Here is a 57,671-nt window from a genome sequence, read left to right on the forward strand (position 1 = left end):
CCCAAGGCCAATGATTTTCGCGTGCAGGACGACCACGGTGGCAGTGTGCATCCGCATCAGGCCAGCGCCGAGGAAATGGCCTTTGCCGAAGCAGCGGTGGCTGCCGTGCCGTTTGATGTGATGTATGCCAGGGTGGATGTGATCCGCGATAACCAGCAGCAGCTGGCAATCATGGAGCTGGAAATGGTCGAGCCGGAGCTGTTTTTCCGCTTTCACCCGGCAGCAGCCGACCAGTTGGCCAGCGGCATTGCCCGCCGGCTGACCGACGCCGCCCGCTAAGCAGCGCGCACAAAACGTGCCGGGCGGTGTTGTGCCGCCTTGCCAAGACCGCTTGGGTTTTATGCCCAGCCCTGTCGGCGCAGCCAGACAGGGATGAAAACCGATGTTTGATTCACCCCGGCGAGCCGCCTTGTGGCCCTCGCCCACTTATTTAGGATATTGCCCATGACTTTGCATGTGCTCACTGCCCTGTCGCCGCTGGATGGCCGTTACGCCGCCCAGGCCGAAGCCCTGCGCCCGGTGTTTTCCGAATATGGCCTGATGAAGGCCCGCATCCAGGTGGAGCTGGAATGGCTGAAAATGCTGGCCGCCGAGCCAGGCATTGCCGAAGTGGCACCGTTCTCACCGGCCACGATTGCAGAAATCGACGCGGTGATTGCCGGCTTCAGCGTCGAGCACGCCGAGGCGATCAAGGCCATTGAAGCCCGCACCAACCACGATGTGAAGGCCATTGAGTACTGGCTGAAGGAAACCCTGTCCGGCAACCCGGAAGTGATGGCTGCCAGCGAGTTCATCCACTTTGCCTGCACCTCGGAAGACATCAACAACCTGTCGCACGCACTGATGCTCAAGGCCGCCCGCGAAGACGTGCTGCTGCCCAAGCTGGATGAGCTGATTGCCAAACTGACCGAGCTGGCCCATCTGCACGCCGACCTGCCGATGATGAGCCGCACCCACGGCCAGCCGGCCACCCCGACCACGCTGGGCAAGGAAATGGCCAATGTGGTGTACCGGCTGAAGCGCCAGCGCGAACAAATTGCCGCGCAAGCGCTGCTGGGCAAGATTAACGGCGCGGTGGGCAACTTCAACGCCCACCTGAGCGCCTACCCGAACGTGGGCTGGGAAGGCCTGGCCACCCGCTTTGTTGAAGGCCTGGGCCTGAGCTGGAACCCGTACACCATCCAGATCGAGCCGCACGACTATATGGCCGAGCTGTTCCAGGCGATGAGCCGGGTCAACACCATCCTGATCGACCTCGACCGCGATGTATGGGGCTATATCTCGCTGGGGTACTTCAAGCAACGGGTCAAGGAAGGCGAAGTCGGCAGCTCGACCATGCCGCACAAGGTCAACCCGATCGACTTTGAAAACTCGGAAGGCAATCTGGGCATCGCCAACGCGCTGCTGGGCCATCTGGCGGAAAAGCTGCCGCTCAGCCGCTGGCAGCGCGACCTGACCGACTCCACCGTGCTGCGCAATATGGGCGTGGCGTTTGGCTACACCCAGCTGGGCTTTACCGCACTGCTGCGCGGCCTGAACAAGCTGGAAGCCAACCCGGCGGCGCTGGCGGCAGATCTGGACACCACCTGGGAACTGCTGGCCGAACCGATCCAGACGGTGATGCGCCGCTACGGCATTGAGAAGCCGTACGAGCAGCTGAAAGACCTGACCCGTGGCAAGGGCGGCATCACCCAGGCCACCCTGGCGGCCTTTATCCAGAACCTGGCGATTCCGGAAGACGAAAAAACCCGTCTGCTGGCACTGTCGCCGGCCACGTATCTGGGCAAGGCTGCCGAGCTGGCCAAGCGGATCTAAGCGCTTAACAACCCCAAACAAAACGCCTTCGATGAAACATCATCGAAGGCGTTTTGTTGTATGCGCATTTTCTGGTGTGACATCGGCATGGTTATCAGCTACGTCGCCGATACACAATCAGCCATTTTGGCGTGCGCCAGCGCACCAGACGCCGATACAGCCAGACATATACCACAGCAAAACCGACACAACTGAGCAAAAGCATCACCGGGTAGCGCCAGAACAGCAGCGCAGGCACGGCTGACAAGGCCCACAGCACCCAGAGATAGGGAGAGGTCAGCGCATTGCGCATGGTGCGGTGAAAGGGATCTTTGCTGCCAACATGCCACCGGACGACTCTTTTGTACAGCATTTGATGCATATGGCATGCATCGGGGTGCCCAGGAGAGCCGGCATGCGAACTGACCCGACGCACAATCGTGAACAAGGTTTCAAATACTGGATAAAACAATAACAACATGGGGAACCATGCAGATACATGAGGATGACGCGCCACCAGCAGCACAGATAATTCAGCCAGCAAGAACCCCACCAGATACGCGCCACCATCCCCCAGAAAAATCCGTCCAAACGGAAAATTCCACAGCAAAAACCCACACAGCGCCCCGGCCAGCGACAAACCGGACACCACAATAAAATTATCGCCCAGCAAAAAACCGACAAAGGCCAGGCACAACGCCACGCCAGCCGACACCATGGCTGCCAGGCCGTTGTAACCGTCGATCAAGTTGATGGCATTGGCCACCCCGCCCACCGCTACGGCAGTCAGCATCAGTGACACAGGCCACAATTCCGATAACATGCTGTCAATCAACGGAATATCCAGACGGGTAAGCGCGGCACCAAGAAACCAGTAGCCAGTGACCGCCGACAGCATGGTTAGCAGCAGGCGTGGCAGGACACCGACTTTCTTGGTCATGTCTTCGGTGATACCACCAAAAAACGCCGGGCTGGCCACCATCAGCAAAAGCCAGGTTTGATAGGGAGGTTCCGCCAGTAGCAAGGACAGCCAGCAGGCTGAGGCCAGCATGCCAATCAGAATACCTAGCCCACCCACGCGAGGCACAGCCACGACGTGAAATTTTTGCACGCCCCCCAGATCAGAGTCTGCAGTCAGATGCCGATGCAAATGCTCGGAACGAATGATCAGCCAGACAGCAAGGGCCGAGGCGAAAAAGGCAGTCAGAAAAACAATCATGCTTGAGAGATCACACGCCGGCCAGACAATCTTGAAAATGGAAAAATGTGCCATCACAACAGCACACCTAGCCTGATTGAGCTTTCTAATCAGGTAAAGCTGGCTACTATTTTAACATACCCGATATTGCTTTGAGATAACAATTAATAACATAACGCTCAGCAAAAAGGCGCTCGACTCGCTCCCGACCAGCCAGCCCTAACGCCAAGCGCTGTGCAGGGCTAAGCTGAGCGATGCGCAACATGGCCTGGGCCAGCGAGGGACCGTCCTTAACTCGGCACAAAGCACCATTGACACCGTCCTGCACCACCTCACGACACCCCGGCACATCGGTAGCCACCAGTGGACGTCCCATGGCCGAAGCTTCCAGCAAGGTGCGCGGCATGCCTTCTCTATAGGAGGGCAGCACCACACAATCGGCCCGTGCAATCATGGGACGCACGTCGCTGGTTTCGCCCCAGTATTCAACTATGCCAGTGGCCACCCAAGCCTCCATCTGTTCACGCGTCACCGCAGATAGGTTTTCTACCCCCAAAAAACCTAGCAAAACAAATCTGGCTTGCAAACCCTGTGTCTTGAGCCACTGAGCGGCTTCAACAAACTCGGCGATACCTTTATCACGTAGCATTCGTCCCAACAGCAAAAACACAGGACGATCCCCTTGCTGATCAGGCAGTGGGACAGGGGAAAAGCGTTCAATATCAATCCCAGAACCCGGCACCAAAAGAGCTTGAGTTTCACTCACTAGATTATTATCTAAAAACAGTTGTTTATCATCTGGATTCTGGAAAATTACCGAGGAAGTTGGTTTCAATGCAAGCCGATAAAGTTTTTTTACCACCGACTGTAACCAGCCAGAAGACAAAAATGCAGTTCCCAGACCCGTAACTGTATTCAGAACAGGGATCCCCAGGTGATGCGCTGCCAGCGACCCATAAATCACAGGCTTGATGGTGTAGTGCAAAACCACATCAGGGCACACTCGAGTGTAATAGGCATGCAACTGCAACATTAGCCTGATGTCATTAATTGGATTTGAGCCTTTACAATCAATATTCAGAGGATACACCATACAACCGAGCTGTTCAAGAATACTAAACTCAGGGCCAGCAGGTGCCAGCACATGTACCTGATGCCCCTGAGCCAGCAATGCTTGGATCAGCCCTAAGCGAAAATTAACTACATTCCACGCAGCATTCACTGCAATACACACGATCATAATGGGATAGCCCACCCCGTCAGGCAACGTGCGTCATACACGGCTATATCACGCACCACCCCAACAAAAAATTATTTAATCTGGGCGTCTGAGCAAAGACGACCACTCCTGAAAATAGTGATCAGCTACAGCAGCCAAGGAAAAATGCTCAACAATACGATTGCATGCTTGATGCCCCAGTTGCTTCCGTTCATGCTGCGGCAAGGCCAGTAAGGCAGCCATCGCATCACTCAGCGCAAAATCGTCCCTCGGCATAACCACACGCCCGCAACCATCCAGAATCCAGGCAGAATCTCCAACGTCGGTCACCACCATCGGAATACCACACGCCATCGCCTCTCCAACTACATTTGGAAATGCCTCGGCATGCGAAGCATTGACAGCAATATCCAGGGCAGCAGTCAGCCGTGGAATATCGCCCCGTTCAGCCAACAAGTGAACCTGATGCCGAATTTCTTCTGGCACACACGCCAGTACCTCTGGATTATCTGCCGAACATCCACGGCCAATACAAAGAAAGTTTGCATCTGGATATTGACGAACCAACATGGCTGCCGCAGCAAAAAACCCCCGGTGGTTTTTCAGTGGCTGCCAGCGTGCAATCAAGCCAATCAATGGACAGTTGGGGGAAAGGCCAAGCTCCTCACATACACTCAGTCTTGCCTCGGGCATCGGGTGAAAAACCGAACAATCAAAACCATTTGGAATCACCATGGCTTGCTGACTGGAATAGCCAAAATTCGTATGCTGTTGAGCCCCTAGGCGAGACACATAAAAAATTCGATCGGCCCAGCGTGACAGCCAGGCATCTAGGTGCACCACCAGCCGGGTTAAACGCTTTTCCTGGGCAAAAATAGTCATCGAACTACGAATGGCAATTGCCAAAGGAATATGCCGTTGCGAAGCAGCAAAGTAACGAGCTAAGTGCGCTAAAACATTGCTATGATACATCCAGCCTTGCACTATATCTGGCTGAAACTCTTTCACAATGGCACGAAGCCGAGATACTGCTTGCCAATTGAGCCGCGCCCGAGGCATATCCAGTGAGCGAATTTCGATCCCCATCTCAGGAAAATGCTCACCCTGTAGCGCCATGATAGACACGACCAGTGGCTGAACTCCCTTGGGGCGAAGCGCATTGAGTACACGAAACAGCGCCATTTCAGCACCGCCAGTGCCCAACGCAGTAGTCAAGACAAGAATCCTCACACATACCCTTAACAAAACACACTCAATCAGCTATGGCTAAAATCACGCCAGAACTGAGTGAGTATTAAGTTAAATAAAATCCATGTCGCCAAAGGTAAACCCAAACCGACGATTGGACAAATCGGTAGCCCATGCTGCATCCTGCCCCTTGACAATAAAATTAAATTTGTTTTTAACCGTATACGTCATCCAAGTATCTCGAAAACAGACTAACGCTGGATGCTCCAGAACGAGTAATGCGTACGCCCCAATAGAGGCTGCAGCCTGCTTTACCTGATGAACAAATCCCTGGGCTTCTACACCAGGCCGATAAAACATGTCCATTAAACACGCCAAAGGAATTCCCTTTTTAAACTTGACCGCCAAGATGGCATAACCAACCAACTCTCGATCAGCGTATAAAGGAACCTTATATACTGGCTTTTCCGGTGGATTTTTTTCATACCGCCAATGCAAGTACTCGGCATCTTTAATAAATACATTTTCAATCTTCTGGCCAGCGTAAGCTTGCAAGACATTAGAGTCAAAACGCTCATGCAACTTGGCTGATGGGCGAAAAACTGCCCCAGGCAAAGGGATTAGCCAGATATCCGGACTTTTCCCGACAATGTAGTCAAATTTGGTCAAGTAGATTGGGCGAGCCACCAAATTGGGAAACGCCAGAAAATTAATCACTGACTGGCGAGCATTCACCGCCTCTGCCTCTCGGTAAAGACGACCGAACAAACCTTTACCACGTACACTTTCTGCCGTTAATACTTTCTGCGGCATCGCCATCTGCACAGCATCACCACGATAGCACAAAGGAAAATTCCGCATAGTGGTAACCCCAACCAGTTGTCCACTGGCATCCTCAGCCACCACTAAACTGGGAGGGCACCCTGGAGCCTGAAAATACCACCAATCGAGGTAGTGCTCAGAAACCGAAGGTTCATTATTCTCAACCCTGATTAACTCTTTGATGCGAGGAACATCAGATCGACTAGCCTCAAAAACACGAATACCATCAGATTTTTGCATATGTGGTTACCTCACCTTCGAATTTACTCAGTACGTTTTCGACAGCCAAAACATGATGTTCAGCATAACATTTTCCGATAAATTCGGCATGAGCCTCCCAAGAATCAGCATATAGCGCCTGAAGATCAGGACCGGAGCGATAGGGGTGAATAAATAGCTCAACACACTGCCCCCTACTCTGCTTCATCAATTGAAGATAATCTTCAACAGCAAATTGCATTTTACCCAAATCATGCACGGAAATTAATGCATCGTTTGTTGGTACACGCAACATCATTTTATAGACAGCCGTAACCATACGCAAAACACCTTGCTTAAAAAAACGCACAGGGCGTTGCCACAACAAGTGAAACGGTGCCGAAGAAAATGCCAAACGAATAGGAACCTGCAGCCGATTGACCTCAGATAAAATCGCAAAAAATACTAGCGGAGTCATATGTGCATGCTGATGTGAATCAATATGAGCCAGAGTCAATTGATGACGAGAAAAAAAATCGACCTGCGCCCGAAATTCAGCACGAATATCAGCCACCCTCACCTGACCAGAGGCACACCGCGCAAGTAGCGTTTTACGAGAAAAAAACACCCCTGCCTGATCAGTCAAAGATGATACGCCAGTTATTGCCTTCCCTTCGGTCAGGCAAAAATGTAAGCCCACACTCAGCGCAGGATACTGGCGGGCCATGGCCAGCGCGTGCTCGGTGCCCGGCATATTCACCATCAATGTGGTGGATGTCAGATTACCCTGTAAAAACACATCTAAAATAGCTTGATTCACCGATGGCGAAAGCCCAAAATCATCAGCATTTACAATTAATTTTTTTTTCACCAATCACACCTTCCACCGATACCTCCGGCCAATACTCATAACGTGAGAACACAGAGAAACGCTGATGAGTTCAAAAATCATTGCCACCAGAAGCAAAACACAGAAAAACCGAGAGTCTACAATCTCACCCTCATGAGAAACAGCAATTCTTTTTGCATGCCATGCCACACAAAAAACCCAGCTTTATCTTCTAAGGATGCACTAATTTATTCAGAAAAATCATTTTCCAAAAAGCAAAACGCAGCAAAACCAAAATACTGAATTCCTGCATTCGCGGGAATGACGATTTTTCCAGCACATCCCTAACCATGCACTTTTATTTACCATTCCGAATCATTTCATATAACCAACAACCCAGGACTACGTTTTTTGCTTAGGCGGAAGTGTCAACCGATCAGCAAACAAAATAAACAACAAGACAAATGGAAACCGATAACGCGCTGCCGTGCCATAATTGAACACTACCGCACCATAAATCATCATGGAAGACACCATAAAAATTTTTAAATTGAGAAAAATATTCTCCATTCCAGGTTTGGCTTGACGCCGCCAGAAAGACACCATCAACCCCATCATCACCAAATTTTCTATACTCTGAACTAGCTGAAAAGCCTTACCCGCCTGCCATGGAAGAGGCATCAACATGACGCCAATCGCCCCAGACAGCAGTTCAAAAGGCAAGATCACGCCAGAAGACAGTAGCGGCACCTCGCCCACCCCGCCATCCTCGGCATAAAAAGACTTACGGTATTTGTTTAGGTCAGCCAAGAATCCGACACCCAATAGCATCACCAAAGCAAAAACACCTCCTAGAACAATAGCCAAAATCATTCTAGATTTTGATTTACCTGCAATCAAACTCATCGCAAAAGGCACCAGCACCATCATAGCATTCTGCAGCTTAATCATGAATAGTGGCAACACCCATAGCAGCCCCAAAAAAACATTTCTTTTTTCAATCAGATTATAGATAGCCATAAACATGCACACCATAATCAGCACATCACGCCCCCCAATTGCAGCATAAAGCACAAAACTGGGGTAAAACAGATAAAAAAGCTGACTACGCTCGGAAAGAAAGCCCTGCCTATTCAAATAAACATACAAACAGACAATCAGCGTCAAATTCATTAATGAAGTGGATCGAACACTATAAATGTATGGCAAAGGAAACAGGGTAAAAAACCAGGAAGCATTCAATACATTGACCCCAGCCAATGCCATACACCACTCGGCATCCCCTCCTCTGCGCATATTAGCACAACGCACATAACCCAATTGATCAGGCATATATGATACGGGAAACAACACATCGTTAGTTAAAAACACCATGGCTGTTCTACCGAGAAACACCCAAAAAGCCAGCGTGCCTAGACGGTTGGTCAATCGCAGACCTACCAGCAAGCACAAAACAGTCAGCAAATTGGCAATTTCTTCAGGAGAAAACATGCCGACGGCTCTCCAGCCAAGCCTGAAACATCAAAATATCCCAAAGCAAATATTGGGCATTGGTGCGGCCAGCCACAAAATCACGCCATACCCACGCCACCCGATCCGCATCAAAAATATCTTCCTGCTTCAAACGTACAGGATCCAGCAGAGCATCAGCCCATTCACGCAGCGGCCCCAGTAACCACTCTCCAACGGGAATACCAAAGCCCATTTTTGGCCGATCAATAATGGCCTTTGGAACATACTGATATAGTACCTGACGCAATAACCACTTGCCTTGATCACCGCGCAGCTTGTAGCGCATTGGTAAGCGCCAAGCCAGTTCAACCACTCTATGGTCCAGTAAGGGGACTCGAGTCTCCAGGCTCACACCCATGGCAGCACGATCCACCTTGGTCAGAATGTCATCGGGCAAATATGACAAACTGTCCAGCAACATGCACTTCTCTGCCAACGACAATTCAATTGGCACTGGCTTGCGCCCGGTTAGCCAGGTGCTAGGCTCATGTGCGCCCTTCACCACACTGGCAGGGTCAGCCCAGTGCGAAATTAATGCTTGGTATGTAGCCTCATCCCCCCGAGCGGCCAGAATATGCTGAAGACGATTTAGCTTGTCTTCGGGATATTTTGCGCGCAACGCAGCTGGCAACATCGGCATTAACGCTCGATAAATTCGGCCAAAACTACTGGGTGACATTTTTTGCAGCCCAGCACCACTGAGCAGACGCAAGCTATCAGGCATTTTTTTCAAGGTAGCAACCAGCTTTTGCATCTGCAGGTAACGGGTATAGCCAAAAAATAACTCATCCCCACCATCGCCGGACAATGCAACCGTCACCTGTTGACGAGCGAGTTGACTAACCAAGAAGGTGGGGATCTGAGAACTGTCGGCAAATGGCTCATCGTACAATGCAGGCAAGCGCGGAATCACCTCCAGCGCATCATCTGGCTTGACATACAGCTCAGTATGCTCAGTACCAAGATGCAGGGCCACAGCCTTGGCATGCTCGGCTTCATTAAACCCTGGCACATCAAAACCAATCGAGAAAGTTTTAACTGGCTGAGCTGACTGCTTTTGCATCATGGACACAATCAGCGATGAATCAATACCGCCAGATAAAAAAGCACCCAACGGCACATCTGCCAGTAACTGTCCACCAACTGCCCTAGTAATGGTCTGATCCAGTAACTGGATCGCTTCAGCCTCACAAACATCCAGCGAACTTGAATGTCCTGAACATGCAACTTCGGACAAGGACCAATACACCAGCGGTTCAGGGGGGCGTGCACTTACCACCGCAGCCCAATCCAGAACGGCAATACAGCCAGGCTCCAGTTTGGCAATCCCTTGCCAGATAGAATATGGCGAAGGAATAACACTATGCCGCAAATAGAGCGCAACCGCATTGCGATTGATCTGTGGCTGAAAACCTGGGCAGGCATCCATGGCCTTGAGCTCTGAACTAAAAAGAAAAGCATCGCCATGCCAACCGTAATACAGTGGTTTTTCACCCAGGCGATCACGCCCCAAGGTTAACGTGCGCGTTTGCCTATCCCACAAGGCAAAAGCAAACATGCCCACTGTACGCTCAACAGTAGCCTGTACACCCCAGCGAGCAAAACCCACCAATAAGGTTTCTGTATCAGAGTGACCCCGCCAGTCGTACGCGCCCAGTTCAGCACGCATATCAAGATGGTTGTAGATCTCACCATTAAACACCAACACATAACGCTGGCAGCTGGAAATCATAGGTTGATGACCTGCTGGCGACAAGTCCACAATGGACAAGCGCGTATGCACCAGCAACACTGAAAGTTCGGGATCAAACCATACGCCATGATCATCCGGACCGCGATGCTGGAGCGACTGCGCCATGCGGTGCCCCACTAACTCCAGACTCTCCACTGCTGGTTTATGTCGCCAGATCACGCCAGCCAATCCACACATGATGCTACCTTTCCTGATGTTCTTCCTGCGGCAGATTTGGAGCCAGCATCCGCTACGCCCAGACCCCCAGCACCCTCACCGGTGCCAGATTGATCTGCTGATGGTGACAATGGTACAAAATTACTTCACCCCAGACAATTCTGATAGCAAGGTAACTGTTCGCTGCTCCAAAAATGTGAGGTCAAATACTTCGATAATTCGCTCATGTGGGTTTTTCCTAGGTAGCGCACGCTGTAAATACATCTGCCGCATAGCAAGGTATAACGCATCTACATTACCAGGGGGTACAATTTCCCCATAATCTGCCATCAGCCAGGCCGCATCACCGACATCGGTGCTAATCACTTGTACCCCACAGGCCATGGCTTCGCCTAACACATTGGGCGATCCCTCGGAGAGGGATGCCGAAACAAAAACGTCCAAGGCATTATAAGCCGATGGCATATCATGGCACGCACCAGGAAAAATCATTCTGGCAGACAGCCCAGCAGCATTGGCCAATGCCTGCAAGTGCTGGCGATAGACATCTGGCCCTGGGCCGACACAGACAAAATTTAGCTCAGAAAACTCGGCAGCCAAACGTGCAGCAGCGGTAATAAACCCAGGATGATTTTTTACCGGATCCAAACGCCCCATCAACCCAAAAACAAAGCATTCGGGTGCAATACCCCATTGCTTACGGATCCGTGCACCGGACAAGGGGTCTGAGCGAAAGCGCCGGGTATCAATGCCATTAGGAACACAGACCGTATTGGACTCTGGAAAACCGCGGTGGCGCACTAGCGATAGCCCTTTCCAGGAATTACAAATAATCAGGTCAGGAAAACAGGCTAACCGGGTTTCCAGCCAGCTTTCTAAACGCCCCATCCACCCATACTGACTTGGGTCAAAATCAGAAACGCGCACGCCCCAGACCAGCTTGCAAGCCGGCGCAAAATAACGCGCCAACCAGAGCAGCACATTCGACATCGGCAAATAGCCGTGCACAATTTTAGGATTTTCCTGACGCAGCAAGCAAACCAGTCGCCAAAAAAATGGCAATACATCCCACCGACCTGATTTATGCAAACTCAGCACCGGGACGCCTGCTTGATTCAGATCGCGCTCAAATGCCCCCCCATCATAAAAAGTGGCTACACGCACCCGATGCCCGGCAGCATGCATGGCCAAGACCAGCAGCGTCAGCTGCCGCTCTGCACCGCCAAGATGCAGAGAACGAATCAGAAACAATACATCCAATGGCGCACTCATGCGCTTCCTCCGGCCTGCCAGACATCCACATAGCGGGCAGCCACATGCCGATAATCGTGCTGGCGCAGCACAAACTCACGCCCAGCCAGACCCAGTGCCGGCAATTGATCACGCTGTGCCAGAATGGCTTCCACTTGGGCCACAATCGATTCTGGCTCCGGCAAAATATTGCGAATCGGGCACAGGTCTTCCCCATACATCAGCTGCTGATGCTCTGACTCATTACCGCCTAACACCACTTTGCCCAGTGCCAGGGAAAACAATCCGTTCACGCCACTTCCATGTGAGGAAGTTTGATCCACCACCACGTTCACGGTTGATAACAAGTTCATATACTCATGAAGCGGCAAGCCACCCTGAATAATACACTCCACATCATTCGGGTATTTCTTGCGCAAGATGTCAAATGCAGCACGAACATGATGAGTACCCTTGAAGCCCTCACGAATCAAACCATGAAACACCACCAGCTTACCATGTCTCAGTAGATTTTCCTGGCAAGCAATCTTCTCTACATTGATTGGAATAGGCAATGGCTTTTTCAGCCTAGACAGATTCTGATATCCAACCCAATAATCGTACATGATAGGAATAATCCCATCCACACGATTGGCCAGCCAGAGATTGAATGCGCGGCGCTCAGGTGCCTGCCATGGGCCTGGATCGTCATTGAGCTCATAATGTTCCACATCATCAAAAGGGCCATAGCGCAATCGCTCACGCCCTTCCTTCCAGTAAAAAGCATCACAGCCAGCGCCAACCAGAAAAGCTTTTTGGTTATGTTCAAGCAGAAACTTAAGCATCTTTTCGTTATAGCCAAACTGAGTACTAAACAAAATGGGGTTGATAATTTGAATCACATCATAATTAACCAAACGAGGCAAAGCCAGCAGCGGGTTTATAATGCGGCCAATACGACCACGCACACCAGATGCCCGGCTACCCAGCATAATGTCAGTCGGAATGTGCTTCCAGCCATCTCCCATCGATGCTACACGGGCATCATGCCCCAACTCCAGCAGACCATCACACAAATTCTTATGTAGCGCACTAAATTCGCCTAGCAGTAATACCTTCATTCGGTCACCTTTACCCTGTGCTGGCGAAACCGACGCTCACACCATAGGGCCATCCCACCATTAGTGAACACGGCGATGGCCAATGCAAACATTTGGCCATAAACAGCACCCATGATGCCAATTTTCGGGATCAAAATCGAAGAAACCAATAGATTCACGCCACCGACGGTCAATGTAATGATCGAAGTAGACAAAAACAATCCACGACCAATCCATTGGGAAGCCATAATAGAAGAAAAACTCAGGAATACCAGTACAGGCACCAAAGCCAGCAAAAGTGGTGCAGCAGACTCATAACCTGGTCCAGCAACCCAGGGTAGCCAGTAAGAAGCGCTTAATGCGACCATGAGCCCCATGCCCATAGTTAATAACACAATCAGCAAGATCATCTTGCGCTGCAGTCGCCACACGCCATCTGGCCCCAGCGTTCCCTGCCGACCATACAATACTTGTGAAGCCGATTGCGAAACCACTAGCAATATATTCATCAATTGCTGGGCAAGCTGGAAAAACCCTGCTTCACGCACCCCAACTGTACTGGCAATCATCAGGGTACCTGTGGTATTCAATAAGATAGCCCCCAGCGCATTTAAATGCAGACGGGCACTGCCAGAAAGCAAGGGCTTGAACTCTGCCCGAATAGCAGACCAGGAAGGGAAATACTGGGCACAACGCCGCCACACCAGCCAAATGCCACCAGAAGAAATCACAATCTGGCCAGCCAACCCAGCCAACAGTACCCCGACAATGCCAAAATCCCAGACAGCCACAGCCAACAACACACAGGTAATTGACACTGTCCGACCGAGCACCAAACTGATATTGCCCAGTACAATGCGCTCACTCATGACCAGCAAAACCGTGCCGTAAATCTCCCAGATCATCCAAGGTAGATAAGCCAAGGCTAACGCCAGCAAGCCAGGCGACAACTGGCCAAACATTTCTGGACGCAGATGCCACAACAGCAAGGCAACCAGCCAAGCGATGCCGGAGAGCGCAAGGCACGCATAGACCAAGGCCATGGCCACCGAGCGAAAACGTTCTTCGTGCGCATGGCCAGAAAGGCGCTGGGAAGCCACTTCAGCCAGGCTGCAATGCGCAATGCCAACAAAGGCGCTTGCCCAAGCCAGCACGGCAGCGTACTCCCCTCGTCCATCCGGGCCCAACCAGCGCGCAGTCAGCATCAAGGTCAGCACACCAATGGTCAAACTATACAGCTTGGCCCCCACGGTACGGCTCATGGTGCGCCATATATCGCGTTTAAGGACGCTCAAATGCGCCCCTTCCGTCGATCATTCCAGGCAATCGCCAGCCCTGCGGGATAGGCCAAGGCCACCAATACACGCTGAAATACAGGGCGAACATCCCGCACGGTTGGCCAGAAACCCATCCGGGCGTGAATGGATAAGCGAACGTACATGAGTAAGGAGACCAACACCGTACGCTTGTCCGGCCAGACGCGCCAGAAAAAGTCATTCAGGCACAGCATGGCGGCAAAGCGCTGCCCCTTCACATAGCGAATCTTGTGCATGGATGACAGCGATTCATGCGAAGTCTGATTGATGAAATACACCCGCAATGCATCGTTAATGAACAGTGCCCGGTAATGCAGTGCAATGCTGAGCCAAACGTGCTGTTCGGGAACATAACGGTCAATATCGTCACGGAAGCGGAAATGCGGGTCTTGCAGAATGTCACGCCGCGCCATCCCCCATTTCTCCCCCAGGTAGTGATGCTGAAAAAACACCGTAAACATGTCGGTCAACCAAGGAGATTGCGCATAAGGGCGACCAATCAGCTTGCCATATTGATCGCAGCACCGGCTCGATACGCCAGAAACCCCGGCGCGCTCGGCAGGAGGAATGGACAACCAGGCTTCGTACAGTCGCGCCAGCGCTTCTGGCACAAAGGCGTCGTCGTGGCCCGCCAGGATGATGAACTCACCGCGTGCCGCAGCAATGCCGGCATTGAACCCGGCCAGGACCATGCGGTTTTCCGAGTGCTCAATGATGCGCACGGGAAAATCCGCTTGCGCCTGATAGGCTCGCAGACGCGCCAGGGTGTCATCCGTGGACGCGTCATCGATCACCACCCATTCAAAACTGCGCAGCGTCTGCGCGCACAGGCTGTCATAGACGCGATGAATCAATCCGACTGAGTTGTAGCACGGTGTCAGTACGGTAAAGACAGGATGAGCGATTGTCTCAGGGTCAGTCGTCATGCCTCACCCTTTTGCGAAAAAATCGCGGCAGGCAGCCACCACCAGCGCGGCCTGCTCCAGAGTCAGCGTCGGCCCCATCGGCAAGCTCAGCACCTGGTGATGAATAGCTTCGGCGATTGGTAATGCCCCTGCGGCCAAGCCCAGGTTGGCATAGGCCGGCTGCAAATGCGGCGGCACCGGATAATGAATCAAGGTGCCCACGCCAGCAGCAGCTAACGCCTGTTGCAGGGCGTCACGGCGCGGGGTTTGCACAACGTATAAATGCCAGACAGGCTCAGCGCCAGACAGCACCGTCGGTAACACCAAAGGTAAGTCGGCCAGTTCACGCTGGTAAAAACCGGCAATCTGCTGACGGTGGGCGATATCGCCATCCAGATGCGGCAGCTTGACTGCCAGCAACGCCGCTTGTAACTCATCCAGCCGGCAGTTATAGCCTTGCAAGGCATGCTGGTATTTGACTCTGGAGCCATAATTGGCCAGCATGCGAATGCGTTCAGCCAGCACATCGTCATCGGTGGTCACTGCGCCAGCATCGCCCAGTGCGCCAAGGTTTTTACCCGGATAAAAACTGAAGCCTGCGGCATGCGCCAGCGTGCCGGTGCGCCGGCCCTGATAGCGGGCACCATGCGCCTGGGCGGCATCTTCGATCACCTTCAGCCCATACTGATCGGCAATGGCCAGCACCGCCGCCATGTCTGCCGGCTGGCCGTACAGATGCACTGCCATGATGGCCTTGGTGCGCGGGGTAATGGCGGCTTCCAGGCGAGCAGGATCAATATTGTAGGTGGCTGGATCGGGCTCAACCGGCACTGGTAGCGCCCCCGCCTGGGTGACGGCCAGCCAGGTGGCTATATAGGTATTGGACGGCACAATCACCTCGTCGCCCGCGCCAATCTCCATGGCGCGCAAGATCAGGTGCAAGGCATCCAGGCCGTTGCTGACGCCAATGGCGTGCCGACTGCCACAATACTGGGCAAACGCCTGTTCAAACGCGCTGACTTCCTGCCCCTGGATATACCAGCCGGAATCAATCACCCGGGCGCACGCTTCCAGCAATGCCTCACGATACTGGGCATTGCTGGCTTTCAGATCAAGAAACGCAATCGGATTGGCCGCCATCATGCCCGCTCCTCGGCCAGCAACTGCTGCAGATACATGCCATATCCGGTTTTCGCCAGCGGAGCCGCCAGGCTTTCCAGCTGGGCAGCGTTGATCCAGCCTTGCCGCCAGGCAATTTCTTCCGGACAGGCCACTTTCAAGCCCTGGCGTTTTTCCAGGGTTTGAATGAACTGGCCGGCCTCTAGCATCGAATCATGTGTGCCGGTATCCAGCCAGGCGTAACCTCGGCGCATCAGTTGTACATCCAGCTGGCCTTGTTCCAGATACACCCGGTTGACATCGGTAATTTCCAACTCACCGCGCGCCGAAGGGCGGATACTGCGGGCAATCTCCACCACTTGTTCATCATAAAAATACAGGCCAGTCACGGCAAACCGGGACTTGGGCTTGCTAGGTTTTTCTTCCAGGCTGAGCGCCTGACCTTCACGGTCAAATTCCACCACACCATAGCGCTCAGGGTCGTTTACCTGATAGGCAAACACTGAAGCGCCAGTGGTCTTGGCATTGGCGCGCCCAAGCAGCTCGCCCAGCGCGTGGCCATAAAAGATATTGTCGCCCAACACCAGCGCCGACGGCGCGCCCGCCAGAAATTCCTCACCAATCAGAAAAGCTTGCGCCAGGCCATCCGGGCTGGGCTGCACGGCATAGGAAAACGACACACCCCATTGGCTACCATCACCGAGCAGCTGGGCAAAGCGCGGGGTATCCTGCGGCGTGGAAATAATCAGGATGTCCTGAATCCCGGCGAGCAGCAGCGTGCTGAGCGGGTAATAAATCATCGGCTTGTCGTATACCGGCAGCAGTTGTTTGGACACCGCCAGCGTCGCCGGGTACAGGCGGGTGCCACTGCCGCCAGCCAGAATAATACCTTTTCGTTTCATGATTGCTTCACTCAATTATTTATAATGATTCTTTAACCAAGCATCAAATGCCCCGCCGGTTACAGCGCGCACCCAATCTTGGTGCTCCAGATACCAGTGAACCGTTTTTTCAATGCCGGTTTCAAAGGTTTCTTCCGGCTTCCAGCCCAGCTCACGCGCCAGCTTGCTGGCATCAATGGCGTAACGCTGGTCATGCCCCGGGCGGTCGGTGACAAACTGAATCTGCTCGGCGTAGGATTTGCCATCCTCGCGAGGGTGCAATGCATCCAGACGGGCGCAAATAGTATGCACCACCTCCAGATTGGTTTTTTCATTCCAGCCGCCCACATTATACGTTTCACCTGGCACGCCGGCAGCCAGCACCCGGCGAATTGCCGCGCAATGATCCGTGACAAACAGCCAGTCACGCACATTGCTGCCATTACCGTAAATCGGCAGCGGTCGTCCGGCCAGCGCATTGAGGATCACCAGCGGAATCAGTTTTTCCGGATAATGAAAAGGTCCATAATTGTTCGAGCAATTGGTGGTCAGCACCGGCAAGCCGTAGGTGTGGAACCATGCTCGCACCAAGTGATCCGAAGCGGCCTTGGAAGCAGAGTACGGGCTATTGGGCTGATAGGGATGGGTTTCAGCAAACGGCGCATCGTCTGCCGACAGCGAGCCATAGACTTCATCGGTCGAAACGTGCAAAAAGCGGAATGCCGCCTGCGCCGACGCCGACAGGCCCTGCCAGTAGCTGCGCGCAGCCTCCAGTAGGGTGAACGTGCCGTTGACATTGGTGCGGATGAAATCACCCGGCCCATGAATGGAACGATCCACATGGCTTTCTGCGGCAAAATTCACCAAGGCCGCCGGCTGATGCTCAGCCAGAATGGCGCTGACACAGGCCATGTCAGCGATATCGCCATGGATAAACTGAAAGCCTGGCCGCCCTTCCAGACCGGCCAAGCTTTCGCGATGTCCCGCATACGTCAGCGCATCAAGCACCACCACATGCCCTTCAGGATGCTGGCGAAACCATTCGTGTACAAAATTACTCCCAATAAACCCAGCCCCGCCAGTCACTAGCATCACACTGTTCATTTTTTCTTCCACTTAAACTTGAAATTCATCCGTGACGGCATGGCTGGCCTCTTCCAGCGCAATGCATCACCAATCATGCGAACGCGGCGCATATTTTCTTCATCACGCAACTGAATACTAATCAACTCATAAACTAGCACACCAAAAACGCTGACTAAAAACCCCACCAATGCTGCCAAGGACACCGCTCGCCGTTTTCTGGGGTAAGAAGCAGTTGAAGAAGGAATTGCCCGATCCAGCAATTCAATCATGGTCGCGTCTTTGACTTGGTCAATTCGAGTCAGCTGTAGCTCTTTTAAAAACAACTCATATACCAACTCAAGATTTTTTACTTCGCGGAATTTTTTGACATACTCCATAGAGATTTCAGGCAACAACCCTTCGGAAGCCTGTAAAGAAATATCAGGGGTTGTCTGTATCGGCTGACGCCATTGTGCCAGTTGTTTTTTCAATGCTTCTACTTCAAACTTCAGCCGCAGATAATCAGAATTCTGCTCAGTCGCAAAAGCTTTCATGGCTGACATTTCAGTTTCTTTGGCGGCAATTTCTGCACGCAAGCGACCGCTTTCCTGAATAGCCATCTGAATTTGGTTATCCAGTTTGAGCACCCCCGTTTCCTGCTGAATCTTGCGCAAAGCCATTTCTGCTGCAGTCAGTTGCTGCAGGGAAACATGCATCTGTTGCTCATAAAACAACCTGCGTTTGGATGCATCATTGACAGCCAGTTCCTGCGTAATAGACTGCAAAGCATCGGCATATCCATTGGCAATTTTTGCTGCCCAGACAGGATCAGAATCCTCGACTTCAATATTAATAATCCCGTTAGGGCTGGGTGTAATTTTGACCATACCGAATAGCCGGTTATACACCTGCTCCAGAGACGCAATATTCCAGCGCTTGCGCAACTCAAAATTGCTTTCGATAAAATCAGCCGCTGCTCGACTCTGTAAAATAGCCAGATACATATCGTTTACCGGCTTTTGCCCTTCTAGCACCCCCCCGACCCCCGCCCCGGCCAGCGAGCCGGTCTGATTAAGCATGGTCGCGGTGTTGGGTTTGGTTTTAGGCGGGAGCAACCGGGCAATTGCGCTATAGCGGGGCTCCTGAAAGGAGAGAAACACCAAGGCAATTGCGACAGCCACCATAGGTCCAAGCAACAGCCATAGCTTATGCCTGAGCAAGGCCAGCACAATATCTAACGGGTGAAACTTTGCAGCATTGGCGTGGGATGTGCCATCTTCAGACAAGAGCGCTTTTTTGTCAGCCGCCACCATGGGTTCTTGTGAGGACATAAACTAAAACCTCACTTATTCATCGCGTTCACTGCGGCAATCCCAATACCAAACTGATAAAAGATCTGCCCCCAGTCACGCAGGAATTTCCGCCAAAGCGTCCGGTCAGTTTCGTAGGGCACCACAATCGTATCACCAGGCATAATGGTGACAGAACTGATTGGCCACATGGATTGCTTGCGGCTCCAGATCGAGCCATCAGCACGCTGAACATAGATCGCAGAACTGTCTGCTTCTCTTCCTTCTCCACCAGCACGGGCAATATAGTCAGACAGGCTCAGTGACTCCTGAAATGATACGGATGACTCGCGATGAACAGCCCCGACCACCGTCACCACCTTGGCCCGAGGCGGAAAGAACAGACGATCACCATCTTCTAAAGGTACGTCAGGAATACTATTAATATCTTTGGTTTTAGGGTCGATATTCATCAGCACCCGGCCAGATGCCTGTAAACCACCCAGCGCAGCCAAAAATCGGCGACGAACCTCACCATCACGCGACTCGGCAACATCCTGACCGCTGGAGCTGTTCCGAGTGGTAACAATATTTTCAAATTCCATTTGCACATCCAGACGGGCAATCAGCTCCGTCATTCTTGCTTGCTGAAAAGCACGAGCAGAGACACGCGTCAGCTCAGTTCCAAACAGATAAGCATTGGGCGTCAACCCGCCCAGCCGCTTGATCAGCTGGCGTACGGTTTCTCCTGGCAGCAAACGGTACAAACCAGGTGCCTGCACTTCTCCTTCCAGACGCACAAAGCGATCATGGCTTTCCTCTGGCTGGCGGATATCCTCCCGGCCAAACACCGTCACCACGTCACCCGGCATCAGCAGCAAGTTGGCGGCAGGTTCACGCTGCAAAACAGCCTTGGCCAGATTGAATGGAATCAACGTCACTGCCTGGGTCACGGGATGCATCCGCTCCACCACTGCGTATGCCCAGTTCACCTCACCCGTCACTCGAGGCTTGAAATCACTTTCCTTGTCGATCTTGAGACCCATCGCCTGATTGCGCGCCACCCAATATTCTGGACGCAGCAAGGCTGCACGCTCAGGAATCAGGTCACTGATGCGCATTCCCTTGCGCCATGGCACATTGGCAGGCATGGCCACATTGCCACGCAAGGTCACCACATTCTCGATTTTTGGCGAAATAGCGTATACCCGGACAATATCACCATCCCGAACCGGACGCGCCAATCCATCAGGGTCTAAAGTAAACTCTTCAATTTTGCGTAAACTACGTTCAACAATACGCTCAAGTGTGACGCGCTGACCTGCCGCTGTTGTTGTCATGCCACCAGCGGACTCAAGTACATGAGCGAGCGACTCCCCTTTTTTCAGCTCAAATATGGCTTGCGTATTGACACTGCCCATCAGCGCGACCAGTGGTCCCACGGGCAAAACCTGGATAACATCGCCCGATAGCAAGCGAATGTCTTTGGACTTGTCGCCACGTAACAGGAAGTCATAAAGATCAAATTCAGCAATCAGCTGATTATTGCGGCGCACATAAATCCGACGCAATGAGCCTTTATTAGAAGGCCCGCCGGTAGCAAATAAAGCACTGAGCAGGGTGCTCATTGGACTGATTGAATAACTACCAGGAAAACGTGCGTGCCCCACTAGAAAAACCTGCACGGAACGTAACTCACCCAATGATACGTTCAATTCAAAATTACGAAATACCCGGCCAATCGCGGTACGTAGATAGCTATTCAGTTGGCGATACTCAGTACCCGCCACATGCAACACACCCACTTTGGGAATGTTGATATTACCCGCCCGGTCAACTTTGGATCGATAATCAATCTCCACCTGCCCCCAGGCACGAATCAGAATCTCATCGCCAGGGGCAATCACATAATCTCCTGAGAGCGCAGCCTCTTCCACAGGAGAAAAAGAAGCAGGCGCTCGGGAGAAAAAATCCCGGCCAAACAATGGCAGGCTGCGTCCACTTGCCTGGGATACAAACGCCTGGAACTCCAGCGGCGGTTCTGACGGTAACTCCTCCACCAGCAAGCCGGAGGCTTTCAGCTCAGACACCTTGGCCTTGGGAATCACCGACAATGGCGCATCCGGGCGAGCATCCTTGGTTTCTGCCCCCTCGGGAGTAGAAATTTTCTGAATGGTAGAACGGGGATCCTGGGTTGCGGCCTGTGCTGCCCATCCTGCACGCGGCACGCACAACACCAGCAGTGAAGCAAGAATGAGAAAAAAAGCGCGCATGGGCATGGTAGAGATACTCTTAGGAGCCTAATCTTAGCATGTTCACTTTCCGAAATGGAAAGCTTGGCCGGATCGTTCCCTTGGCGTCATCTTCGACGGGCAAGGACACAAACCAGCCAGACACTCTCAGTCAACAGCGCTTCATCAATGGGCATCCGCCTGATGACTGTGCTGCAGCAGCCGGTCGGTATAGGCAATGGCCGCCGCCGACAGCAAGAACGCCAGATGCAGGAAAAGCTGCCATTTAATGGTGTGCTCCGGTAATTGCCCGGCGTTGATGAAGGTTTGCAGCAGATGGATGGACGAAATACTGATGATCGCCATCGACAGTTTCACCTTCAGCACCGACGCATTGACATGGTCCAGCCACTCCGGCTGGTCCGGGTGGTGATCCACCCGCAAGCGCGACACAAACGTTTCGTAACCACCCACCGTGACCATCAGCAGCAGGTTGGCAATCATCACCACGTCGATCAGGCCCAGCACAGTCAGCATGATTTCGGTTTCGGTCAGTTGCCCCAGATGCACCAGCAGCTCGTACAGCTGGGAAAGGAACTTCCACGAATACACGCCCTGTACCACAATCAGGCCAAGATAAATCGGCAATTGCAGCCAGCGGCTCCAGAAAATCAGCCCGGCCAGACGGCCTTTGGGCGAACGGGAAAACTCAGCACTCATCGCAGTCTCATCCAGTTAAATCCACTTTTTGCACCACCCCGGCGGCAGCTTACAAACCCAGACGCTGGCAGATGGTTGACACGGCACCAGCCTGATTCAGCGTGTAAAAGTGCAGGCCCGGCGCACCACCGGCCAGCAGACGGTCGCACAAATTGGTCACCACATCCAGCCCCAGCGAACGGATCGACGGCACGTCGTCGGCGTAGCTTTGCAGCTTCAGGCGCAGCCAGCGCGGAATTTCCGCACCGCACGCGTCGGAAAAACGCGCCAGCTGGCTGAAGTTATTGATCGGCATGATACCCGGCACGATCGGGATGTCCACCCCCAGCGCCCCCACTTCATCGACAAAGGCAAAGTAGGCATCGGCATTGAAAAAATACTGGGTCATCGCCGAATTGGCCCCGGCCTTGACCTTGTTGGCAAAGTTGCGCAGGTCTTCGTGGGCGGTGCGCGCTTGCGGGTGGTATTCCGGGTAGGCGGCCACTTCAATGTGGAAATGCTCGCCATGTTCGGCGCGGATGAACTCGACCAGCTCATTGGCAAAGCGGAACTCACCCACTTCCAGCATGCCGGACGGAATATCGCCGCGCAAAGCCACAATATGGCGGATGCCATGGTTGCGGTATTCGTTGAGGATGGCGCGAATATTGTCGCGGCTGGAGCCGATGCACGACAAATGCGGCGCAGCGGCGTAGCCTTCGCCACGGATTTCCAGCACGGTATCCAGCGTGCGGTCACGGGTGGTGCCGCCAGCACCAAAGGTCACGGAAAAAAACTCCGGCTTGAACTGGGCCAGTTGCTGACGGGTGGTGCGCAGCTTGGCCATGCCCTCCGGGGTTTTGGCCGGAAAAAACTCAAAACTGAAGGTACGGGGATTCGATTGTGATTGCATGACAGGGTTCCTGTTGGCCAGGGGCGGCAGACGCCCGGCGGCGCGATAATCAAGTTTGCCCCCCTGGCCGCTGCAGCGCGCCGGGTCAGGCTGACAGCAAAAAGGCCGGAAGCCCGGCCTTTTTGCTGTGCATCAACACAGAAATCAATAGCGGTAGTGCGTCGGCTTGTACGGGCCGGCTTTGTCCAGACCCAGATAGCTGGCCTGATCATCGCTCAGCACGGTCAGGTTGGCACCAATCTTCTTCAGGTGCAGACGGGCAACCTTTTCATCCAGATGCTTGGGCAGCACATACACATCCACCGGGTACTTGCCCGGATTTTGCCACAGTTCGATCTGGGCAATCACCTGATTGGTAAACGAGGCGCTCATCACGAACGACGGGTGGCCGGTAGCGCAGCCCAGGTTGACCAGACGACCTTCGGCCAGCAGGATGATGCGCTTGCCGTCCGGGAAGATGATATGGTCAACTTGCGGCTTGATATTGTCCCAAGTGTACTGACGCAGGCCAGCCACGTCGATTTCGCTGTCGAAGTGCCCGATATTGCACACAATCGCCTGGTCCTTCATCGCCAGCATGTGATCGTGGGTGATCACATTGACATTGCCGGTAGCGGTAACAAAAATATCGCCCAGCGCAGCGGCTTCGTCCATGGTCACCACACGGTAGCCTTCCATCGCGGCTTGCAGTGCGCAGATCGGGTCGATTTCAGTCACCCACACAGTCGCACCCAGGCCACGGAAGGACTGGGCCGAGCCTTTGCCCACGTCACCGTAGCCACACACCACGGCGATCTTGCCAGCGATCATCACGTCGGTAGCACGCTTGATACCATCTACCAGTGATTCGCGGCAGCCGTACAGGTTGTCGAACTTGGACTTGGTCACCGAGTCGTTGACATTGAAAGCCGGGACTTTCAGCTCGCCCTTCTTGACCATGTCGTACAGGCGGTGCACGCCAGTGGTGGTTTCTTCCGACAGGCCACGCACTTCGTCCAGCATTTCCGGGTATTTGCTGTGCATGATGGCGGTGACGTCGCCGCCATCGTCCAGAATCATGTTCGGCGTCCAGCCGTCCGGGCTGCGCAGGGTTTGCTCAATGCACCACCAGAATTCCTCTTCGGTTTCACCCTTCCAGGCAAACACCGGAATGCCGACAGCGGCGATGGCTGCAGCAGCCTGATCCTGGGTGGAGAAGATATTGCACGACGACCAGCGTACCGAAGCCCCCAGATCCACCAGGGTTTCAATCAGCACGGCGGTCTGAATGGTCATGTGCAGGCAGCCAACGATGCGCGCCCCAGCCAGCGGTTTCTGGCCTTTGTATTCTTCGCGCAGCGCCATCAGGCCAGGCATTTCGGTTTCAGCGATGGCAATTTCCTTGCGGCCCCAATCGGCCAGGGAAATGTCAGCAACTTTGTAATCAGTAAAGGTCTTGAGGTCGACCACGGCGTTCATGGAAAACTCCTACGCGGTGGCCGGGCGGAATGCTCACCTGTGCGTGCATACCGGGCCCGGCATGGGGTTCAGGTGAGCGCAGTTTGAATCCGAGCCTGGGGGCAGCCTTGTGGGCCACGCCTTGCAGCGCTCCTCGGAATGAACAGCAATTATACGTGATTTTGCCTGGCCGCCCAGCCCTGCGTGCCAGGCCAAGCGGTCAGAAGACACTCGCGCCGGCACACTCAATCCGCGGCCAGCGCAGCAGAATGGCCAGGGTTACAGGCCAGCGTCAGCGCGCAGAGCCGCCGCCTTGTCAGTGGCTTCCCAGGTGAACTCCGGTTCTTCGCGGCCAAAGTGGCCATAAGCCGCCGTTTTGCCGTAAATCGGGCGCAACAGGTCAAGCATCTGCACAATGCCCTTCGGGCGCAGGTCGAAATGCTGTTTGACCAGTTCGACAATGGCTTCGTTGGGCAGCTTGCCGGTGCCAAAGGTATCCACCGAAATCGAGGTGGGCTTGGCAATCCCGATGGCGTAGGAAACCTGAATCTGGCACATGCGCGCCAGGCCGGCAGCCACAATGTTCTTCGCCACATAGCGACCGGCGTAGGCAGCCGAACGGTCGACCTTGGACGGGTCCTTGCCGGAGAAAGCACCACCACCGTGCGGGGCCGCGCCGCCATAGGTGTCCACAATGATCTTGCGGCCAGTCAGACCGCAGTCGCCCATCGGGCCGCCAATGACAAAACGGCCAGTCGGGTTGATCAGATACTTGGTATCGGCGGTGAGCATATGTGCGGGCAGCACTGGCTTGATGATGTCTTCAATCACCGCTTCGGTCAGCATCTTGTGATCGATGTCCGGGGTGTGCTGGGTGGACAGCACCACGGTGTCGATGACCTTGGGCAAGCCGGTTGCACTGTCGTACACGCAGGTGATCTGGCTCTTGGCGTCCGGGCGCAGCCACGGCAGGCGGCCATCCTTGCGCAGTTCGCTCTGACGCTGCACCAGACGGTGGGCGTAGTAGATCGGGAACGGCATCAGCGTTGGGGTTTCATCGCAGGCATAACCAAACATCAGCCCCTGGTCGCCAGCGCCTTGATCCAGATCCAGGCCCTGGCCTTCGTTCACGCCCTGAGCAATGTCCGGCGACTGCTTGTCATACGCCACCAGCACGGCGCAGCCCTTGGCATCAAAGCCCAGATCCGAGCTGTCATAGCCAATGCGGCGGATGGTTTCCCGCGCCACACCGATGTAATCGATATTGGCATGGGTGGTGATTTCGCCGGCCAGCACCACCAGCCCGGTGTTCACCAGCGTTTCTGCCGCCACGCGAGCGTGTTTGTCTTGAGCCAGAATGGCGTCCAGGATGGCGTCGGAGATTTGGTCGGCAACTTTGTCCGGGTGGCCTTCGGATACCGATTCCGAAGTAAAGAGGTACTCGCTCATTGCGTATTGTCCTGAAGGGTGGTTCCGATTCGGGTAAAATCTTGCGTCCGATTTCCCGTTGGCTCGTCATGTCAAAATTGCTGATTGCAGTGTTCACAATCCTGTCGCGTCTGCCACTGGCCGTGTTGCAGGCCATCGGCAGCGCGCTGGGCTGGGTAGTTTACCTCAGCTCCCCAGGCTATGCGGCGCGGATGCGGCAGAACCTGGCACAAAGCGGCCTGGCCAACGATCCGCACAGCCAGAAACTGCTGCGCCAGGCCATCCGCGCCACCGGCATGGGCGCGATGGAACTGGTGATTGCCTGGGGCAGACCGTCTGCTGCTATCGCCCGACTGGTGAAAAACTGTAATCATTGGAACATTGTGGAAGAAGCGCTAGCACAAAACAAGGGCATTATTTTTGTCACCCCCCATCTGGGCAACTATGACATTGCCGGGCGTTACCTGTCGCAACGCCTGATGCAGCGTCCACAACCGGTGGAACTGATGGCGATGTACCGCCCCCCCAAGCTGGCCTGGCTGGAGCCGCTGATGAATGCCGGACGGGTACGTGATGGCGGCAATACCGCGCCCGCCACAGCAGCCGGCGTGCGCATGGTGATGAAAACCCTGAAAGCCCGGCAAACCACCATTATCTTGCCCGATCAGGTACCAGGTCAGGGCGATGGCGTGTGGGCACCGTTTTTTGGCCGCCCAGCCTACACCATGACCCTGGTGCCACGACTGGCCCAAATGGACAATGTGGAAGTGATCCTGTTTTTTGGTCGCCGTCTGGGGTGGGGGCGTGGCTTTGAAGTGGTGTTGCAACGCCTGCCGGAACCCTTCAGTGGCGATAAGGCCGAAGATGGCCGTCGGCTGAATCAGGCGGTGGAAAGCCTGATTCGCCAGGCACCCGCCCAATATCTGTGGAGTTACAACCGTTACAAGACACCAACAGGTGTCACCCCGCCCATGGAAGCCAGTTCATCATGATGCGTCTTGCCATTGCTGTGTTATGGATGCTGCACTGGATGCCGGTGCCAGTACTGGCCGTACTAGGGCGAGTGCTTGGTACCCTGGGCTATTTGCTCGCCCGCGAACGTCGCCGGGTTGGCTTGATCAATCTGCGCCTGTGTTTTCCTCAGCTCAGCCCGCTGGCGCGTCGGCAAATCATTTTGCGCCACTGCCAGCATCTGGTTCAATCCATCCTGGAATATGGGGTGGTCTGGTGGGCCAGCCCGACGCGCCTGCGCCGGCTGGTGACGCTGAAAAACGTTCATTACCTGCACGAACAGGCCCAGCACAATACCATTGTGCTTTACCCGCATTTTGTGGCTTTCGAATTGTGCGCGCTACGGCTGAATCTGGACCAGCGGCTGGTCAGCGTGTACTCCAACCAGAAAAACCCGGTGCTCAACGCGCAGATTTATCAGGGACGCAACCGCTTTGACAATGCCAAGATTGTTTCGCGTCAGGAAGGGCTGCGCTCAATCATCAAGGCCATGCGCGACCATACCCCGTTCTTATACCTGCCCGACCAGGACTTTGGCCCGCGTGACTCGGTGTTTGTGAAGTTTTTTGCCGAAGATGCCGCCACCATCACCGGATTATCTCGCATCGCCGGGCTGGCCAAGGCCAAGGTGGTTCCCGCCGTGGCGCGCCGGGTGGGCTTTCGTTATGAGCTGGAATTTTTTCCAGCCTGGGAAAATTTCCCAAGTGATGATCTGGAAGCCGACACCCGACGGATGAATGCCTTTATCGAGCAACAGGTGCTGGAACAACCGGAACAGTACTTCTGGCTGCACAAACGCTTTAAAACCCGACCGCAAGGCCAACCACGGTTTTATTGAACCCGCCGCCGCTCAAACCCTCAGGGGGCTCCCACCAAACACGGGTGCCCTCCCGAGGCCAATCAAGCAGCTCAGTTACGCCGACGCCAGAAGAAACGGCCAATAAATCCCGGAAAAGCCAGCACCAGAAACAAGGCCAGCGTCGTCACATAAAACTGCCATTTTTGCACATGCACTGGCGACACCTGGCTTTCCAGCCCATACGCCAGCCCGCCCACCGCCAGATAGAGCACACCGAGCTCCAGCAGGCACCAACCTACGTGCTTGTTGCGCACGGTCCAGACGCCAGCCACCTTGCTCAGCACAAAGGGCAGGTTGGCCGCCAGCGCGGCGCAGAGCAGCACGATTGCCACACGGGTTTCCATCACATTCCTTTTCTGTCGCGATAAACAATCATGCCGTCCGGGCTTGCGCACCGGACGGCATGATTCAGATTGCCTGTTTCGCAGAAAGTGCCCTGCGACTTACAGCACCTGCAAGGACTGCTTCATGGCTTCGACGCACAGCGCATACAAGCCATCCGGCACCACACCCAGCACCAGCAGGGCAATGGCATTAACCGACAGCACCACGCGCATGTCCATGCCCACCTGACCCACCGGTTCAGCATCGCTGGCTTCGTCAAAGTACATGGCCTTGACCACACGCAGGTAGTAGAACGCGCCAATCAGCGAGAACACCACACCGACCACCGCCAGCCAGATCAGGCCAATGTCGACCACCGACTTGAGCACCGCCAGCTTGGCGTTGAAACCCACCATCGGCGGAATGCCGGCCATGGAGAACATCACCACCAGCATCAGGAAGGCATACCAGCTGTTTTTACGGTTCAGGCCTTTCAGGTCATCCAGCGTTTCGCAGTCTACCCCGGCGCGCGACAGCAGCAGCAGGATGCCGAAGCCAGCCAGCGCCATCAGCACATAAGACACCGCATAGAACAGCGATGCGCTCAGGCCTGCCGGCGTGCCGGCCAGAATGCCCAGCACCAGAAAACCCATATGGGAAATGGTCGAGTAGGCCAGCATCCGCTTCAGATTGGTCTGGGCAATGGCGGTCAGGTTACCGATGGCCATCGACAGCACAGCCAGGATGATCAGCATGCCCTGCCATTGCACCAGCAGCGGCTCCAGACCTTGCGACAGGATGCGCACGACAAACACAAAGGCCGCCAGTTTCGGTGCCCCGCCAATCAGCAGGGTGACAGCCGTCGGCGCGCCCTGATACACGTCAGGCACCCACATGTGGAACGGTACCGCACCCAGCTTGAACGCCAGACCCGCCACGATGAACACCAGACCAAACAGCGCCAGGGTCATGTTGGCCGAGCCGCCAGCCAGGGAAGCCGCAATCTTGGCAATGTCCAGCGTACCGGTGGCACCGTAGATCATCGACATGCCGTACAGCAGCATCCCCGACGCCAGTGCGCCCAGCACAAAGTACTTCATCGCAGCCTCGGTGGCAGGCACCGACCCCCGACGCAACGCCACCAGCGCATACAGCGCCAGCGACATCAGTTCCAGCCCCATGTACAGGGTCAGAAAGTGGTGAGCCGAGACCATCACCATCATGCCCAGCAGGGCAAACAGCGACAGGGTGAAGAACTCGCCATTATAGAAGCCACGGTCGGCAATATAGCGGCGCGAGTACACCAGCGTGGCGGCAGTGGCGGCATACATCGCCACCTTGATCAGATCCGCCATCGGGTCATCGACAAACATGTCACTCAGGGTGAGCACCGGGTACGGCAGGGAGGTGCTCAGGGTAATCACTGCACAGCCTGCCAGGGTCAGCAGCGACAGCAGGTAGGTAATCCCACGTTTTTCATCGGGGATAAAGAGGTCCAGCACCAGGATGACCGAGACTGCCGCGAGAAGGAATATCTCGGGCAATGCCGGCATCAGGTTCAAATCAGCCCAAGTCATCGTGATTCTTTCCTCTTCTTATTGCAGTTTGCTGTGCGCCACATGGGCGATCAGATCGTTAACCGAGAGGTGCATCTTGGACACGAACAGGTCAGGCAACAGACCCATGCCCAGCACAGCGACAGCCAGGATGGCCAGCACGAGGAACTCACGCTTGTTGACATCCTCCATCTCACCCACATGCGAATTGGCCACGTCGCCAAAGATTACCCGCTTGTACATCCACAGCGTGTAAGCCGCACCAAAAATCAGCGTGGTTGCCGCCGCAGCCGCCACCCAGAAGTTCACCTGCACTGCGCCCATGATGACCATGAACTCGCCAACAAAACCACTGGTCGCCGGCAGGCCGGAGTTGGCCATGGCAAACAGCATGAAGAAGGCGGCAAAAATCGGCATCTTGTTGGCCACACCGCCGTAATCGGCGATATTGCGCGAGTGCAGACGGTCATACATCACGCCGATACACATAAACATTGCGGCAGACACAAAACCGTGCGACACCATCTGCACCAGCGCGCCTTCCAGCGCCCACTGGTTCAGCGAGTTGCCGGCAAACAGGAACATGCCCAGGGTGACAAAACCCATGTGCGAGATCGACGAGTACGCCACCAGTTTCTTCATGTCGGTCTGCACCAGCGCCACCAGACCGATATACACCACCGCCACCAGCGACAGGGCAATCATGATCGGTGCCACTTCACGCGAGGCATCCGGCAGAATCGGCAAGGCAAACCGCAGGAAACCGTAGGCACCAATCTTCAGGGTGATGGCAGCCAGCACCATCGAGCCCCCGGTCGGCGCTTCGACGTGAGCATCCGGCAGCCAGGTATGCACCGGCCACATCGGCACCTTCACCGCAAACGACAGGAAGAAGGCGACAAACAGGGTGAGCTGCACCGACAGCGGAATCACCAGGGTGTGGAACTTGAGGATTTCAAAGCTCTTGCCTGCCAGGTGATACAGGTAGATGAACGCCACCAGCATCAGCAGGGAACCCAGCAGGGTATACAGGAAGAACTTGATCGACGCATACACCCGGCGCGGACCACCCCAGATACCGATGATCAGGTACATCGGAATCAGCATGGCTTCAAAGAACACGTAGAACAGGATCGCATCGAGTGCGGCAAACGCACCGTTGATCAGGCCCGACATGATCAGGAAGGCAGCCATGTACTGCGCCACACGGCTCTGGATGACCTGCCAGCCAGTCAGCACCACCAGCATGGTGGTGAAACTGTTGAGCACCACGAACAGCATCGAAATGCCGTCCACGCCCAGATGGTAATTAATGTTCAGGCTGGCAATCCATGGGGTGTTCTCCACGAATTGCATGCCACCGTTCAGCGACTGGAAGCCGGTAAACAAGGGAAGGGAGACGACAAAACCGGCCAGCGAGCCCAGCAGCGCAATCCAGCGCGCCAGACCGGCATTCTTGTCCCCTCCTGTTGCCAGCACCAGCAACCCGGCCACGATAGGCGTCCAGATTGCCAGACTTAACAGATTCTCAACCATAAGCCCAACCTAACTGTTTTTCTGAATGTATCCGTTGGCATCTCAGTGAGCGATCAGGTTCGCAAACCAGATTGTCATGAGACCAAGAACGCCAATAATCATCGCAGTGGCATAGCTGTAAATGAAGCCAGTTTGCAGCTTGCGCACCACGGCCGAGAACACGCCGACCAGCTTGGCCGTACCGTTGACCAGACCATCAATCAGCAGTCGATCCACCGCCCACAGCACCGAACCCAGGCCACGCGAGCCCTTGGCAAAGACGGCAAAGTAAAGGTCGTCCATGTAATACTTGTTTTCCAGCAGGGTATGCACGGCACCCAGCTTGGACTTGATCGCGGCAGGAATCTGCGGGGCCTTCAGGTAGAAGAACCACGCGGTCACCACACCACCCAGCGCCAGCCAGAACGGCAGGGTGCTCAGAGCATGGGTGGCCATGCCGGCAGCACCATGGAATTCATGCGCCAGCTCTTCCATCACCGGATGTGCGTGATGATTGACGAAGATCACGTTTTTGAAGAAATCGCCAAACAGCATCGGCTCAATCGCGATGTAGCCAATGATCACCGACGGAATCGCCAGCAACACCAGCGGCAGGGTCACCACCCACGGCGATTCGTGCGGCACATGGGCATGACCGTGGCCGTGATCATCGTGATGGCCATGATGGTCATCATGATGGGCATGACGGAAACGCTCTTCCCCGTGGAACACCAGGAAGTACATGCGGAACGAGTAGAACGCGGTGATGAACACCCCGGCCACCACCGAGAAGTAGGCAAAGCTGCTACCCGGAATATGCGAGGCGGCCACGGCTTCGATGATCGAATCCTTGGAGTAGAAACCGGCAAAGAACGGCGTGCCAATCAGCGCCAGCGAACCCAGCAGCGAGGTGATCCAGGTAATCGGCATGTACTTGTACAGGCCGCCCATGCGACGCATGTCCTGCTCGTGGTGCATGCCCATGATCACCGAACCGGCCCCCAGGAACAGCAGCGCCTTGAAGAAGGCGTGCGTCATCAGGTGGAACACAGCCACCGGGTAGGCAGACACGCCCAGGGCAACGGTCATGTAACCCAGCTGCGACAGCGTGGAGTAAGCCACCACCCGCTTGATGTCGTTCTGGATGATGCCCAGGAAGCCCATGAACAGCGCAGTAATCGAACCAATCACCAGGATGAAGGACAGCGCGGTGTCGGACAGCTCGAACAGCGGGCTCATGCGCGACACCATGAAGATCCCTGCCGTCACCATGGTGGCAGCGTGAATCAGCGCGGAAATCGGGGTCGGGCCTTCCATCGAATCCGGCAGCCAGACATGCAACGGAAACTGTGCGGATTTACCCATCGCGCCGATGAACAGCAGGATGCAGGTCACCGTCATCAGCGACCATTCAACGCCAGGGAAAATTTGCACAGTCTGCGTCGCCAGTTTCGGCGCGGCAGCAAAGACATCGGCGTAGTGCAGCGAGCCGCCGAAGTAGGCCAGCACCATGCCAATGCCGAGCAGGAAACCAAAGTCACCCACCCGGTTGACCAGGAAGGCCTTCAGGTTGGCAAATACGGCAGTGGGTTTCTTGAACCAGAAACCAATCAGCAGATACGACACCAGACCCACTGCTTCCCAACCGAAGAACAGCTGGATGAAGTTGTTGCTCATCACCAGCATCAGCATGGAGAAGGTAAACAGCGAGATATAGCTGAAGAACCGTTGATAGCCCGGATCTTCATGCATGTAGCCAATGGTGTAGATATGCACCATCAGCGACACGCTGGTGACCACCACCATCATCATGGCGGTGAGGTTGTCGATCAGGAAGCCGACCGAATATTCAATGCCACCCACCGTCAGCCAGGTATATACCGGGCCGTCGAATGTGGGGGCGCCATTTAACAGGCCGTTGAGGACGTAGACAGCGCCAACCGCAGACACTGCCACACCAGTAATGGTGACAATGTGCGCGGCAACACGGCCGATCGCCCAACCCAATAACCCCGCAATGGCCGAGCCCGCAAGGGGCGCCAGCGCAATCAGCAGGTACAAGCTTTTCATTTCCATGCTTATCGAGCTTCTTTTCAAGGATTCCGGTTGGTCTTTAGCCTTTGAGGCTGCCCAGGTCTTCAACATTGATCGTGCGCAGATTCCGGAACAACACCACCAGAATGGCCAAGCCGATCGCCGACTCGGCCGCAGCCACCGTCAGGATGAAGAACACGAAGATCTGACCCGCAGTGTCGGACAGATAGTGCGAAAACGCGATGAAGTTGTAATTCACGGCGAGCAACATCAGCTCGATCGCCATCAACAGCACAATCACATTCTTGCGGTTCAGAAAAATACCTAGCACGCTGATCGCGAACAGAATCGCGGCGAGCACCAGGTAATGCGTCAGAGTCAACACGGTACCCCCTTTGCTTGGATTAGGGCTTGCTGCGGTCAGGCCGCTGCGTTGTTGTCGTTATCGGTTTCACCACCGCGCTCGACGCGGGGTTCGGCTGCCATCTTGACCATACGGATACGATCATTGCGACGGACTTTCACCTGTTCTGCCGGATCCACCCACTTGTTGTCCTTGCGCTTGCGCATGGTCAGCGCAATGGCGGCGACAATGGCCAGCAGCAGCAGCACGGCGGCCAGTTCAAACGGATACAGGTAAGTGGTGTAAATCTGGCGACCCAGGTCCTTGACGTTGCTGTAGTCGGCAGCCAGGGCGGCCGGCTCCTTGAAGTTGCTCAGACCCACGTCCGGGCTGACCAGAATCAGGGTCATCTCGGCCACCATGATGGCAGCTACCGTGCCGGCCAGCGGCAGGTTGCGCCAGAAGCCTTCGCGCAGTTTCTCGAAGTTGATGTCCAGCATCATCACCACAAACAGGAACAGCACCATCACCGCGCCGACATACACCAGCACCAGCGCAATGGCGAGGAACTCGGACTGCAGCAGCAGCCAGTGCCCCGACGCGGTAAAGAACGCCAGCACCAGAAACAGGGCTGCATGCACCGGGTTTTTAGCCGTGATCACCCGCACCCCGGAAAACAGCAGGATGGCGGAGAGCACATAGAAGACAACTGCTTGGAACGACATGCGGCCCCCTTAACGGTACTTGGCGTCGAGCTCGCGGTTTTTCGCGATCTCGGCTTCATATTTGTCACCCACGGCCAGCAGCATCTGCTTGGTGTAGTACAGGTCACCGCGCTTGTCCCCGTGGTATTCGAGAATGTGGGTTTCCACAATCGAATCCACCGGGCAGGATTCTTCGCAGAACCCGCAGAAAATGCATTTGGTCAGGTCGATTTCATAACGCGAGGTGCGGCGGGTGCCGTCATCGCGCTGCTCGGACTCGATGGTGATCGCCATGGCCGGGCAGACCGCTTCGCACAGCTTACAGGCGATACAACGCTCTTCCCCGTTGGGGTAGCGCCGTTGCGCATGCAGGCCACGAAAACGCGGACTTTGCGGCGTTTTTTCTTCCGGAAACTGCACAGTAATCTTGCGCTGGAAGAAATGACGACCGGTCAACGCCAGGCCCTTGACGAGCTCGACGAGCAGGAATGTCTTGAAAAAATTACGGATCGTTTCCATGCCACTCACTTACCGGTTATTTCCACAGCGTGTACGGGGACATCATCCAGAAACCGACGACAACCAGCCACACCAAGGTCACAGGGATGAACACTTTCCAGCCCAGACGCATGATCTGGTCATAGCGGTAACGCGGGAAGGTTGCGCGGAACCACAGGAAGCAGAAGAGGATGAACGCAGCCTTGATCGCCAGCCAGTGGAAGCCGCTGGCACCCAGCACCGGAATCGAAGCCGGGAACGGCGACAGCCAGCCGCCCAGGAACATCAGCGCGGTCATCACAGCAATCAAAATCATGTTGGCGTATTCGGCCAGGAAGAACACTGCAAACGCCATGCCCGAGTATTCCACATGGAAACCGGCCACAATTTCGGATTCCCCTTCGGCCACGTCAAACGGTGCCCGGTTGGTTTCCGCCACCCCGGAAATCAGGTAGACCAGAAACATCGGGAACAACGGCAGCCAGTTCCACGACAATACCGAACCGCCGGCAATGCCCTGACCCTGCTGATTGACGATTTCCACCAGGTTGAGCGAGCCGGACAGCATCAGCACCCCAACCAGGGCAAAACCCATGGCGATTTCGTAGGACACGATCTGGGCGGCAGAACGCAGCGCCCCCAGAAAGGCGTATTTGGAGTTGGACGCCCAACCAGCAATGATCACCCCATACACGCCCATCGAGGTAATGGCCATGATGTACAGCAGCGAGGCATCGATATTGGCCAGCACCAGTTCCGGCATGAACGGTACCACGGCCCAGGCCGCCAGCGCCGGACCGATGGACAGCACCGGGCCGATCAGGAACAAGGTCTTGTTGGCCTTGGTCGGCAGAATGATTTCCTTCAGCATCAGCTTCAGGCCATCAGCAATCGGCTGCAGCAGGCCTTTCGGACCCACCCGGTTCGGGCCGATCCGGATCTGCATGTAGCCAATCACCTTGCGTTCCGCCAGGGTCAGGTAGGCCACGGCCCCCATCATCGGGGCCACAATTGCCACGATTTTCAGCACGGTCCATACCGTCAGACCGGCATCCAATCCGAGGAGGTTCTGTAGGAATTCCATCGTTACACCTGCGCCAGTTCAATACTGTTGAACATCCCGCCCAGCGCGACTGTTGCCGGATGGGCAGCGGCCAGACGAACCACGCCAAGCGGGAGACGCTCGTCAGCATCAATGGCGATGCGGATCGAATGACCTTCCTGCTTGAGGCACACTTCCTGACCCGCCTGTACACCGGCAGCAGCCAGAACGCCAGGATGCGCGCTGGCACGCGGTGCCCTGGCATCGGCGGTGGCCTGCAGCGACGGTGCCCGGCGGCACAGTGCATCGGCCTGATAAATCGGCACTTCGCCCACGCGCGCCAGACCCGTCACCGCCGAAGCGCTGCCCAGACTCAGGCTGCCCAGGACGTTACTCAGTCGGGCGGCGATGTCACCCTGCGCAGCCTGCCATTCAGCGCGAACCTCTTCCGCCGAATTAAACTCGAAGCCCGGCAGACCCAGCAGATTGCCCAGAACGCGCAGCACCTTCCAGGCCGGACGGGTGTCGCCCAGCGGCTTGACCACGCCGTTGAAGGCTTGCAGGCGGCCTTCCATGTTGATGAAAGCGCCAGAAGTTTCGGTAAACGGCGCAATCGGCAGCATCACATCGGCGTACTGCAGTGCGGCATCGGAACGGAAGGCCGACAGCACCACCACGGTTTCCGCCTGCTCGGCCGCTTTCAGCGCGCGTTGCGGATGGTAGGTATCGCTGTCCAGTTCGGTGTTCAGCAACACATAGGCCTTTTTCGGCACGGCAAACATCTGGCCGGCGTTAGCGCCCTTGCTACCCGGCTTGAAGGTCAGCTCGGCACCCACGCTGTTGGCAGCTTCGCCCAACACGGCCACGCGAGCGCCGGTCAGACGGGCCAGCTCGTTGGCCAGCGCCAGGAGGTCGCCAAACCATGGGCTGTGCTGCGCCAGATTGCCCAAGGCAATCACGGCCTGGTCATTGGCAATCAGGCTGGCGGCAATCGCCTCGGCCTGGCTGCACGGCGAGATCGACACCACGTCCAGCGTCGAGCTGCTGCCCTGCTGGGTCAGCACGGCCTTGAGCACGGCTTTCAGCGCATCTACCATGCCGGACGGTGTGACGGTCATTTCGGCATGAACATGGCTCAGCAGGTTTTCGTGAATCGGATTGACCACGCTGAGCGCCAGACCCTTCTTCACCGACTGACGCAGGCGGGCAGCCAGCAGCGGCTGCTCCTTGCGCAGGGTGCTGCCCACCAGCAGCAGGGCATTGGCGTCGGCCAGTTCAGCAATGCTCGAGCCCAGCCACAGCGCACCTTGTTGCAGGCTGTCGCGGCTGAAATCGCTGTGTCGCGTGCGGTAATCGGTGCTCTCCACCCCCAGGCCACTGGCCAGTTTCTTGGTCAGGTAGAGTTCTTCCACCGTGCTGTGCGGCGTGGCCAGGAAACCCACGGCGTCAGCGCCGTGGTCACGAATCACGCCACGCAGGCCCTTGGCAATGTAGTCCAGCGCGGTTTGCCAGTCGGTGGCAATCCACTTGCCATCCTGCTTGACCATCGGCTGGGTCAGGCGGGCGTCGCTGGACAGCGCTTCGTAGGAGAAGCGGTCGCGGTCGGCCAGCCAGCATTCGTTGATGGCTTCGTTTTCCAGCGGCAGCGCGCGCATCACGCGGCTGTGCTTGACCTGCACGATCATATTGGCACCCAGGCCATCGTGCGGGCTGACCGTCTTGCGGCGCGACAATTCCCACGGACGGGCACTGTAGCGGAACGGCTTGCTGGTCAGCGCGCCCACCGGGCACAGGTCGATGACATTACCGGAAATTTCCGAGTCCACGGTTTTATTCAGGAACGGCAGAATCTGCGAATGCTCACTGCGGTGAGCCATGCCGATTTCCTGATAACCGCCGATTTCCTCGGTAAAGCGCACGCAGCGGGTGCAGTGGATGCAACGGCTCATTTCTGCCGCTGACACCAGCGGGCCCATTTCCTTGGCCGGCACCACGCGTTTTTCTTCCTGGTAGCGCGAGCTGACGTTGCCGTAGCCCACGGCCAGATCCTGCAGCTGGCATTCACCGCCCTGGTCACAGATCGGGCAATCCAGCGGGTGGTTGATCAGCAGGAACTCCATCACCCCGTGCTGAGCCTTGACGGCAGTATCGGAATGGGTGTGCACCTTCATGCCGTCCGTCACCGGCGTGGCACAGGCGGGCAGCGGTTTGGGCGCTTTTTCCACTTCCACCAGGCACATGCGGCAATTGGCGGCAATGGACAGTTTTTTGTGGTAACAGAAATGCGGGATGTAGGTGCCATTGGCATGGGCTGCATCCATCACGGTGCTCCCGGTGGGCACCGTCAATTTCTTACCGTCGATTTCGATTTCTAACATAGCGTTGCGCTACCTGTAGCAAGCAATCCGTAGGGGATCAGCACCATTTGTGCTCGACCAGACATTTCTTGTGTTCGATATGGTGTTCGAACTCATTGCGGAAATGTTTGGTAAAGCTGCGGACGGGGAAAACAGCGGCATCGGCCAGCGCACAAATGGTGCGGCCTGCCATGTTGTTGCCCACCGACGTCAACAAATCGAGGTCATCGGCGCGACCCTGCCCATGTTCAATCCGGTGAATCACCCGATACAGCCAACCGGTGCCTTCACGACACGGTGTGCACTGACCGCAGGATTCTTCGTGGTAAAAATAAGCCAGTCGCTCCAGCGCCTTGACCATGCAGATATCTTCGTTCATCACGATCACCGCCCCCGACCCGAGCATCGAACCTGCCTTGCTGATGCTGTCGTAGTCCATGGTGCAATCCATCATGATGTTGCCCGGCAACACCGGCGCGGACGATCCACCCGGAATCACCGCTTTGAGCTTCTTGCCGTTCTTCATGCCGCCGGCCATTTCCAGCAGGGTGGCAAACGGAGTGCCCAAGGGAATTTCGTAGTTGCCCGGACGGTTGACGTGGCCAGACACCGAGAACAGCTTGGTGCCGCCATTGTTCGGCTTGCCGGCTTCCAGGAATTTCTGGCCGCCGTCGCGGATGATGAACGGCACCGAGGCAAACGATTCGGTGTTGTTGATGGTGGTCGGCTTGCCATACAGGCCAAACGAAGCCGGGAACGGCGGCTTGAAGCGCGGCTGGCCTTTTTTGCCTTCCAGCGATTCCAGCAGGGCGGTTTCTTCACCACAGATGTAGGCACCGTAACCATGGTGCGCGTACAGATTGAAGGTGAAGCCACTGCCCAGGATGTTTTCACCCATCAGGCCGGCGGCACGGGCTTCGTCGAGCGCGCGTTCAAACAGCGCATAGTCTTCGAAGATTTCCCCGTGGATGTAGTTGTAGGCCAGCTTCACCCCCATGGCGTACCCGGCGATGATCATGCCTTCAATCAGCGAATGCGGGTTGAAACGCAGGATGTCGCGGTCCTTGAAGGTGCCCGGTTCGCCTTCGTCAGTGTTGCACACCAGATACTTGTCGCCCGGAAAGTTGCGCGGCATGAACGACCATTTCAGCCCGGTCGGAAAACCTGCGCCACCCCGGCCACGCAGGCTGGAGTTCTTGACTTCGGCAATCACGTCATCCTGAGAGACGTTTTGCTGGAGGATGCGCTTGAGTGCGGTATAACCACCGCGCTTGACGTAGGCATCCAGCGTCCAGCAATTCGGGTCAGAGGTGTCGACGCCTTCGAAAATAACGCCTTGAGAGAAAACGGCCATGTTATTGCAGCTCCGCCAGTTTCTTGTCGATTGCTTCGTGCGTCATGAAGCTGCACATGCTGTGGTTGTTCACCAGCAGCACCGGAGCATCTCCACACGCGCCCATGCATTCACCTTCCACCAGCGTAAACTTGCCGTCAGCGGTGGTTTCGCCAAAACCGACACCAAGCTTGTGCTTCAGGTAGTCCGCACAGTCCACCCCACCGCCCAGCGCACAGGGCAGGTTGGTGCACACGGTAATCTTGTACTTGCCGACCGGTTTCAGGTCGTACATGTTATAGAAGGTGGCAACTTCGTATGCCGCCACCGGGGGAATCCCCAGGTAGTTGGCCACGAATTCGATGGTTTCAGTCGAAAGCCACCCGAGTTCAGTCTGGGCAATGCGCAAAGCGCCCATCACCGCCGATCGCGCCTGGTCTGCCGGGTATTTGGCAACTTCGCGATCAATCTGTTTCAGTGCATCTGGCGACAACATCAGCGGTCAATCTCCCCAAACACGATATCTTGCGTCCCGATGATGGACACCACGTCGGCAATCATGTGGCCGCGCACCATTTCGTCCAGACCGGACAAGTGGGCGTAACCCGGTGCGCGAATCTTCAGGCGGTAAGGCTTGTTGGCTCCATCCGATACCAGATAGATACCGAACTCACCCTTCGGATGTTCGATGCCAGCGTAGGCCTCGCCTTCCGGCACGTGCATCCCTTCGGAGAAGAGCTTGAAATGGTGGATAAGCTCCTCCATATTGCTCTTCATGCCCACGCGTGACGGCGGTGCCACCTTGTGGTTGTCGGTAATGACCGGGCCAGGATTTTTCTTCAGCCATTCCACACACTGCTTGATGATGCGGTTGGACTGACGGAACTCTTCCATACGCACCAGATAGCGGTCGTAACAATCGCCATTGACGCCAACAGGAATATCAAAATCGAGACGATCGTACACTTCATACGGCTGCTTCTTGCGCAGGTCCCAGGCCACGCCGGAACCGCGCAGCATCGGGCCAGAAAAGCCCAGCGCCAGCGCACGTTCGGGAGAGACCACGCCAATGCCGACGGTACGCTGTTTCCAGATGCGGTTGTCGGTCAGCAGGGTTTCGTATTCGTCAACGTAGGTCGGGAAGCGATTGGCAAAGTCTTCGATGAAGTCCAGCACCGAGCCCTGACGGTTTTCGTTCAGCTTGGCCAGTTGGCGGGCGTTCTTGATCTTGGACACCTTGTATTGCGGCATGGTGTCAGGCAGATCGCGATACACGCCACCAGGACGGTAATAGGCAGCGTGCATGCGCGCGCCGGATACCGCCTCGTACACGTCCATCAGGTCTTCCCGTTCGCGGAAGGCGTACAGGAACATGGTCATGGCACCGATGTCAATCGCGTGAGCGCCAATCCACAGCAGGTGGTTCAGGATGCGGGTGATTTCATCGAACATGACCCGGATGTACTGGGCGCGCAGCGGCACGTCCACGCCGAGCAGCTTTTCAATCGCCATCACATACGCGTGCTCGTTGCACATCATCGACACATAGTCGAGACGGTCCATGTACGGCACGGATTGCAGGAAGGTTTTATGTTCGGCCAGTTTTTCAGTGCCGCGATGCAGCAGGCCCACATGCGGATCGGCGCGCTGGACGACTTCGCCGTCGAGTTCAAGCACCAAGCGCAGCACACCGTGCGCAGCCGGGTGTTGCGGGCCGAAGTTCAGCGTGTAGTTACGGATGTTAGCCACCGTAGTTCTCCTCGCGAATGATGCGCGGTGTGTTTTCGCGCGGCTCGATGGTCACTGGCTGGTAGATCACCCGAGCCTGAACCGGGTCGTAGCGCATTTCCACATTGCCGGAGAGCGGGAAGTCCTTGCGGAACGGATGGCCGACAAAGCCATAGTCGGTCAGCAGGCGACGCAGGTCAGGGTGGCCGTCAAACACGATGCCATACAGATCGAAGGCTTCGCGTTCAAACCAGTTCACCCCCGGCCAGACGTCCACCAGGGAGTCCACCACCGGGAAGTCGTCGTCTTCGGCAAAAAAGCGCACGCGGATGCGCTGATTATTGGCCACCGACAGCAGATGGCAGACCACGGCGAAGCGGGAACCTTCCCACACGGTGTCACGATAGGTGCTGTAATCCATGCCGCACAGGTCGGAGCACTGTTCAAAGCGCAGTGCCGGCGTATCACGCAGCAGGGTACAGGTTTCGATGATGCTGTCAGCACGACACACCAGCGTCAGTTCCTGACGGTCGATGGTCGCTGAAATGATGTTTGCACCCAGCGCAGCTTCTGCCGCCGTTTTGAGTGCTTCCAGCGTGGAGGCCATGAGCTTAACCTTTAGCGGGCAATGGTGTAAGTACGTTTGATCTTGTTCTGCAGCTGGATGATGCCGTACAGCAGGGCTTCTGCTGTGGGCGGACAGCCCGGAACATAGACATCGACAGGCACTACCCGGTCACAGCCGCGAACCACGGAGTAAGAGTAGTGATAGTAGCCGCCGCCATTGGCGCAGGAGCCCATCGACAGCACCCAGCGCGGTTCGGCCATCTGGTCGTACACCTTGCGCAGGGCCGGTGCCATCTTGTTGCACAGGGTGCCGGCGACGATCATCAGGTCGGACTGGCGCGGGCTGGGGCGGAACACGATCCCGAAACGGTCCAGGTCGTAGCGCGCGGCACCGGCCTGCATCATTTCAACAGCACAGCATGCCAGACCAAAGGTCATCGGCCACAACGAACCGGTGCGGGTCCAGTTGATGACCTTGTCAGCCGTGGTGGTGACAAAGCCCTTTTCCAGAATGCCTTCTACTCCCATTCCAGCGCTCCTTTTTTCCACTCGTAGATGAAGCCGACAACGAGAATCGCGAGGAACACCAGCATGGCAACAAAGCCGAACATGCCGATTTCCTTGAGCACTACCGCCCACGGGAACAGGAAGGCAATTTCGAGGTCGAACAGGATGAAAAGGATGGCAACGAGGTAGTAGCGGACATCAAACTTCATGCGGGCGTCTTCGAACGCCTCAAAGCCACACTCGTAGGGAGACAGTTTCGCCGCATCGGGGCGGTTAGGCCCCAACAGGAAACCGATCAGCATGGGTCCCACACCAACCAGGAGCCCGATGATGACGAACAGCATGATGGGAAAATAATTCTCCAGCATTTCCCGATTACCCCTAAAAAAAGGAGGCCAGAAGCCTCCTTTGTTTTAAAAATAGACCGCGAACACGATCTATTCGAATATGGTGCCGACAGTGAGACTCGAACTCACACAGCTTTCGCCACTACCCCCTCAAGATAGCGTGTCTACCAATTTCACCATGTCGGCTTTGTTTTTATTCAATCCGGGATTTGACCGGATTTGTTCTGACCATTCGGCTGCTGTCCGGCAGGAGAGGCCGGGGCAACTGATTCAACCTGCCCGGACATCACCCCGAGAGAAGACTCGTTGCGCGGTGTTGAGAGAAACACCAGAGCCAGACAAGTTGAGAAAAAAATCGCAGCACATACCGCAGTGGTACGGCTCAGGAAATTGGCCGAGCCTGACGCGCCAAACAGACTGCCCGACGAGCCGCCCCCGAAGGCAGCCCCCATATCCGCGCCCTTGCCATGCTGCATCAATACCAGCACGATCACTGCCAGCGCGGCAGCCATATTCAGAACCCAGACCAGCGTTTTAAGAATTTCCATATTTTATCTATTTGGCAGCGCCGTAGCAAACGTTTTTGAATTGCCCGGCATCCAGCGAGGCACCCCCCACCAGCACACCATCCACTTCAGAAAGCGAGAGGATGTCGCTCGCGTTATCTGCCTTGACGCTACCGCCGTAAAGGATCGAAATAGTACACGAAGACCCCAGTTTTTCCAAGAGGCAGGCCCGAATCTTTTCGTGCATTGCGACAATTTGTCCCAATGACGCGGTCAAGCCCGTGCCGATTGCCCAAACCGGCTCATACGCCAGCATCACCCGGTCACGCCCGGCCAGCGCAGCGGCCACGCCAGCAATCTGCCCGGCCACCACCGCGTCCTGCACACCGGTTTCGCGGGCGCTGAGCCCCTCGCCCACGCAGACCACCGGCATGATTCCCTGAGCATACGCGTGGCGGATTTGCGCCGACAGGCTGTCGTCAGATTCGGCAAAATACTGCCGGCGCTCCGAGTGCCCCACCAGGGTGAAGGCCACGCCCAGGTCGGCCAGCATGGCCGCGCTAACTTCACCCGTGTAGGCACCGTCATCGGCAAAATGGCTGACACACTGCGCGCCCAGACGCAGCGCCTGCCCGGCCAGCAGGTGGGTCATCTGCCCCAGATAGGCACTCGGTACCGCCAGGCCAACATGGCCGGCATTGACCTGTGGGTCGGCCAGCAAGGCCTCCAGCAGGCGCTGATTACTGGCCAGCCGGCCATTCATTTTCCAGTTGCCCAACACCCACTTGGCCCCGGTTGCGACATTCAGCATGCAAAACTCTCTCTTGAAAACAGCCTGCGTTGGCACGTTGCCAACCACGAGTGAACGAGCGGCATTATAGGTATGCGGCGCGTCCGGTCAACCCGCTGATGCCCTGACATGGCAAAGATGAAACGGTGCTGTAATATAACTGCAATTTTGAGGCGTTACGATGGCCTCCGCTTTGTAATGAATTCACCAATCTCCTGGGAGCACCGAATGAAATCAACGATCCGCCTGGCAGCCGCCATGACGCTGACTGGCGCCATGTTCTCCGGCTACGCCGCTGCTGCCGATATCACCGGCGCTGGCGCAACCTTCCCCTACCCGCTGTACGCCAAGTGGGCGGAAGCGTACAAAGCGCAAACCGGGGTCGGGATGAATTATCAGTCGATTGGTTCCGGTGGCGGCATCAAGCAAATCCAATCCAAAACCGTCGATTTTGGTGCTTCCGACAAACCGCTGACCGCAGAAGAATTGAACAAAGCTGGCCTGACCCAGTTTCCGGCAGTGATGGGCGGTGTGGTGCCGGTGATCAACCTGCCAGGCGTGGCCGCTGGCCAGCTGAAAGTCACCGGCCCGCTGCTGGCCGACATCTACCTGGGCAAGGTCAGCAAGTGGAATGACCCGGCAATTGCCAGTCTCAACCCCGGCGTGAAACTGCCGGACCAGGCCATCACCGTGGTGCGTCGCTCGGATGGCTCGGGCACCACCTTCATCTGGACCAACTACCTGTCGCGTGTTTCCGAAGAATGGAAGACCAAGATTGGCGAAAACTCTGCCGTCAACTGGCCGGCTGGGGTGGGTGGCAAGGGCAATGAAGGCGTGGCCAACTATGTGACCCGCATCAAGGGCTCGATTGGCTATGTGGAATACGCCTATGCCAAGCAAAACAAGATTTCCCACGCCGCCGTGAAAAACCAGGCAGGCAACTTTGTGCAGCCGGATGACCTGACCTTCAAAGCGGCTGCCGCCAACGCCAACTGGAAAGCAGCTGACGGGTTCTATCAAATCCTGACCAATCAGCCGGGCAAGGACAGCTGGCCGATTACCGGTGCCACCTTCATCCTGATGCACAAGAAGGCCGACAAGCCGGAACAATCCAGCGAAAGCCTGAAGTTCTTTGACTGGGCCTACGCCAATGGCGACAAGCTGGCCTCGGACATGGACTACGTGCCGATGCCGGACAACGTCAAAAAGATTGTTCGTGACAGCTGGAAGCAGATCACGGATACCAGCGGCAAGCCGGTCTGGAAGTAACCCCGGCAGGTTCAGGCCCTACCCGGGTCTGACGCATCGCTCGCCAGAAGCCGGGGATGAATGCCCCGGCTTTCGTATCATCAGGATCGAGATCACGCCATGAGCACACAGTCTTCTTCTGCGGTACAAAAACCGCGAACCAATCTGGACCCGTTATTTCGCTTCATCACCCGCTGCTTTGCCTTTCTGGTGCTGGCCCTGCTGGCAGCCATTCTGGCTTCGCTGGTGGAAGGCTCGATGCCGGCCATCAACCGCTTTGGCTTTGGTTTTCTGACCGACGCCACCTGGGACCCGGTCGCAGAACAATTTGGCGCACTGGTGCCGATTTTTGGCACCCTGGTCACCGCCAGCATTGCCCTGGCCATTGGCGTACCGGTCAGCTTTGGCATTGCCATGTTCCTGACCGAACTGTGCCCGCTGGGCCTGCGCCGTCCGCTCGGGGTGGCCATCGAACTGCTGGCCGGCATCCCGTCAATCATCTATGGCATGTGGGGTCTGTTTGTGTTTGCCCCGCTGTTTGCCGACCATGTCCAACCGTGGATGATGGAAAACCTGGGCAGCATCCCTGGTTTTGGCCTGTTGTTTCAAGGTCTGCCGATGGGGATTGGCGTATTCACCGCCGGGCTGATCCTTGGCATCATGGTGATTCCATTCATTGCTTCGGTGATGCGCGACGTGTTTGAAGTGGTGCCGCCCATGCTGAAGGAATCCGCCTACGGCCTGGGTGCCACCACCTGGGAAGTGGTGCGCCATGTGGTGCTGCCCTACACCAAAACCGGGGTAATTGGCGGCATCATGCTCGGCCTGGGCCGCGCACTGGGTGAAACCATGGCCGTCACCTTTGTGATTGGCAATGCCTACCAGATTTCTGCCGGGCTGTTCAACCCCTCCAACTCGATTGCCTCGTCGCTGGCCAATGAATTTGCCGAAGCCGAAGGTGAACTGTACCTGTCTGCACTGATCGAGCTGGGCCTGATCCTGTTCTTCATCACCTTTGTCGTGCTGGCCTGCTCCAAGCTGCTGCTGATGCGCCTGAAGGCTGGTGAGGGCAAGGAATCCTGAGCCCCCACGACCAAGGAACCGACACATGAACCATTTACTTTACCGTCGCCGCCGGCTGCTCAATACGTTCAACAAGGTCATGTCGTTCATGACTGTGGCGTTTGGCCTGTTCTGGCTGGTGTGGATTCTCACCACCCTGCTGAAACTCGGTCTGGGTGGGCTCAGTCTGGATGTGTTTACCCAGATCACCCCGCCGCCGGGCAGTCAGGGCGGCTTGGCCAACGCCATTTACGGCAGCGTGCTGATGACCCTGGTTGGCACCATCATTGGCACACCGATAGGCATTCTGGCCGGTGTCTACCTGGCTGAATTTGGCAACCGTGGCTGGCTGGCCCCCACCACCCGCTTCATCAACGACATTCTGCTGTCGGCCCCGTCGATTGTGATTGGCCTGTTTGTCTATGAAGTTTACGTGGTGTCAGTCGGGCATTTCTCCGGCTGGGCCGGCTCGCTGGCGCTGGCATTGCTGGTGATTCCGGTGGTGGTGCGTACCACGGAAAACATGCTGCGCCTGGTGCCCAACAGCTTGCGTGAAGCGGCTTCGGCGCTGGGTGCGCCACAGTGGAAGGTCATCATGTCAGTCACCCTGCGCGCCTCCAAGGCCGGGGTGATTACCGGCATCCTGCTGGCCGTGGCGCGGATTTCCGGCGAAACCGCCCCGCTGTTGTTCACTGCGCTGAACAACCAGTTCTGGAATTCCAACATGAACTCCCCCATGGCCAACCTGCCCATCGTGATTTTCCAGTTTGCCATGAGCCCGTATGAAGACTGGCACACCCTGGCCTGGGCGGGAGCACTGCTGATTACCTTTAGCGTGCTGACCCTCAACATCCTTGCCCGCTGGTTTGGCAGACAGCAAACTTCTTCGCACTAAGGCGTGACACCATGACAGACTCCATCAAGCTTCAGGTCAAGAATCTCAATTTCTACTACGGCGCCTTCCATGCCCTGAAAAACATCAACATGGAAATTCCGGCGGGCAAGGTCACTGCCTTCATCGGCCCGTCCGGCTGCGGCAAATCCACCCTGCTGCGCATTTTCAACCGCATGTACGAGCTGTACCCGAACCTGCGCGCCGAAGGTGAGCTGCTGCTGGACGGTAAAAACATCCTCGGCAACGATGTCGATGTGAACCTGCTGCGCGCCAAGGTAGGCATGGTGTTCCAGAAACCCACGCCGTTCCCGATGTCGATTTACGACAACATCGCCTTTGGCATCAAGCTGTACGAGCGCCTGCCCAAAAGCGAAATGGACGACCGCATCGAATGGGCGCTGAAAAAAGCCGCGCTGTGGGAAGAAGTGAAAAACAAGCTCAAGCAATCGGGCAACTCGCTGTCTGGCGGCCAGCAGCAGCGCCTGTGCATCGCCCGCGCCGTGGCCAACCGTCCGGAAGTGCTGCTGCTGGATGAACCCACCTCGGCGCTCGACCCGATTTCCACCGCGCAGATTGAAGAGCTGGTGCACGAGCTGAAAGAAAACTACACCATCGCCATCGTCACCCACAATATGCAGCAGGCGGCACGGGTGTCTGACTACACCGCCTATATGTATCTGGGTGATCTGGTCGAATTTGGTGAAACCGACGCTATCTTTACCGCGCCCAAGCAAAAAGCCACCGAAGACTACATCACCGGTAAATTTGGCTGAAACAGGGCTTTCCCCGGGAAGACCAGCAGATTCAGACAAAGCGCAACACCCGTGGCCCAGTGGCTGCGGGTGTTTTTTTATGACTGGGCGCTGACGGCACACGGGCGGGTCACGCAGTCAAACCAAAAGCCGTCATCCGCCTGCGGTATCATAACGGCCCTGACCGGGCGGCTCCCGGCGGCACTGGGGATTTCATGGCAACTTATGCAATTGGCGATATTCAAGGCTGTTACACCGACCTGATCGAACTGCTGCGGCTGATCGACTTCAGCCCCTCGCGTGACCAGCTGTGGCTGGCCGGGGATCTGGTCAACCGTGGGCCAGATTCGCTCAGCGTGCTGCGCTGGGTGTTCAAGCACCAGGACAGCGTGCAGATGGTGCTGGGCAACCACGACCTGAGCCTGCTGGCGGTGTCAGAAGGGTATGGCAAGGTCTCGTCCAGCGACACCTTCATGGACATCATTCAGGCCAGCGACGGCAAGCTGCTGCTCGACTGGCTGCGCTGCCAGCCGCTGATGCTGGCCGGCGAGGGCTACGCCATGGTGCATGCCGGCCTGCTGCCGGAATGGACCATTCAGCGCGCATTGGGCCTGGCCGAGGAAGTGGAACACGAACTGGCCGGCCCCAATTACCGCAGCTTTCTGGCCCGCTTGTATGGCAACAAGCCCCTGCGCTGGAACGACGAGCTCAAAGGCATTGACCGCCTGCGCCTGATCGTCAATGTGATGACGCGCATGCGCCTGCTCACCCGCGACGGCGAACTGGATTTGTCGTTCAAAGGGGAGCTGGCAGATGCCCCGCCATACCTGATGGCCTGGTTTGACGCCCCCAACCGCCGCCACGCCGGCACACCGCTGATTGTCGGCCACTGGTCGGCACTGGGGCTGCGCCTGGGGCCGGATGTGCTGGCGATTGACACCGGCTGCCTGTGGGGCGGCAGCCTGACGGCACTCAGGCTGGAAGATCGCAAGGTGTTTCAGCGAGCGTGCCCAGGGTTTCGGAAGATAGGCTGAGCAGGCTAACACGGCAGAAAGGGCAACCCGGACAAACCACATGGAGCCCGCCAACTCAGACCAGCCAGCGCAACGCGAGGTGGGGTAATGCACATTCATAAATTGCACATCAAGGGCTTCAAGAGCGTGGCAAATTTAACGCTTGAGAATGTCTCGCCGTTTTTAGTCCTGGCAGGCGCCAACGGTTCAGGCAAGAGCAATATCACTGATGCCTTGGCGTTTTTGGGGGAAGTGGTCAAACAGGGGGCGGCACAAGCCAGAACCCGGTTTGGCGGTTTTGCCCAGATTCACTGCTTCAAATATCGCAAAGCACAGCGCACCAGCATGCAATTTGCCTTGGTGCTGGAGCTGGACGGCGCGGTGTACGACTATCACCTGACCTTGCGCACCTTGGACGCCGCGCCGCAGATTGACGAAACACTGCGCGTAGACGGGCAAAAAATCATCGACCGCCAAGCCAATGGCGAGCTGCATGTGCGGCTGGGCAGTGCGTCTGCCATGCAGGTGTTGCCGGACTACCCCAAAGACATGACCGCATTGATGTTGCTGGGCAGTTTGCCACTGTATGACTTTCTGACCAATATCAAGGTGTTCCGCATTGATCCGCTGGCGGCCAAAGAACCCAGCCGCGCCACCACGGACGCCAGCGAACTGGATGAACATGGCCGCAATGTGGCATCGGTGCTGTCCCGGCTTGAGGCCGAGCCTGAGTTTCGTGAGCAGGTGCAGGAATGGCTAGCGCTGATTGTGCCCGGCATGGAAAGCATTTCCACCGAAACTCAGCGCCTGGATAGCTCCACGGTGATTACCTTCAAGGAAGCCGGCACAAAAACCCGCTTTCCGGCCAAGCTGGTGTCGGATGGCACGCTGTATGTATTGTGTATGTTGACTGCGGTGCTCAGTCGCGCCGAGCGCCGTGGCATCACCATCATCGAAGAGCCCGAGCGGGGCATTCACCCCAAGGCCATTGGCGAATTGGTGCTGCTGATGCGGGAAAACGCCTCTGCCGAACACCCGATTTTTTTGACCACGCACAGCGAATCGATTGTTCGTCAGCTCAATACCGCTGAGCTGTATCTGGTCAGTAAAGTGGATGGCAAAACCGAGGTAAGCCCAGCCGAATTGGCCGGTGTGGATAAAACCCAGATTCCGCTGGACACCGCCTGGCTGACCAATTTATTGGACGGGGGCTTGCCATGGTAAAGGTCGGGTTTATCGTTGAGGGAGATAGCGAAAAATTGGTGGTGGAGTCACTGATGTTTCAACAATGGCTGCATGACCATGGCTGCACCTTGGTAACGCCGGTGATTAACGCCAAAGGGGGAGGCAATCTGCTTCCCCAGCATATTGAGCCGTATATTCAACACCTGAGCCATGCGGGCGTCGAGCGGATTGTTGTCCTCACCGACCTGGAAGACGAAGCGCACCCCGACTTGGTGCGGCAGCGGGTGGCACATCCGCGCATCCAATGTATATTTGTCGCAGTGAAAGCGCTAGAAGCCTGGTTTTTAGCCGACAGCCAGGCCATGAACGCCTGGCTGAAAATAAACAACTTTCACGAACCTCAACCGGAAACCACGCCAGACAAACCCTGGGAGCGACTCAAGCAAATCGCCAGCGAGCACGGCAAACGTGGCCCTGGCGTCAGCAAAGTGGCGTTTACCCAAAGATTGCTCAAACACTGGGGGTTTTCCATCGCCCGCGCCGCTCAGCATGCCGCCTGCCCCAGCGCCAAGGAACTGGCGGATTATTTTCACTCTGGGGCGCTTATGCCTCCACCGCCTCCACCACCCTGACCGGCATCTGCCCTCCCGGCTGCAAGCCCGCCGCGATCTCCCGTTCTGCATGGGCGCACAGTTCAAAGCGAGTGCGTTGATGGCCGCTGAGCGCTTGGCCGTAGTGCAGCTCCACCACCTGACCCCGCGCCGAGGCCAGCATCCAGATCGACTGCAGCAGGCTGGTGTTGCCCACATAGCTGGCGGCCTGGCTGATGCTGTTGTCGGCGTTCATGAAGCGCAGGGTAACAGGCTGCACGGTAGCGTGCGCCTTGGCGGCGGCGTCAAACAGCGAAGCCTTGAACGGCAGCAGGCTGAGCCCGTCCGACGTGGTGCCCTCCGGAAACAGGCCGATGCAATCACCCTCACGCAGCGCCTTGGCCATGTTCAGATTGATGCGCGCTGCATCGCGCCGGTTGCCACGGTCGATATACAGCGTGCCGGCGCGGGTCACCAGCGTGCCCAATACGGGCCAGCGGCGGATTTCGCTTTTGGCCACAAAGCGGGTGATGGTCACGCTGTTCAGGGCAAAAATATCCAGCCAGGACACATGATTGGCCACCAGCAGGGTATTGGCCGGGTAAAGCGCCATCGGGGGTGACCCCAGCACGCGCAGACGGATATTCAAAATCGTCATCAGCCGGCGCGACCAGTCGCGCTGCATCTGGTGGCGACGTGCCGGGGTGTAGCGGGGGAAAACCGTCAGCACCCGCACCAGCCCACCGAATACATGCAGGGTCAGACGGGTCAGCCGCCACAGGCGGACAGGCAGGGCAACAGTGGCAAAGCCAGGGGAAGTGGACGTGCGGGTCATGGTGTCGAAGGGTCAGGTTTGACAATGCGGGCAGAAAAAACTGGAACGCTGCCCCAGGCGAGTGTGTTGCACCAAGGTTGCACAGGCATGACAAGGCTGGCCGGTACGGCCATAAACGGCATACTGTTGCTGAAAATACCCCGGTTTGCCAATCGCATCGGTAAAATCGCGCAGCGTGCTGCCGCCGGCTTCGATGGCGCGCAGCAGGGTGGCGCGGATGGCAGCGGCCAGACGCTGGCACGCGTCGCGGCTCACCTGCCCGGCGGGACGGGTGGGGCGCACACCGGCGGCAAACAGCGCCTCGTTGGCGTAAATATTACCCACCCCCACCACCACATGGTTGTCCATCAGCACAGTCTTGATGGCAGCAGTCTTGCCCCGGCACGCGGCAAACAGCACCTCACCATCAAACCCATCAGACAAGGGCTCCGGCCCCAGCTTGACCAGCAGCGGATGCAGCTCCACCGGACCAGGGCAATACAGGATGGCACCAAAGCGGCGCGGGTCGCGATAGCGCAAGCAATGCTCGCCCAGCAGCAAGTCCACATGGTCGTGGCGCTCGGGCGGCGTGTCGGCAGGCACATGGCGCAGACTGCCGGACATGCCCAGATGGATGATCAGCGTCGCCCCGCTGTCCAGCGCCATCAGCAGGTATTTGGCCCGCCGGCTGACCGCCGTCACCCGAACGCCAGTCAGCCGGCTGGCCAGTTCCGGGTCAACCGGCCAGCGCAGCCGCGCACAGCGCACCCGCACGCCAGTCAGCGTGTGTCCGGTCAGCAAAGGGCGCACGCCCCGGCAAGTGGTTTCAACTTCTGGCAATTCAGGCATGCTTTAGGCGGCCATCGGTAAAGTGAGCGTGCTATTCTAACGCGAGACCTGCCCGATGTTGTGCCCGCCTGCTGGCCGCCATCGCATCGGCCTGGGCCTGCCTGGCAATTGCGCGTGGCCACCCGCCCGCCTCCTGCCCGGCCAAGCAGCATTCTTCGGCAAAGCCGTGGCTTTGCCGGTCATTATGGTCAGCCATTCGCGAAATCTGTTCATGAATATCCGCCTTACTGCGTCGAGCCTGATTCTGATGGCCGCCTTGTCGGCCTGCGCCACCCGCGTACCCAGCACGCAGGCACCCGCCGTTGTGCCCACGCCCGCGCCGCAGGCCGCCCCGGTCGCCGACGCCGCCTACCCCCGGCTGCCATTAAGCAACGAAATCCTGTTTGGCGTGCTGGCCAGTGAAATTGCCGCCCAGCGCGGCGGCGCATCCGCTGCTGCGCCCACCCTGCTGGGCCTGGCCCGCAGCACCCGCGACCCCCGGCTGGCACGGCGGGCGGCTGAATTTGCCCTGACCGCCAACCAGCTGGAGGTCGCCATCACCGCCCTGAAGCTGTGGCGTGAGCTCGACCCGAATACCGATCACGCCGAGTTTCAGCTGACCGCCACCCTGCTGCGCGCGGGCCGGCTGGCCGAGGCCACCCCTGGGATACAAGCGCAACTGGCCGCCCGGCCAGCAGAAGCCGCCCAGGTGTTCCTGCACCTGACTACCCTGCTGCCGCGTCAGGCTGACAAAGCTGCCGCGTACCGGATGATGCAAACCCTGCTGCTGCCGTTTCCCAGCGTGCCCGAAGGCCACTTTGCCCTGATGGTCACCGCGCACGAAGCCGGCGACAGCGCCATGGTGCAATCCGAACTGGACACCCTGGCCACCCTGGCCCCCGCCTGGGATCTGCCCGTGGCCTGGTATGTGGACCGTGTGCGCCAGGTATCGCCAGAACAGGCGCTGGAACTGCTGCAACGTGAACTGGCCCGCCGCCCACAGGCCGGGCTGGAACTGCAACTGAGCCAGCCGCGCCTGCTGGTGATGCTCAAGCGCTACGACGCTGCCCGCGATGCCTTTCAGCGGCTGCGCGCCAAATACCCGAAACAGGCCGAAGCCGCTTACGCGGTGGGCGTGCTGTCGTATGAACTGAAAGACTACGACGAAGCTGAACGCGCCTTGCGCACCGCACTGGAGCAAGGCTACCGCGACGCCGACTTCATCCGCTTCACCCTCGGGCAAATGGCCGAAGAGCGCCAGCAAACCGCCGAGGCCATGCGCTGGTACGAGGCCGTCACCGCCGGAGCACAGCTGGTTCCCTCACAAAGCCGGCTGGCCGCGCTGGAAGCCGGCTCCGGCCAACTGGACGCCGGCCTGATCCGCCTGGCCCGGCTGGCCGACATGCAGGGTGCCGAGCGCAGCGCGCTGGTGCTGGCGCAAGCCCAGCTGGCGCGCAACGCCAACCGGCCAGAGCGCGCCATTCGCATTCTGGATGAAGCGCTGGCCCGCACCCCGGCGGTGGCCGAATGGCGCTACGAACGCGCGCTGCTGCTGGACGACCAGCAACGGGTGGCCGATGCAGAAAAAGACCTGCGCGCCTACCTCAAGCTCAAACCCCATAGCGCGCAGGGACTGAATGCACTGGGCTATATTCTGGCCAACCGCACCACCCGCATCCGCGAAGCACGCGCGCTGGTCAGCCGGGCACTGAAACTGGACCCGGACAACCCGATGATTCTGGACAGCATGGGCTGGGTGGAATACCGCTCAGGCAAGCTGGAAGCCGCGCTGCGCTATCTGCAGCGCGCCCACCACCTGCTGCCCGACCCGGAAGTGGCCGCCCACCTGGGTGAAGTGCTGTGGAAAATTGGCCGCGAAGCCGAGGCCAGGGCGCTGTGGACACGCACGCTGGAAGCCAGCCCGGACAGTGACATTGTCCGCCAGACCCAACAGCGATTTGTCCGATGAGCGTTGCCCGCACCCTGTGGCACCCAGCCGGCCTGGTGCTGAGTCTGGCGCTGGGGGGCTGCGCCTGGCTGACCCCACCCACGCCCGCGCCGCTCAGTCAGACGCAAGCGCTACCATCCCGTTGGGATGTGGCCGGCAGGCTGTCGGTTAAAGTGTCGGGCAAGGGCTCGTATGGCAACTTTGACTGGCGTCGTCAGGCCGGCGTTGATACCTTCGACATCACCACCCCGCTGGGACAAACCCTGGCCCGGCTGGTGCGCCACGCCGAGGGCGTCACGCTGACCGCACGCGGCGAAACCCACCAGGCACAGGACGCCGAGCAGCTCAGCCAGTCATTGCTGGGCTGGCCCCTGCCGCTGGACAATCTTCCCTACTGGCTGGCGGGCCTGCCCGCACCCGGCCTGCCCAGCCAGGCCACTGACAGCGGCTTCACCCAGCAAGGCTGGCGGATTGAACTGGCCGACTACCAGGACACCCGCTATGGCCGCCGCCCGGCCAAGGTATTGCTCAGCCGCCCCGATCTTGACCTTCGTTTTGTGATGCACCAATGGCAATAATCTCCCCGTTCCAGTCTTTTCCGGCCCCGGCCAAGCTCAACCTCACCCTGGCCATCACTGGCCGGCGCGCCGATGGCTACCATCTGCTGGAAAGCGTGTTCCGCTTTATTGACCTGATGGACACCGTCGAACTGGCGGTACGCGACGACGGCCAGATGGTGCTGGATACGCCGATTGCCGGCGTCCCCGCCGACACCGACCTGACCGTGCGCGCCGCCCGGGCGCTGCAAGCCGCCAGCGGCAGCACGCTGGGCGCGTCGATCCGCCTGCACAAGCGGATTCCGATGGGGGGTGGACTGGGGGGCGGCAGTTCGGATGCGGCAACCGTCCTGCTGGCACTCAACCGGCTATGGCAACTGAACCTGCCCCGGCAGGCCTTGCAGGATATTGGCGTAACACTGGGCGCTGACGTGCCGGTGTTCATTTTTGGCCGCCCGGCCTTTGCCACCGGCATTGGCGATGAACTGACCGAGTGCGACGTGCCCGATGCCTGGTATGTGGTATTGCATCCAGGGGTGTCGGTGCCCACTGCGAAAATTTTTTCGCACCAGGGCTTGACACGCAATTCGACCCCTAGCATAATGCGTGCTCTCCAAACGACGCAGCGCAAGAACGACATGCAAAGCGTGGTTTGCCAGATGTTTCCTGAAGTAGCTGATTGCCTGGCGAAAGCCAGTGAATACGGATCAGCCATGATGACAGGTTCCGGGGCGTGTGTCTTCCTGGAATATGACGCGGAAGCTCAGGCAGGAGCAGTTTTCCAGTCGCTGTCGCACAGTTATACGGGTTTTATGGCCCGTGGGTTGCAACATCACCCGCTGTACGACGGTCGTTGAAGGTTACTGGGGAGTCGCCAAGTGGTAAGGCATCGGATTTTGATTCCGACATTCGTAGGTTCGATCCCTACCTCCCCAGCCAAGATTGCAAATCATGTGTCAGAAACCAAAGCGTGTAAGTCAAGCTCACTTACACGCTTTTTGTTTGTCCTCAGGTAGCGGAAACATGGCCTCCTACGATAGCTTGATGGTTTTTACCGGGACTGCTAACCCGGAACTCGCCCAGAACGTGGTAAAGCACCTGGATATCTCCCTGGGTCGCGCCGACGTGAACCGGTTCAGCGATGGCGAAGTGGCCATTGAGCTGCTGGAAAACGTGCGTGGCCGGGATGTCTTCGTGCTGCAGTCCACCTGTCAGCCCACCAACGACAACCTGATGGAAGTGCTGACCATGGTGGACGCGCTCAAGCGCGCCTCTGCTGGCCGGATCACCGCCGCCATCCCGTATTTCGGCTATGCCCGTCAGGACCGTCGTCCGCGCTCCGCGCGGGTGCCGATCTCGGCCAAGCTGGTGGCCAATATGCTCACCTCGGCAGGCGTTGACCGTCTGCTCACCGTTGACCTGCACGCTGACCAGATCCAGGGTTTCTTTGATATCCCGGTGGACAACGTCTACGCCACGCCCGTGCTGCTGCGTGAAATCGAAGCCCAGCGCTACGAAGACCTGATGGTCGTCAGCCCGGACATCGGCGGTGTGGTGCGCGCACGCGCCATGGCCAAGGCACTGACCTGCGAACTGGCCATCATCGACAAGCGTCGTCCCAAGGCCAATGTGGCCGAAGTGATGAACATCATCGGCGAAATCGAAGGCAAAACCTGCCTGATCGTCGATGACATGATCGACACCGCCAACACCCTGTGCAAGGCCGCGCAAGCGCTGAAAGACAAGGGCGCTGCCCGTGTGGTGGCCTACGCCACCCACCCGGTGCTGTCCGGCCAGGCCGCTGACCGCATTGGCTCGTCGGTGCTGGACGAAGTGGTGGTCACCGACACCATCCCGCTGCGCGCCGACGCCGCCGCCCAGAAAAAAATCCGCGTGGTGTCGATTGCCGGCCTGATCGCCGAAACTCTGCGCCGCATCAACAACGAAGAATCGGTCAGCTACCTGTTCGTCGAACGTTGACCCCTGGCACAGCCAGGAAACGCTTTTTTCCCGTCAGGCGCATTGCCTGACGGATTTTCGGGGGCAACTGGTCGCGGTTGCGCCCATTTATATTGTCTGGAGCTGGAAAATGACTATTGAAGTGATTGCACAAAAGCGCGTTGTCGAGGGTACGGGTGCGAGCCGCCGCCTGCGTCGCGCTGGCAAGGTGCCGGGCGTGGTGTACGGTGGTAACCAGGATGCCGTGTCCATCGAACTGGACCACAACACCCTGTTTTACGCACTGAAGGACGAAGCCTTCCACGGTGCCGTGCTGACCCTGAATCTGGATGGTGCCACTGAAGCCGTCCTGCTGCGTGACACCCAGCTGCACCCGTGGAAGCCGCAAGTGCTGCACGTGGACTTCCAGCGCGTGAACGCCAATGAAAAAATCACCACCAAGGTGGCCCTGCACTTCAAGAACGCCGATATTTGCCCGGCAGTGAAGCTGGGTGGCAAGAAGATCACCCACATCATG

The 57,671-nt window shown here is 56.9% G+C and carries 55 protein-coding genes, 2 tRNA genes, 1 pseudogene and 1 riboswitch (2 of these 59 only partly in view); of the genes and pseudogenes, 18 read left to right on the plus strand and 40 right to left on the minus strand.

The annotated features are described in order from the left end of the window. Together BXU06_RS12035 and purB are read left to right on the plus strand one after the other, a co-directional pair. A protein-coding gene (locus BXU06_RS12035) for a RimK family alpha-L-glutamate ligase (protein WP_077299871.1) crosses the window boundary here: on the plus strand, positions 1–279 show its 3' end. Its footprint begins 627 nt before the window's first position; 279 of the gene's 906 nt are visible here — the last part of the coding sequence; its start codon lies beyond the left edge, outside the window; it ends in the stop codon at positions 277–279. Between the two features lie 165 nt (positions 280–444). Then, a complete protein-coding gene (gene purB / locus BXU06_RS12040; RefSeq protein WP_077299874.1) occupies positions 445–1,815 on the plus strand; it encodes an adenylosuccinate lyase in 1,371 nt (456 codons plus the stop codon). 94 nt (positions 1,816–1,909) lie between these two features. Here purB and BXU06_RS12045 read toward each other — a convergent pair whose 3' ends face one another. The 20 genes from BXU06_RS12045 to metK all read right to left on the minus strand — a co-directional run bounded on the left by BXU06_RS12045 (position 1,910) and on the right by metK (position 26,303). Next, the gene (locus tag BXU06_RS12045; protein ID WP_253189457.1) at positions 1,910–2,887 is read right to left on the minus strand and encodes a glycosyltransferase; all 978 of its coding nucleotides are present in this window, start codon (positions 2,885–2,887) and stop codon (positions 1,910–1,912) included. Between the two features lie 232 nt (positions 2,888–3,119). Next, entirely contained in the window at positions 3,120–4,232 is a 1,113-nt protein-coding gene (locus tag BXU06_RS12050; RefSeq protein ID WP_077299877.1) for a glycosyltransferase family 4 protein, read from the minus strand. A 75-nt stretch (positions 4,233–4,307) separates the two neighbouring features. Further along, positions 4,308–5,426 (minus strand): glycosyltransferase, encoded by a 1,119-nt coding sequence (locus BXU06_RS12055; protein ID WP_077299880.1) that lies wholly within the window; start codon positions 5,424–5,426, stop codon positions 4,308–4,310. An 84-nt stretch (positions 5,427–5,510) separates the two neighbouring features. Further along, positions 5,511–6,461 (minus strand): hypothetical protein, encoded by a 951-nt coding sequence (locus tag BXU06_RS12060; protein ID WP_150125194.1) that lies wholly within the window; start codon positions 6,459–6,461, stop codon positions 5,511–5,513. Continuing rightward, complete coding sequence (locus BXU06_RS12065) at positions 6,448–7,290, minus strand: carbohydrate deacetylase (protein ID WP_171982216.1); 843 nt, start codon at positions 7,288–7,290, stop codon at positions 6,448–6,450. The genes BXU06_RS12060 and BXU06_RS12065 overlap by 14 nt, the downstream gene beginning before the upstream one ends. A gap of 360 nt (positions 7,291–7,650) precedes the next feature. After that, on the minus strand, positions 7,651–8,739 hold the full coding sequence (locus BXU06_RS12070; RefSeq protein WP_150125195.1) for a hypothetical protein: 1,089 nt from the start codon (positions 8,737–8,739) through the stop codon (positions 7,651–7,653). Then, the gene (asnB, locus tag BXU06_RS12075) at positions 8,726–10,690 is read right to left on the minus strand and encodes an asparagine synthase (glutamine-hydrolyzing) (RefSeq protein WP_077299891.1); all 1,965 of its coding nucleotides are present in this window, start codon (positions 10,688–10,690) and stop codon (positions 8,726–8,728) included. Before asnB ends, BXU06_RS12070 begins: the two co-directional genes overlap by 14 nt. A gap of 120 nt (positions 10,691–10,810) precedes the next feature. Continuing rightward, positions 10,811–11,941, minus strand: coding sequence for a glycosyltransferase (locus BXU06_RS12080; protein ID WP_077299894.1), 1,131 nt, complete (start codon positions 11,939–11,941; stop codon positions 10,811–10,813). Next, on the minus strand, positions 11,938–13,020 hold the full coding sequence (locus BXU06_RS12085) for a glycosyltransferase (RefSeq protein WP_150125196.1): 1,083 nt from the start codon (positions 13,018–13,020) through the stop codon (positions 11,938–11,940). Before BXU06_RS12085 ends, BXU06_RS12080 begins: the two co-directional genes overlap by 4 nt. Next, entirely contained in the window at positions 13,017–14,261 is a 1,245-nt protein-coding gene (locus tag BXU06_RS12090; protein ID WP_077299900.1) for a lipopolysaccharide biosynthesis protein, read from the minus strand. The genes BXU06_RS12085 and BXU06_RS12090 overlap by 4 nt, the downstream gene beginning before the upstream one ends. A 29-nt stretch (positions 14,262–14,290) precedes the next feature. Then, positions 14,291–15,241, minus strand: coding sequence for a glycosyltransferase family 2 protein (locus BXU06_RS12095; RefSeq protein WP_077299903.1), 951 nt, complete (start codon positions 15,239–15,241; stop codon positions 14,291–14,293). A gap of 3 nt (positions 15,242–15,244) precedes the next feature. After that, entirely contained in the window at positions 15,245–16,363 is a 1,119-nt protein-coding gene (locus BXU06_RS12100) for a DegT/DnrJ/EryC1/StrS aminotransferase family protein (protein WP_253189458.1), read from the minus strand. Next, the gene (gene rfbA, locus BXU06_RS12105; protein WP_077299907.1) at positions 16,360–17,241 is read right to left on the minus strand and encodes a glucose-1-phosphate thymidylyltransferase RfbA; all 882 of its coding nucleotides are present in this window, start codon (positions 17,239–17,241) and stop codon (positions 16,360–16,362) included. Before rfbA ends, BXU06_RS12100 begins: the two co-directional genes overlap by 4 nt. A 15-nt stretch (positions 17,242–17,256) precedes the next feature. Beyond that, positions 17,257–18,324 (minus strand): dTDP-glucose 4,6-dehydratase, encoded by a 1,068-nt coding sequence (gene rfbB, locus BXU06_RS12110; RefSeq protein ID WP_077299910.1) that lies wholly within the window; start codon positions 18,322–18,324, stop codon positions 17,257–17,259. Continuing rightward, a complete protein-coding gene (locus BXU06_RS12115; RefSeq protein WP_077299913.1) occupies positions 18,321–19,616 on the minus strand; it encodes a Wzz/FepE/Etk N-terminal domain-containing protein in 1,296 nt (431 codons plus the stop codon). The genes rfbB and BXU06_RS12115 overlap by 4 nt, the downstream gene beginning before the upstream one ends. A gap of 11 nt (positions 19,617–19,627) precedes the next feature. Further along, positions 19,628–21,853, minus strand: coding sequence for an SLBB domain-containing protein (locus BXU06_RS12120; RefSeq protein WP_077299915.1), 2,226 nt, complete (start codon positions 21,851–21,853; stop codon positions 19,628–19,630). A 138-nt stretch (positions 21,854–21,991) separates the two neighbouring features. Then, on the minus strand, positions 21,992–22,525 hold the full coding sequence (locus BXU06_RS12125) for a TIGR00645 family protein (RefSeq protein WP_077299918.1): 534 nt from the start codon (positions 22,523–22,525) through the stop codon (positions 21,992–21,994). Between the two features lie 49 nt (positions 22,526–22,574). Beyond that, positions 22,575–23,417, minus strand: coding sequence for a methylenetetrahydrofolate reductase [NAD(P)H] (metF, locus tag BXU06_RS12130; protein WP_077299921.1), 843 nt, complete (start codon positions 23,415–23,417; stop codon positions 22,575–22,577). 144 nt (positions 23,418–23,561) lie between these two features. Next, positions 23,562–24,875 (minus strand): adenosylhomocysteinase, encoded by a 1,314-nt coding sequence (gene ahcY / locus BXU06_RS12135; protein WP_077299924.1) that lies wholly within the window; start codon positions 24,873–24,875, stop codon positions 23,562–23,564. Between the two features lie 67 nt (positions 24,876–24,942). Continuing rightward, positions 24,943–25,016: riboswitch (S-adenosyl-L-homocysteine riboswitch) on the minus strand. 117 nt (positions 25,017–25,133) lie between these two features. Next, a complete protein-coding gene (gene metK / locus BXU06_RS12140) occupies positions 25,134–26,303 on the minus strand; it encodes a methionine adenosyltransferase (RefSeq protein WP_077299927.1) in 1,170 nt (389 codons plus the stop codon). A 68-nt stretch (positions 26,304–26,371) separates the two neighbouring features. On the opposite strand from metK, the gene BXU06_RS12145 reads away from it, so the two are divergent. Both BXU06_RS12145 and BXU06_RS12150 read left to right on the plus strand, forming a co-directional pair. After that, on the plus strand, positions 26,372–27,274 hold the full coding sequence (locus tag BXU06_RS12145) for a lysophospholipid acyltransferase family protein (RefSeq protein ID WP_077299930.1): 903 nt from the start codon (positions 26,372–26,374) through the stop codon (positions 27,272–27,274). Next, positions 27,274–28,131, plus strand: a complete 858-nt coding sequence (locus BXU06_RS12150) for a lipid A biosynthesis lauroyl acyltransferase (protein WP_077302859.1) — start codon at positions 27,274–27,276, stop codon at positions 28,129–28,131. Before BXU06_RS12145 ends, BXU06_RS12150 begins: the two co-directional genes overlap by 1 nt. Before the next feature lie 71 nt (positions 28,132–28,202). Here BXU06_RS12150 and BXU06_RS12155 read toward each other — a convergent pair whose 3' ends face one another. The 18 genes from BXU06_RS12155 to tpiA all read right to left on the minus strand — a co-directional run bounded on the left by BXU06_RS12155 (position 28,203) and on the right by tpiA (position 44,324). Further along, complete coding sequence (locus tag BXU06_RS12155; protein ID WP_077299933.1) at positions 28,203–28,496, minus strand: DUF2818 family protein; 294 nt, start codon at positions 28,494–28,496, stop codon at positions 28,203–28,205. A 99-nt stretch (positions 28,497–28,595) separates the two neighbouring features. Next, positions 28,596–30,053: an NADH-quinone oxidoreductase subunit NuoN gene (nuoN, locus tag BXU06_RS12160; protein ID WP_077299936.1), complete on the minus strand. Its 1,458-nt coding sequence runs from the start codon at positions 30,051–30,053 to the stop codon at positions 28,596–28,598. An 18-nt stretch (positions 30,054–30,071) separates the two neighbouring features. Further along, positions 30,072–31,568: an NADH-quinone oxidoreductase subunit M gene (locus BXU06_RS12165; protein ID WP_077299939.1), complete on the minus strand. Its 1,497-nt coding sequence runs from the start codon at positions 31,566–31,568 to the stop codon at positions 30,072–30,074. Positions 31,569–31,610: 42 nt separating this feature from the next. Continuing rightward, positions 31,611–33,623, minus strand: coding sequence for an NADH-quinone oxidoreductase subunit L (gene nuoL / locus BXU06_RS12170; protein ID WP_077299941.1), 2,013 nt, complete (start codon positions 33,621–33,623; stop codon positions 31,611–31,613). Between the two features lie 37 nt (positions 33,624–33,660). Then, positions 33,661–33,966, minus strand: a complete 306-nt coding sequence (gene nuoK, locus BXU06_RS12175) for an NADH-quinone oxidoreductase subunit NuoK (RefSeq protein ID WP_077299944.1) — start codon at positions 33,964–33,966, stop codon at positions 33,661–33,663. A gap of 35 nt (positions 33,967–34,001) precedes the next feature. Beyond that, on the minus strand, positions 34,002–34,649 hold the full coding sequence (locus BXU06_RS12180) for an NADH-quinone oxidoreductase subunit J (RefSeq protein WP_077299947.1): 648 nt from the start codon (positions 34,647–34,649) through the stop codon (positions 34,002–34,004). Between the two features lie 9 nt (positions 34,650–34,658). Next, entirely contained in the window at positions 34,659–35,147 is a 489-nt protein-coding gene (gene nuoI, locus BXU06_RS12185; RefSeq protein ID WP_077299950.1) for an NADH-quinone oxidoreductase subunit NuoI, read from the minus strand. 16 nt (positions 35,148–35,163) lie between these two features. Continuing rightward, positions 35,164–36,210: an NADH-quinone oxidoreductase subunit NuoH gene (gene nuoH / locus BXU06_RS12190; protein ID WP_077299953.1), complete on the minus strand. Its 1,047-nt coding sequence runs from the start codon at positions 36,208–36,210 to the stop codon at positions 35,164–35,166. A gap of 2 nt (positions 36,211–36,212) precedes the next feature. Continuing rightward, entirely contained in the window at positions 36,213–38,546 is a 2,334-nt protein-coding gene (nuoG, locus tag BXU06_RS12195; protein ID WP_077299957.1) for an NADH-quinone oxidoreductase subunit NuoG, read from the minus strand. A gap of 37 nt (positions 38,547–38,583) precedes the next feature. Further along, positions 38,584–39,879: an NADH-quinone oxidoreductase subunit NuoF gene (nuoF, locus tag BXU06_RS12200; protein ID WP_077299960.1), complete on the minus strand. Its 1,296-nt coding sequence runs from the start codon at positions 39,877–39,879 to the stop codon at positions 38,584–38,586. Position 39,880: 1 nt separating this feature from the next. Beyond that, a complete protein-coding gene (gene nuoE, locus BXU06_RS12205; protein ID WP_077299963.1) occupies positions 39,881–40,354 on the minus strand; it encodes an NADH-quinone oxidoreductase subunit NuoE in 474 nt (157 codons plus the stop codon). After that, complete coding sequence (locus BXU06_RS12210) at positions 40,354–41,607, minus strand: NADH-quinone oxidoreductase subunit D (protein ID WP_077299965.1); 1,254 nt, start codon at positions 41,605–41,607, stop codon at positions 40,354–40,356. Before BXU06_RS12210 ends, nuoE begins: the two co-directional genes overlap by 1 nt. After that, positions 41,600–42,193 (minus strand): NADH-quinone oxidoreductase subunit C, encoded by a 594-nt coding sequence (locus tag BXU06_RS12215; RefSeq protein ID WP_077299968.1) that lies wholly within the window; start codon positions 42,191–42,193, stop codon positions 41,600–41,602. Before BXU06_RS12215 ends, BXU06_RS12210 begins: the two co-directional genes overlap by 8 nt. An 11-nt stretch (positions 42,194–42,204) precedes the next feature. Beyond that, entirely contained in the window at positions 42,205–42,681 is a 477-nt protein-coding gene (locus tag BXU06_RS12220) for an NADH-quinone oxidoreductase subunit B family protein (protein ID WP_077299971.1), read from the minus strand. After that, entirely contained in the window at positions 42,672–43,028 is a 357-nt protein-coding gene (locus BXU06_RS12225) for an NADH-quinone oxidoreductase subunit A (protein ID WP_077299974.1), read from the minus strand. Before BXU06_RS12225 ends, BXU06_RS12220 begins: the two co-directional genes overlap by 10 nt. Positions 43,029–43,108: 80 nt before the next feature. Beyond that, positions 43,109–43,193: transfer RNA gene (locus tag BXU06_RS12230), tRNA-Leu, on the minus strand. An 11-nt stretch (positions 43,194–43,204) separates the two neighbouring features. Further along, positions 43,205–43,555: a preprotein translocase subunit SecG gene (secG, locus tag BXU06_RS12235; RefSeq protein ID WP_077299977.1), complete on the minus strand. Its 351-nt coding sequence runs from the start codon at positions 43,553–43,555 to the stop codon at positions 43,205–43,207. Between the two features lie 7 nt (positions 43,556–43,562). Beyond that, positions 43,563–44,324, minus strand: a complete 762-nt coding sequence (tpiA, locus tag BXU06_RS12240; protein ID WP_077299981.1) for a triose-phosphate isomerase — start codon at positions 44,322–44,324, stop codon at positions 43,563–43,565. Positions 44,325–44,531: 207 nt separating this feature from the next. Here tpiA and pstS point away from each other — a divergent pair, with 207 nt between their 5' ends. The 8 genes and pseudogenes from pstS (at position 44,532) to BXU06_RS12275 (ending at position 51,090) form a co-directional block, all read left to right on the plus strand. Continuing rightward, the gene (gene pstS, locus BXU06_RS12245) at positions 44,532–45,572 is read left to right on the plus strand and encodes a phosphate ABC transporter substrate-binding protein PstS (RefSeq protein WP_077299984.1); all 1,041 of its coding nucleotides are present in this window, start codon (positions 44,532–44,534) and stop codon (positions 45,570–45,572) included. Between the two features lie 99 nt (positions 45,573–45,671). Continuing rightward, positions 45,672–46,634 carry a phosphate ABC transporter permease subunit PstC gene (pstC, locus tag BXU06_RS12250; protein ID WP_077299987.1) on the plus strand — a complete coding sequence of 321 codons (963 nt, stop codon included), beginning with the start codon at positions 45,672–45,674 and terminating at the stop codon, positions 46,632–46,634. Positions 46,635–46,659: 25 nt separating this feature from the next. Next, positions 46,660–47,508 (plus strand): phosphate ABC transporter permease PstA, encoded by an 849-nt coding sequence (gene pstA, locus BXU06_RS12255; RefSeq protein WP_077299990.1) that lies wholly within the window; start codon positions 46,660–46,662, stop codon positions 47,506–47,508. Between the two features lie 11 nt (positions 47,509–47,519). Then, the gene (gene pstB, locus BXU06_RS12260) at positions 47,520–48,281 is read left to right on the plus strand and encodes a phosphate ABC transporter ATP-binding protein PstB (protein ID WP_077299993.1); all 762 of its coding nucleotides are present in this window, start codon (positions 47,520–47,522) and stop codon (positions 48,279–48,281) included. 194 nt (positions 48,282–48,475) lie between these two features. Then, the gene (locus tag BXU06_RS12265; protein ID WP_077299995.1) at positions 48,476–49,294 is read left to right on the plus strand and encodes a symmetrical bis(5'-nucleosyl)-tetraphosphatase; all 819 of its coding nucleotides are present in this window, start codon (positions 48,476–48,478) and stop codon (positions 49,292–49,294) included. 87 nt (positions 49,295–49,381) lie between these two features. Continuing rightward, positions 49,382–49,540, plus strand: a pseudogene (locus BXU06_RS18645) (AAA family ATPase); the annotation flags it as partial. 78 nt (positions 49,541–49,618) lie between these two features. Continuing rightward, positions 49,619–50,497, plus strand: a complete 879-nt coding sequence (locus BXU06_RS12270; protein WP_374754331.1) for an AAA family ATPase — start codon at positions 49,619–49,621, stop codon at positions 50,495–50,497. Then, complete coding sequence (locus tag BXU06_RS12275) at positions 50,491–51,090, plus strand: DUF4276 family protein (protein ID WP_077300000.1); 600 nt, start codon at positions 50,491–50,493, stop codon at positions 51,088–51,090. The genes BXU06_RS12270 and BXU06_RS12275 overlap by 7 nt, the downstream gene beginning before the upstream one ends. Here BXU06_RS12275 and BXU06_RS12280 read toward each other — a convergent pair. Together BXU06_RS12280 and mutM are read right to left on the minus strand one after the other, a co-directional pair. Continuing rightward, positions 51,062–51,883 (minus strand): 1-acyl-sn-glycerol-3-phosphate acyltransferase, encoded by an 822-nt coding sequence (locus tag BXU06_RS12280; protein WP_077300003.1) that lies wholly within the window; start codon positions 51,881–51,883, stop codon positions 51,062–51,064. The genes BXU06_RS12275 and BXU06_RS12280 overlap by 29 nt on opposite strands. 12 nt (positions 51,884–51,895) lie before the next feature. Continuing rightward, positions 51,896–52,711, minus strand: a complete 816-nt coding sequence (mutM, locus tag BXU06_RS12285) for a bifunctional DNA-formamidopyrimidine glycosylase/DNA-(apurinic or apyrimidinic site) lyase (RefSeq protein WP_077300006.1) — start codon at positions 52,709–52,711, stop codon at positions 51,896–51,898. A gap of 211 nt (positions 52,712–52,922) precedes the next feature. Between mutM and BXU06_RS12290 the strand changes: the two genes are divergently transcribed. From BXU06_RS12290 to BXU06_RS12315, 6 genes are all read left to right on the plus strand, one after another. After that, positions 52,923–54,659: a tetratricopeptide repeat protein gene (locus BXU06_RS12290; RefSeq protein ID WP_077302861.1), complete on the plus strand. Its 1,737-nt coding sequence runs from the start codon at positions 52,923–52,925 to the stop codon at positions 54,657–54,659. Then, complete coding sequence (lolB, locus tag BXU06_RS12295) at positions 54,656–55,216, plus strand: lipoprotein insertase outer membrane protein LolB (protein WP_077300009.1); 561 nt, start codon at positions 54,656–54,658, stop codon at positions 55,214–55,216. The genes BXU06_RS12290 and lolB overlap by 4 nt, the downstream gene beginning before the upstream one ends. Then, positions 55,207–56,052 (plus strand): 4-(cytidine 5'-diphospho)-2-C-methyl-D-erythritol kinase, encoded by an 846-nt coding sequence (gene ispE, locus BXU06_RS12300; protein WP_171982217.1) that lies wholly within the window; start codon positions 55,207–55,209, stop codon positions 56,050–56,052. Before lolB ends, ispE begins: the two co-directional genes overlap by 10 nt. Positions 56,053–56,059: 7 nt before the next feature. Further along, positions 56,060–56,134, plus strand: a tRNA-Gln gene (locus tag BXU06_RS12305). 84 nt (positions 56,135–56,218) lie between these two features. Then, a complete protein-coding gene (locus tag BXU06_RS12310) occupies positions 56,219–57,175 on the plus strand; it encodes a ribose-phosphate pyrophosphokinase (protein ID WP_077300012.1) in 957 nt (318 codons plus the stop codon). Between the two features lie 109 nt (positions 57,176–57,284). Then, on the plus strand, positions 57,285–57,671 hold the 5' portion of the coding sequence (locus BXU06_RS12315; protein ID WP_077300015.1) for a 50S ribosomal protein L25/general stress protein Ctc. 174 nt of this gene lie beyond the right edge of the window; the window shows 387 of its 561 coding nt (coding positions 1–387); it begins with the start codon at positions 57,285–57,287; its stop codon lies off the right edge, out of view.

Origin of the sequence: Aquaspirillum sp. LM1, from assembly GCF_002002905.1 — a bacterium.
In the GTDB taxonomy this organism is placed as follows: domain Bacteria; phylum Pseudomonadota; class Gammaproteobacteria; order Burkholderiales; family Aquaspirillaceae; genus Rivihabitans.

Excerpts from the sequence above, each read along its gene's own strand:
- BXU06_RS12115 (WP_077299913.1), bottom strand. The coding sequence starts at position 19,616 with ATGTCCTCACAAGAACCCATGGTGGCGGCTGACAAAAAAGCGCTCTTG.
- BXU06_RS12280 (WP_077300003.1), bottom strand. The coding sequence starts at position 51,883 with ATGACCCGCACGTCCACTTCCCCTGGCTTTGCCACTGTTGCCCTGCCT.
- nuoE (WP_077299963.1), bottom strand. The coding sequence starts at position 40,354 with ATGTTGTCGCCAGATGCACTGAAACAGATTGATCGCGAAGTTGCCAAA.
- BXU06_RS12100 (WP_253189458.1), bottom strand. The coding sequence starts at position 16,363 with ATGATGGCGGCCAATCCGATTGCGTTTCTTGATCTGAAAGCCAGCAAT.
- BXU06_RS12155 (WP_077299933.1), bottom strand. The coding sequence starts at position 28,496 with ATGGAAACCCGTGTGGCAATCGTGCTGCTCTGCGCCGCGCTGGCGGCC.
- BXU06_RS12085 (WP_150125196.1), bottom strand. The coding sequence starts at position 13,020 with ATGAAGGTATTACTGCTAGGCGAATTTAGTGCGCTACATAAGAATTTG.
- rfbB (WP_077299910.1), bottom strand. The coding sequence starts at position 18,324 with ATGAACAGTGTGATGCTAGTGACTGGCGGGGCTGGGTTTATTGGGAGT.
- BXU06_RS12095 (WP_077299903.1), bottom strand. The coding sequence starts at position 15,241 with ATGACGACTGACCCTGAGACAATCGCTCATCCTGTCTTTACCGTACTG.
- BXU06_RS12120 (WP_077299915.1), bottom strand. The coding sequence starts at position 21,853 with ATGCCCATGCGCGCTTTTTTTCTCATTCTTGCTTCACTGCTGGTGTTG.
- BXU06_RS12080 (WP_077299894.1), bottom strand. The coding sequence starts at position 11,941 with ATGAGTGCGCCATTGGATGTATTGTTTCTGATTCGTTCTCTGCATCTT.
- mutM (WP_077300006.1), bottom strand. The coding sequence starts at position 52,711 with ATGCCTGAATTGCCAGAAGTTGAAACCACTTGCCGGGGCGTGCGCCCT.
- pstC (WP_077299987.1), top strand. The coding sequence starts at position 45,672 with ATGAGCACACAGTCTTCTTCTGCGGTACAAAAACCGCGAACCAATCTG.
- pstB (WP_077299993.1), top strand. The coding sequence starts at position 47,520 with ATGACAGACTCCATCAAGCTTCAGGTCAAGAATCTCAATTTCTACTAC.
- nuoG (WP_077299957.1), bottom strand. The coding sequence starts at position 38,546 with ATGTTAGAAATCGAAATCGACGGTAAGAAATTGACGGTGCCCACCGGG.
- nuoN (WP_077299936.1), bottom strand. The coding sequence starts at position 30,053 with ATGACTTGGGCTGATTTGAACCTGATGCCGGCATTGCCCGAGATATTC.
- BXU06_RS12125 (WP_077299918.1), bottom strand. The coding sequence starts at position 22,525 with ATGAGTGCTGAGTTTTCCCGTTCGCCCAAAGGCCGTCTGGCCGGGCTG.
- purB (WP_077299874.1), top strand. The coding sequence starts at position 445 with ATGACTTTGCATGTGCTCACTGCCCTGTCGCCGCTGGATGGCCGTTAC.
- pstA (WP_077299990.1), top strand. The coding sequence starts at position 46,660 with ATGAACCATTTACTTTACCGTCGCCGCCGGCTGCTCAATACGTTCAAC.
- BXU06_RS12225 (WP_077299974.1), bottom strand. The coding sequence starts at position 43,028 with ATGCTGGAGAATTATTTTCCCATCATGCTGTTCGTCATCATCGGGCTC.
- BXU06_RS12265 (WP_077299995.1), top strand. The coding sequence starts at position 48,476 with ATGGCAACTTATGCAATTGGCGATATTCAAGGCTGTTACACCGACCTG.
- BXU06_RS12290 (WP_077302861.1), top strand. The coding sequence starts at position 52,923 with ATGAATATCCGCCTTACTGCGTCGAGCCTGATTCTGATGGCCGCCTTG.
- ahcY (WP_077299924.1), bottom strand. The coding sequence starts at position 24,875 with ATGAACGCCGTGGTCGACCTCAAGACCTTTACTGATTACAAAGTTGCT.
- BXU06_RS12090 (WP_077299900.1), bottom strand. The coding sequence starts at position 14,261 with ATGAGCCGTACCGTGGGGGCCAAGCTGTATAGTTTGACCATTGGTGTG.
- BXU06_RS12220 (WP_077299971.1), bottom strand. The coding sequence starts at position 42,681 with ATGGGAGTAGAAGGCATTCTGGAAAAGGGCTTTGTCACCACCACGGCT.
- BXU06_RS12050 (WP_077299877.1), bottom strand. The coding sequence starts at position 4,232 with ATGATCGTGTGTATTGCAGTGAATGCTGCGTGGAATGTAGTTAATTTT.
- lolB (WP_077300009.1), top strand. The coding sequence starts at position 54,656 with ATGAGCGTTGCCCGCACCCTGTGGCACCCAGCCGGCCTGGTGCTGAGT.
- BXU06_RS12165 (WP_077299939.1), bottom strand. The coding sequence starts at position 31,568 with ATGGTTGAGAATCTGTTAAGTCTGGCAATCTGGACGCCTATCGTGGCC.
- nuoL (WP_077299941.1), bottom strand. The coding sequence starts at position 33,623 with ATGGAAATGAAAAGCTTGTACCTGCTGATTGCGCTGGCGCCCCTTGCG.
- BXU06_RS12145 (WP_077299930.1), top strand. The coding sequence starts at position 26,372 with ATGTCAAAATTGCTGATTGCAGTGTTCACAATCCTGTCGCGTCTGCCA.
- BXU06_RS12310 (WP_077300012.1), top strand. The coding sequence starts at position 56,219 with ATGGCCTCCTACGATAGCTTGATGGTTTTTACCGGGACTGCTAACCCG.
- secG (WP_077299977.1), bottom strand. The coding sequence starts at position 43,555 with ATGGAAATTCTTAAAACGCTGGTCTGGGTTCTGAATATGGCTGCCGCG.
- metF (WP_077299921.1), bottom strand. The coding sequence starts at position 23,417 with ATGCAATCACAATCGAATCCCCGTACCTTCAGTTTTGAGTTTTTTCCG.
- BXU06_RS12275 (WP_077300000.1), top strand. The coding sequence starts at position 50,491 with ATGGTAAAGGTCGGGTTTATCGTTGAGGGAGATAGCGAAAAATTGGTG.
- rfbA (WP_077299907.1), bottom strand. The coding sequence starts at position 17,241 with ATGAAACGAAAAGGTATTATTCTGGCTGGCGGCAGTGGCACCCGCCTG.
- BXU06_RS12150 (WP_077302859.1), top strand. The coding sequence starts at position 27,274 with ATGCGTCTTGCCATTGCTGTGTTATGGATGCTGCACTGGATGCCGGTG.
- BXU06_RS12215 (WP_077299968.1), bottom strand. The coding sequence starts at position 42,193 with ATGGCCTCCACGCTGGAAGCACTCAAAACGGCGGCAGAAGCTGCGCTG.
- nuoF (WP_077299960.1), bottom strand. The coding sequence starts at position 39,879 with ATGGCCGTTTTCTCTCAAGGCGTTATTTTCGAAGGCGTCGACACCTCT.
- BXU06_RS12270 (WP_374754331.1), top strand. The coding sequence starts at position 49,619 with ATGCAATTTGCCTTGGTGCTGGAGCTGGACGGCGCGGTGTACGACTAT.
- metK (WP_077299927.1), bottom strand. The coding sequence starts at position 26,303 with ATGAGCGAGTACCTCTTTACTTCGGAATCGGTATCCGAAGGCCACCCG.
- pstS (WP_077299984.1), top strand. The coding sequence starts at position 44,532 with ATGAAATCAACGATCCGCCTGGCAGCCGCCATGACGCTGACTGGCGCC.
- nuoI (WP_077299950.1), bottom strand. The coding sequence starts at position 35,147 with ATGGAAACGATCCGTAATTTTTTCAAGACATTCCTGCTCGTCGAGCTC.
- asnB (WP_077299891.1), bottom strand. The coding sequence starts at position 10,690 with ATGTGTGGATTGGCTGGCGTGATCTGGCGACATAAACCAGCAGTGGAG.
- BXU06_RS12180 (WP_077299947.1), bottom strand. The coding sequence starts at position 34,649 with ATGTCGTTCCAAGCAGTTGTCTTCTATGTGCTCTCCGCCATCCTGCTG.
- nuoH (WP_077299953.1), bottom strand. The coding sequence starts at position 36,210 with ATGGAATTCCTACAGAACCTCCTCGGATTGGATGCCGGTCTGACGGTA.
- BXU06_RS12060 (WP_150125194.1), bottom strand. The coding sequence starts at position 6,461 with ATGCAAAAATCTGATGGTATTCGTGTTTTTGAGGCTAGTCGATCTGAT.
- ispE (WP_171982217.1), top strand. The coding sequence starts at position 55,207 with ATGGCAATAATCTCCCCGTTCCAGTCTTTTCCGGCCCCGGCCAAGCTC.
- tpiA (WP_077299981.1), bottom strand. The coding sequence starts at position 44,324 with ATGCTGAATGTCGCAACCGGGGCCAAGTGGGTGTTGGGCAACTGGAAA.
- BXU06_RS12070 (WP_150125195.1), bottom strand. The coding sequence starts at position 8,739 with ATGTTTTCTCCTGAAGAAATTGCCAATTTGCTGACTGTTTTGTGCTTG.